This window comes from Inquilinus limosus DSM 16000, from assembly GCF_000423185.1.
GTDB lineage: Bacteria > Pseudomonadota > Alphaproteobacteria > DSM-16000 > Inquilinaceae > Inquilinus > Inquilinus limosus.
Genome location: NZ_AUHM01000001.1, coordinates 556355 through 613107 on the forward strand (window position 1 = coordinate 556355; position 56753 = coordinate 613107).

Sequence of the window (56753 nt, forward strand, 5' to 3'; positions counted from 1 at the left end):
GAAGGCGCTCCGGAACGGGGACCTTGTCCACCCGCGGGATCGGGAACCAGGAGGGCTGATCGGGGCCAGCCTCCTCCGCTTGCTCGATCATCTGCGTCAGGACGTTGTAGACCGACGCATTGATGGCCCACGCGGTGTTCTGCGCCGCATTGAGGGCGCCGTAGACCTGGGACAGATCGCAGCCCTCCAGCTCCTCCAGGTACTCCCTACGGGCGCGCTTGATGAGCCGCACGGAACGAACCCGGTTGGTCCAGTAGCCGCCCGACCACGGGTTGTCCCAGGGCTTCGGCGGGATCACCGTGGGGAGGTAGCAGGGGGCCAGGGCCTCACACCGCTTGTTCTCGACCTTCAGCCATTCCCGCACAGCCTCGGTGGCGGCGATGGTGATGGTGCTGTCCGCCTCCTTGATCTTCTCGACCAGTCCTGTGGCGTCGATCAGGGTTTCCAGAAGGGCCATGCCGACAAGCATGGTCGTCCGCTTGTCCCAGTCCACCCAATCGACCCCGGCCGCCTTCGCGGCGTCCTTGATCTGCTTCCGGCGGCGCTTCTGGTTCGGGGTGTTCTTTAGGGCGATTTCCTGGGCCGCGATGAAGCGGTCGTAGGTCTTCTCCTTCGATGCCCTGGCCTCCTTCACGCGCGCCTTTTCGAGGGCCTGGAAGTGCCTGAAATGGCACTCATCCTCCACCATGCCTCCGATGGTGAAACAGACAACCTGATACGAGGGCAGCCGGGAGATGCGATCCAGCGTCCCCCGGAGCGCGATCAGGGCGGCCGTCTCGGGCTCCAGCATGCGGAGGTAGCGCGCCGCCGCATGACCTCGTCCCGCGCGCCCCTCACGCTTGACGTAGAAGCGTTCCTTGAGAAGGTCAATCAGCTCTGGAGCCTTCTCCCCCAAGAGCCGGCGCATCGCGCCTACCTCGCTCTCCGTGCCGTACTTGCGGGCATCCTCAAGGGCGCGCTGATACCGCTCGACCCCAAGGCTCCGCATTTCGGCCTCAAGCTCAACCTGACGGGCCCACTTTGGGTGGTCCTGCATGGTTTCTCCTTGCGTGTCATAGGGGGTTGTGCCCAGTCGTCCTAGATCCAGGACGGTCTTGGCAAAAGAAAAGGGCGGTTTCCCTAGGAACCCCTAGAGAAACCGTCCCGAATGTGATAATGCCCTACGGGCTATGACGCAGAACATCTACGACAACCCCGCCTTCTTTGCCGAATACAGCCGGCTGCGCCGGTCGATCGAAGGCCTGGACGGCGCCCCGGAATGGCCGGCCCTGCGCGCCCTGCTGCCGGACCTCAAGGGCCGACGCGTGCTCGATCTCGGCTGCGGCTTCGGCTGGTTCTGCCGCTGGGCACGGCAGGCCGGCGCCGCCGAGGTGCTGGGCCTCGACGTCTCGGAGAACATGCTGACGCGCGCCCGGGCCACCGATCCCGACGAGGCCGTGACCTACCGCCGCGAGGATCTGGAACGGCTGGAGCTGCCGCCCGGATCCTTCGACCTCGCCTACAGCTCGCTGGCGCTGCACTACCTCGAGAACCTGGAAGGGCTGCTGGCCCAGGTCCACCGGGCGCTGGTGCCGGGCGGCCGGCTGGTGGCCTCGGTCGAGCACCCGATCTACTCCGCCCCGTCGGACCCGAAATGGGTGCGGGACGAGGCCGGGCGCGACGTCTGGCCGGTCGACCGCTATCTCGACGAAGGGCCGCGCGTCACCGACTGGCTGGCCAAGGGCGTGGTCAAGCGGCACCGCACCATCGGCGGCTATGTCGGCCTCCTGCTGCGCACCGGCTTCACCCTGTCGCATCTCGAGGAATGGGGCCCGACCGCGGAGCAGATCGCGGAGCATCCGGAATACGCCGTCGAGCGGGAGCGCCCGGCCTTCCTGCTCTTCGCCGCCGACCGTTGAGGATACCGCGATCCGCCCGCGCGGCTTTCCCTTCCTGGCCCCATCGCCTGGCGGCTGCCGCCGCCGCCAGGCGATCGGCCGGCGGCGCGGTTGCCATGACGATCGTCCCCGCTTGACTGGTTTGTTCCTTCTATGTTCTGATCCATTCATCAGAACATAAAGGGAACATCATGTGCGACTGGACCTTCATCCGCGAGACCGTGACCCTCACCCTCCTGTTCGGGATCTGCTACGGCCTGGCCGTGTTCGGCTACGCCTGGGGCCTGTGAGAGCCCTGCCCTACCCGATCGCCGTCTGCTCCGGCGGCAGGGGCCGGGACTTGCCGTCGGCATCGATCGCGACATAGGTGAAGACGCCTTCGGTGACCTTGACCACGCTGTGGTCGATGCGGCGCTGCACGAAGGTCTCGATCCGAACCTTCATCGAGCTGCGTCCGGTCGACGCCAGCTCGGCATAGCAGGAGACGGTATCGCCGACCCTGACCGGGGCCAGGAAGCTCATCGCATCCACCGCCACCGTCGCCGTGCGGCCCCGCGCCCGCTCATGCGCCACCACGGCGCCGGCCAGGTCCATCTGCGACAGCAGCCAGCCGCCGAAAATATCGCCGTTCGGATTGGCGTCCTTCGGCATGGCGATGGTGCGGAGGGCCGGCATCCCGGGCGGCAAAAGCAGGGTCGTCACGGAGGGAATCCTAGATTTGGTTACGCAGAGGCCGGAAGTGTCTATATGATGGAGGCAGCCCGCACATCCACGAGACGACCCCGAATCCGGATCATGGCAGATCTGTTCGAGCCCGGCACCAACTCCAACGGCCGCTACACCGCCAGCGACATCGAGGTCCTGGAAGGGCTGGAGCCGGTGCGCCGCCGGCCCGGCATGTATATCGGCGGCACCGACGACCGCGCCCTGCACCATCTGGTGGCCGAGGTGCTGGACAACGCCATGGACGAGGCGGTGGCCGGCCATGCCAACACGATCGACCTCTCGCTCGACGCCGACGGCTTCGTCACCGTCCGCGACAACGGCCGCGGCATCCCGGTCGACGAGCATCCGAAATACCCCGGCAAGTCGGCGCTGGAGGTGATCCTCACCACGCTGCATTCCGGCGGCAAGTTCTCGAACAAGGTCTACGCCACCTCGGGCGGCCTGCACGGCGTCGGCCTATCGGTGGTCAACGCCCTGTCGGATGAGCTGCGGATCGAGGTCGCGCGGGATCGTCAGCTCTATCTCCAGCGCTATTCCCGCGGCCTGCCGCAGGGCCCGCTGGAGCGCGGCGGCGCGGTGCAGAACCGGCGCGGCACCACCATCAGCTTCCATCCGGATCCGGAGATCTTCGGCGCCGATGCCCGGCTGCAGCCCGGCCGGCTGTACCGGATGGCGCGGTCCAAGGCTTATCTGTTCCGCGGCGTCGAGATCCGCTGGCGCTGCGACCCGGCGCTGGTGGCCGGCGACGACCGCACGCCGCACGAGGCGGTGCTGCATTTCCCGGGCGGCCTGTCCGACTATCTGAAGGCGGCGCTGAACGACCGGCCGATGCGCACGCCGACCGCCTTCGCCGGCACCGCCACCTTCCCGGACGGCGGCGGCCAGCTGGAATGGGCGGTGGCATGGCCCGAGGATGATGACGACGGCTTCGTCCACACCTATTGCAACACCATCCCGACGCCGCAGGGCGGCACGCATGAGCAGGGCCTGCGCAGCGGCCTGTTGCGCAGCCTGCGCAGCTTCGCCGAGCTGGCCAACCACAAGCGTGCCGGCCAGATCGTCGCCGACGACGTGATGACCGGCGTCGCCGTGCTGCTGTCGATCTTCATCCCGAACCCGCAGTTCCAGAGCCAGACCAAGGACCGGCTGTCGTCGCCCGAGGCGGCCAAGCTGGTCGAGGGCGCGATCAAGGATCATTTCGACCACTGGCTGTCGGCCGACCCGAAATCGGCGGAAGGGCTGCTGGAGTTCCTGGCCGACCGGGCGGAGGAGCGGCTGCGCCGCAAGCAGGCCAAGGAGAACGGGCGCAAGACCCCGACCTCCCGCGTCCGCCTGCCCGGCAAGCTGGCCGATTGCAGCCGCAACGCGCCCGAAGGCACCGAGGTCTTCCTGGTCGAGGGCGACAGCGCCGGCGGCTCGGCCAAGGCGGCGCGCAACCGCGAGACCCAGGCGATCCTGCCGCTGCGCGGCAAGATCCTGAACGTCGCCAGCGCCTCGGCCGACAAGCTGGCCGGCAACCAGGAGATCGCCGACCTGATCCTGGCGCTGGGCTGCGGCACCCGCAGCCAGTATTCCAGCGACAAGCTGCGCTACGAGCGGGTCATCATCATGACCGACGCCGATGTCGACGGCGCCCATATCGCGTCGCTGCTGATGACCTTCTTCTACAAGGAGATGCGCGGCCTGATCGCCGACGGCCGGCTGTATCTGGCGCAGCCGCCGCTGTATCGGGTGCAGGCCGGCACCACCACGGTCTATTGCCGTGACGATGCCCACAAAGACCAGGTGCTGGCCACCCAGTTCGCCGGCAAGAAGGTCGAGATCAGCCGCTTCAAGGGCCTGGGCGAGATGATGCCGGCGCAGCTGCGCGACACCACCATGGACCCGGCCAAGCGGTCGCTGCTGCGGGTCGAGCTGGCCGACGATCCGGAGGACGAGATCGATGGCCGCCGCACCGCCGACCTGGTCGAACAGCTGATGGGCCGCAAGCCGGAGCTGCGGCTGCGCTTCATCCAGCAGAACGCGGACAAGGCGACCGAGCTCGACATCTGATCTGAGGCGTGCGGCCGCAGGCTGTGACCCTGGGCACAAGCCGGACCGAACGGTCAGCGTAGAACGGTGGCGTCGCCGATTGGCGGGCGTCCCGCCGTGTGCGTATCATCAAGACCGGCCGCATCGAGAACGGACATGACCCAGCACCGCCTCCGCCGCCTCCTGCCCCTCGCCGCTCTGGTCCCGGTCCTGGCGCTGGCCGCCTGCTCCGGGCCGCGGATCGTGCGCAGCGATCTCGGCATGATGTATTCGACCGGAGAGCTGTTCGCCGCCGCCGACGGCCGCGACCTGCGCACCGTGATCCAGGGCAACCCCTTCGGCGCGCCCGGCTTCGACCAGCGGGTGACCGAGATCATGACCGGCACCTATATCGGGCCTAGCACCCGCTTCACCACCACGCCGGGGCCGACGGAGAACCGCAACTACTTCGTCTCGGTGGTGTTCAACGCCCAGCCCGAGGTCAACCCGTTCAACCTGTGCGACCGCAAGACCTGGACCACGGCGCCGGCCAAGCGGCCGATCGTGGTGCGTGCCGCCTTCTGCATCCTCGGCCGCGAGCAGTCGGCGGTCGCGGGCTATCTCGACCAGGCGACGGGGCCGGACGACCCGCAATTCGTCGACCTGATCCGCCACCTCACCATCCAGCTCTTCCCCTATGTCTCGCCGCTGCCCTTCGGCCGGCCGGATTTCCCCTGAGGGTTCGTTCGAGACTCAATATGGTCGTCATGTCCGGGCTTGATCCGGGCATCCAGGACTGTCGATGCCGCCCTGGGTGGCCCCTGGATCGCCGGGTCGAGCCCGGACATGACAATAAAGATTGAAAGATTGAGCCTACTCCTCTTCGGCCATTCTCGGCCGGCTACCCTGCCAGCCGCCCGAGCCACGCCGTCAGCGCGGCGTTGACCGCCTCCGGCTGCTCCATCGGCGCGAGATGGCCGCTGTCCTCGACCACGACCAGCTCGGCGCCGGGGATCAGCCCGACCATCTCCTCGGACACCGCCAGCGGCGTCAGTTCATCCTGCCGGCCGCAGACCACCAGCGTCGGGCAGCCGATGCGCGGCAGGTCGGGCCGGCTGTCCGGCCGCCCCAGGATCGCCGTCTGCTGCCGCAGGAAAGCGTCGCGGCCGATCCGCGCCGCCATCGCCATCACCCGACCGGTCAGGACCGGGTCCTCGAGCCGCGAGGGGTGCAGCAGCATCGGCAGCAGCCGCGGCGTCACGCCCTTGAACCGGCCGGTCCGGGCCAATGCGATCAGGCCGCGCCGGCGGCGGCTCTGCTCCTCCGTGTCCGGCCGGGCCGAGGTGTCGACCAGGGCCAAGCCGGCCACACGCTCCGGCGCCCGGCGCATGATCTCGAGCGCGACATAGCCGCCCATCGACAGCGCCGCCAGGGCGAAGCGCGGCGGCGCCGTTTCCAGGGCCGCCGCGGCCAGCCCCGCCACCGTGTCGGCGCCGGTCAGGCTGGCCACCGTCACCGGGCGCCCGGCCGAGAACGCGGTGAGCTGCGCCGTCCACAGATCGGCATCGCACAAGAGGCCGGGCAGGAACAGGACCGGCAGGCTCATCGCAGGAAGGCGCTGACGGTGCGGAACTCCTCGGTCGCCGCTTCGCCCAGCCATTCGAAGCAGACCATCTCGGCGGTCACCACCTCGATCCCGCCCTGCACCAGCCGCAGCTCCGCCACCGCGGTGCTGCGCGGCGCCCGCGCCGTGGTGGCATCGATCGCGACCACAGGCCGGAACCCGGCGTCGTGCAGGTCGAAGGCCGTCTGCAGCACGCAGACATGGCTCTCGAGCCCGCAGATCACCACGGTGCGGCGGCCGATGCCTTCGAGATGGTCCAGCAGCGCCGGTTCGCCGACGGCGGAGAAGCGGGTCTTCGGCACCACCGGCGCGTCCGGCGCCAGGGCCGTGAGCTCCGGCAGGGTTCGGCCCAGCCCCTTCGGATACTGCTCGGCGAACAGCACCGGCACGTCGAGCGCCACGGCGCTGCGGGTCAGCGTTTCGATCCCCTTCCGCGCCGCCGCGAAATCGTGCATCGCGGGCACCAGCTTCTCCTGCACATCGACCACCAGAAGGATGCCGTCGTTCCGGTCGAGCAGCATTCGTCACCTCTTCGATCTGTTGCTGCCGGCCGCGCGACTCGCGCGGCCGGCCCTGGGCTCAGGTGAGCCATGCCCGCATGTCTCGATAGTTTCAATTGACTTGACGCGGGTTTTTCCCATTTAAAGGGCCTGCGGCGGGCCGCGCGGCCGCCCCCATTAGTAAAGATTCCTGTACGATGCTCTTTTCGGATCTTGGGCTGAAGCCCGAAATCCTGCGCGCCGTGGACGATGTCGGCTACACCACGCCGACCCCGATCCAGGCCCAGGCCATTCCCTACGTGTTGATGGGGCGCGATGTTCTCGGCATCGCGCAGACCGGCACCGGCAAGACCGCCGGCTTCACCCTGCCGATGATCGAGATCCTCGCCTCCGGCCGGGCCCGGGCGCGCATGCCGCGGTCGCTGATCCTGGAGCCGACGCGCGAGCTGGCCGCCCAGGTGGCCGAGAATTTCGAGCTGTACGGCAAGTACGAGAAGCTGTCCTACGCCCTTCTGATCGGCGGCGAGAGCTTCGAGGACCAGATCAAGAAGCTGGACCGCGGCGTCGACGTGCTGATCGCCACGCCCGGCCGCATGCTCGACCTGTTCGAGCGCGGCAAGGTCCTGCTGGCCGACGTCAAGATCCTGGTGATCGACGAGGCCGACCGCATGCTCGACATGGGCTTCATCCCGGATATCGAGCGCATCGTCGGCCTGCTGCCGCCGTTGCGGCAGACCCTGTTCTTCTCCGCCACCATGCCGCCGGAGATCCGGCGGCTGTCGGACGCCTTCCTCAGCAACCCGAAGCAGGTTTCGGTGGCCCCGCCCGCGACCACGGCCGAGACGGTCGAGCAGAAGCTCGTCATCGTCGAGGCCGAGGACAAGCGCAAGGCCCTGCGCCACCTGTTGCGGCAGGAGGAGGTCAAGAGCGCCTTCGTGTTCTGCAACCGCAAGCGCGACGTCTCGGTGGTGTTCAAGTCGCTGCAGAGTCACGGCTTCAACGCCGGCCAGTTGCACGGCGACATGGTCCAGTCGATGCGCAACGAGACGCTGGACCGGTTCCGCCGCGGCGAGATCGCGACGCTGGTCTGCTCGGACGTCGCGGCACGCGGCATCGACGTCAGCGACATCGGCCATGTCTTCAACTTCGACGTGCCGATCCATGCCGACGACTACGTCCACCGCGTCGGCCGCACCGGCCGCGCCGGCAAGACCGGCAAGGCCTACACGATCGCCACGCCCGAGGAGGGCCGCTTCGTCAAGGCGATCGAAAGCCTGACCAAGAAGCCGCTCCCGGTGCTGGTGCTGCCCGAGATCGGGGTCGAGGGCTTCCTGTCCGAGGACGAGATCAAGGCGCGCGGCAAGGCCCGCCGGCGCGGTGAGCGGGCGGAGCCGGCCAAGCGTCCCAGGGCGGACAGGCATCGCGACTCGGCGCCGGAGTCTCGGCGCGAGGAGCGCGCCGAGGCGGCGCGTCCCGCAGAGGACCGGCCGCGCCCCGACGAGGCAAGGCGCGGCGGCGATCGGCCGCGGCGGGAGTCCCCGCGTCGGGACGACCAGGACCGGCGGCGGCACCGCGACGACCACGACGACGTGCCGGTGCTCGGCCTCGGAGACCACGTCCCGGCCTTCCTGCTGCGCCCCGTGCCGCAGCGCAAGCGCAGCACCGCCGAGGTCACAGAAACCGCCGCTTAGGTTCGCACCGCCGTGACCGGCGTTGACTTCGCCCCTTCGCTTTCGGCACAAGGGGCGACGGCTCGCGTCGGAGCGTGGAAGCGGCAGTGAAGCGAATCAATCGGTTATCGATCTTTCTCGGCGCCGTTTCCATGGTCGCCATGCTCACGGCGATCGGCGCCTCGGCCCAGGAGCAGGGCCAGCCGCAGACGCCGTCCGCCGCACCGGCCGCGCCGCAGCCATCCCAGCCGGCCGCGCCGGCGGGGCAGCAGCAGCCGCCGGTGATCAGCGCCGACGAGCTGATCTATGACCAGACGCTGGGCCTCGTCACCGCCCGCGGCAAGGTCGAGATCCACCAGAATCACCAGATCCTGCGGGCCGACCAGGTCACCTACAACCAGAAGACCCAGGTGGTCGCCGCCAGCGGCAACGTCACCCTGGTGCAGCCGGGCGGCGAGGTGATGTTCGGCGAGTATGCCGAGCTGACCGACGACATGAAGGACGGCTTCATCCAGCAGGTGTCGCTGATCCTGGCCGACAATTCGCGGATGACCGGCAACAGCGCGGTGCGCGAGCGCGGCGAGGTCACCACCATCGACCGCGCCGTCTATTCGCCCTGCAACTTGTGCAAGGACGATCCGAGCCGCCCGCCGCTGTGGCAGATCCGCGCCGTGCGGGTGACCAGCGACGCGGTGTCGAAGGACATCATCTATCACGACGCCTTCATCGACCTGTTCGGCGTGCCGCTGTTCTACACGCCGTATTTCTCGATGCCCGACCCGTCCGTCGACCGGCGCTCCGGCTTCCTGTTTCCGACCTTCGGCTCCACCTCCGACGTCGGGCCGTTCTTCGGGCTGCAGTACTATTTCGACATCTCGCCGGACCAGGACGCGACGCTCGGCGCGCTGATCACGCGGGACAACGGCCCGATGTTCAGCGGCCAGTACCGCAAGCGCTTCGACAAGGGCTTGGTCACCCTCGAAGGCAGCGTCAACCAGAGCGGCTATCTCAAGCTCAACCAGAACGGGTCCACGGATTTCCGGCCGCAGCAGTTCCGCTGGCACTTCTTCGGGTCGGCCCGCTACGACTTCGACCAGAACTGGCGCTTCGGGGCGGACATCAACCGCACCTCGGACCGGACCTATCTCGACGACTTCAACATCTCCAGCGCCGACGTGCTGCAGAGCCGGGCCTACGCCGAGGGCTTCTACGGCCTGAACTACATCTCGGTCGAGGCGCTGGACTGGCAGGACCTGCGCGCGCCTGGCACCGGCATCGGCAGCCGCGGCTTCTCGCCCACGATCCTGCCCTGGGCCCAGGCCAGCTACGTCAGCGAGCCGAACACCGCGGTCTTCGGCGGCCAGTGGTTCGTCAACGCCAGCGCCATCAACCTGCTGCGCGACTACAATCCCACCACCGGCGACCCGGACCGCGGCCTCGACACGCGCCGCCTGTCCAGCCAGCTCGGCTGGCAGCGCGAGATCTACACCGGCGCCGGCATCGTGCTGTCGGCCCGCGCCTATATGCGCGGCGACCTGTATCAGTCGAGCGAGGTGCCGGACGGGGTGGAGGACGGCGAGGTCCGGCTCCGGGACAATGTCGTCGGCGGCCGGCTGTTCCCGGCGGTCAACGTGACCGCGCGCTATCCCTTCGTCGGCCAGCTCGGCTCCTATCAGCAGATGATCGAGCCGATCGTCAGCTTCAGCGCCTCGACCTCGATCGACAGCAGCAACAAGGACATCCCGAACAACGACAGCGCCGACATCGAGTTCGACGAGATCAACCTGTTCAGCGAGAACCGCTTCCCCGGCCTGGACCGGGTCGAGACCGGGGAGCACGTCTCCTACGGCCTCCGCTACGGCCTGTACGGGGCGGACGGCTCCTCCGCCACCGCCTTCTTCGGCCAGAGCTACCGGTTCCAGGAGGATGACGACTTCTCGGAGGCGTCCGGTCTTCGCGACAAGTTCTCGGACTATGTCGGCCGCGTCACCCTGCATCCGGGGCCGTATCTGAACCTCGACTGGCGCTTCCGGCTGGACAAGGACAACTTCTACAGCCGCCGGCAATACGTCCAGGCCAGCACCGCCCCCGCGGACTGGCTGAACCTCAACGTCAACTACAGCCTGCTCGACGACGAGGGCGAGGACGCCGAGGGCAACAGCTTCAACCAGCAGCAGCTCGGCGCCGGCGCCAGCGCCAAGATCTCCGACTACTGGACGCTGTCCACCGGCATGACCTACGACATCGAGGGCATGCGGCCCTACCGCTACAGCCTCGGCGCGCAATATGCCGACGAATGCTTCATCTTCGGCGTCACGGCGCAGCGCCAGTTCACGACCGCCGAGGACCAGAAGGAGGGCTATTCCTTCTTCGTGACGCTGAGCCTGAAGAATCTCGGCGAGGTGCCGCTGAAGTTCAGCAGTGAGCAGAGCCGCACCCCGGGCACCTGACCGGCGGATTCGCTAGCGAGGACCGTCCGACACCGGGATGCGGGCCCAGGGCAGGACATAGCCGACGCCGTCACGCTCGCCGCGCTGCACCTCCACCGCATAGGCGCGGCGCAGGTGGTCGTCGGTCAGCACCGCCTGCGGCGGGCCGTCGGCCAGGATGCGGCCGTCCTGCAGCAGCACCAGCCGGTCGCAGAACCGGCCGGCCAGCGCCAGGTCGTGCAGCACCACCAGGATGCCGGCGCCGGCCCGGGCACGGTCCTGCAGCAGCTCCATGATCTGCAGCTGGTGGAACGGGTCCAGCGCCGCGACCGGCTCGTCCGCGAACAGCATCGGCGCCTCGACCGCCAGCGCCCGGGCGAACAGCACCCGCATCCGCTCGCCCGCCGACAGCGTGCCGACCGTGCGCAGCCGCAGATGCGCGGCATCCGCGGCCTGCAGCGCCCGCGCGACCGCGTCGTGATCCGCCGCCGACATCCCGCCCGGGAAACGGCGATGCGGCAGCCGGCCCAGCGCGACCAGGTGGTCGGCCCTGAGCGGCCACTGCACCTCGTCGCCCTGCATCAGCACCGCCAGGCGCCGCGCCAGCTCATCGCGACCGAGCTGCCGCACTGACCGGCCGTCATAGCGGACCGCGCCCGCATCCGGCGCCTGCAGGCCGGCGAGCACGCGCAGCAGCGTGGTCTTGCCGGCCCCGTTCGGTCCGATCAGCCCGACCAGCTCACCCGGCGCCAGCGCCAGGTCGATCCCGGCCAGGATCGGGCGGCCGCCGAGGGCGAGGTGAAGATCGGTCGCGTCGATCCGCATCAGGCGCTCCGCCGCAGCCGCCAGATCAGGCCGAACAGGAAGGGCGCGCCGATGATCGCGGTGACGACGCCGAGCTTCAGCTCCGGCTGCATCCGGACCAGCCGCAGCCCGGTATCGGCCAGCAGCAGCAGCACGGCCCCGCCGAGGCCGCTGACCGGCAGCAGCCGCCCCGGCCGGTGCCCGACCAGGGGGCGCAGCAGATGCGGCACCACGAGGCCGACGAAGCCGATCGCGCCGGTCACCGCCACCGCGCTGCCGACCGCCAGAGCGGCTCCGGCGATCAGCTGCAGCCGCAGCCGGCCGAGGTCGAAGCCGAGGCTGGCGGCGGTGTCCTCGCCCAGGGTCAGCGCATCCAGCGCCCGCGCCCCGGCCAGGATCAGGGCCCAGCCGGCGAGCATCGGCGGCAGCACCAGCCAGACATGGTCCAGGCTGCGGTCGGCCAGGGATCCCATCAGCCAGAACACGATCTCCAGCGCCGCGTAGGGGTTCGGCGACAGGTTCAGCGCCAGCGCGGTCAGGGCGCCGGCGGCGGCGCTGATGGCGACGCCGGCGAGGATCACGGTCGTCGTGCCGGCGCCGCGCCGGGCCAACGCCAGCAGCGGCAGGGTCCCCAGCACCGCCCCGGCGATGCCGCCGAGCGGCAGGGCCAGGGCGAAAGCGCCGGCGAGGCCGGAATAGAACGCCAGCACCGCGCCGAGCGCCGCCGCGGCCGAGACGCCGATCACCCCGGGGTCGGCCAGCGGGTTGCGCAGCAGCCCCTGCATCGCGGCGCCGCCGAGGCCGAGGCTGAACCCGACCAGGAGGCCGAGCAGCGCCCGTGGCAGCCGCAGCTCGACCAGCACCAGCGCCGGAAGCGACGGGCGCCCGGACAACAGGTCCCCGGTCGCGGCCACCAGATCGAGGGGCGCATAGCCGGTGACGGCCGACCCGGCGAGGCAGGCCAGCATCGCCACGGTAAGGCCGACGACCAGCACCGGGTAGGACGGCGCCGTGGCGTGACCGCGCTTGGCGTCGGTATCGGCAGTCACGGCCCCTCCCCCTCCGCCTCGCGGGCCGCGGCGGCGATCAGGGCGGCGGCCTCGGCCACGTCGGGGCCGGCGCAGCTCCACAGCCGCGAGGGCACCCGGACCACGCGCAGGTCCGGCAGGGCCGCCAGGATCGGGTGGTCCAGCATCGCCTCGCCCAGGGACGGCGCCCCGTTCTCCGGCTGGTTCAGGATCAGCAGCCGCACCCCGGCCATCGCCACGCTCTCCAGCGGGATCTCGCCGGCCCCTTCCAAGCCGCGCTCGGCGGCCAGGTTGCGGACGCCGGCGAGGCGCAGCACCTCGTCGATCAGCGAGCCGCGGCCGGCGGTGAAGCCGTTCGGCTGCAGCACCACGGCGAGCGGGTGCGAGACTGGCCTGCGGATCGCCGCGAGACGGCCGTCCATCGCCGCGATCATGCGCTCGCTGCGCTCCACCTGGCCCAGCGCCGCCGCCACCGTGCGGATCTGGGCGCGGATGCCGTCCACGCTCTCCGGCACTCCGATCTCCAGGATCGGCAGCCCCAGGCGGCGCAGCAGCGCCACGGAGCCGCCCGCGGCGAAGCTCCCGACCACGACCAGGTCAGGGTCGAGCGCCGCGACCTCCTCCGCCATGCCGTGATTGACCGGCACCGTCGCCGCCTCGGCTGCCACCGCCGAGTTCTCCGGGTCGCGGGCCAGCCAGGTCACCGCCCGCACATCGGCGCGGTCGGCCAGGCGCAGCACCAGCGCGTCGGCGCAAAGATTCAGCGAGACGACCCGATGCGGCCGGGCCATGGCGGGCGACGCGAGGCCCAGCACGGCGGCCAGGAAAAGTCTCGTCGACCAGAGACTCAGGCCCCTCTTTCTGTCATGCCCGGGCTTGACCCGGGCATCCAGAGGATGTCGAGACCTCCTGGATTGCCGGGTCAAGCCCGGCAATGACAGCCATGAGAGATACCTTTGCTCTCGGCCGGGGCATCCGATGATCTTGAGCATCGCGATCAGAAGCTGACCTTCATGCCGAGATAGCCGGCGCGCCGGAGCGAGCCGTAGGTCCAGACCTCCTCATAGGCCTCGTCCAGCAGGTTGTCGATCCGGCCATAGACCTGCACCCTGTCGCTCACCTGATAGGACGCCGCCAGGTTCACCAGCGTATAGCCGTCGAGCGTCGCCGGCGACGAATTGTAGGCCTCGTCGAAGGCCAGGTCCTTCTGCGGGCCGTTGTAGTCGATGCCGAGATTGACGGTCGCCGCGCCGTCCAGGAACCGGTAGTTGATGTCGAGGCTGGCGATGTTCCGCGGCCGGCGCACCAGCTCCGCCCCGGTCGCGTCCTGCGCGTCGGTGTAGGTGTAGGCGGCGCGGACGGTCAGGTCGTCGATCGGGATCACCGACACGCCCAGCTCCACCCCGCGCGCGGTCGCCGTGCCCGGCAGGTTGGCCGAGCCCTGCCCCGAGCCGACGATCAGGTCGCTGATGCGCTGCTCGAAATAGGTCGCGTCCAGCACCACCCGGTCGCCCCAGACCTCTTGGTCGAAGCCGGCGTCCCAGCCTTCCGCCCGTTCCGGCTTCAGGTTCGGGTTACCGCGGTAGGTGTTGGTGAAGCCGTACAGCTCGAACAGCGTCGGGTTCTTCACCCCGGTGCCGTAGGAGGCCCGCAGCTTGGTCCCGGTGGCGTCTATCCGGTAGGCCGCGGTCAGGCGCCAAGTGGTGGTGTCGCGGAACAGGTCGTTCAGGTCGTGCCGCATGCTGCCGGTCAGGAACAGGCTGTCGAACAGGCCGAGCTGGTATTGCCCGACCAGACCGGTCGAGCCGATGCGGCGGCTGAAATCGGCGAAGCCGCTGTCGCTGTCGGCCTGCTGCTCCTCATGGTCGACGGCGAAGGTCAGGCGGTGCTCGGCCGGCAGCAGCGCCTCGGTGTCCAGCGACAGGTTGGTCTGGTAGTCGATGCGGGTCGTCTTTCCGCGATAGCTGCTGGTGACGATGTCGTCGCCGTCGCGGTAATCGCGGCTGTCGTCGACATAGGACAGGCCGACGACGTGCTCCCACCGCCCGTCGAGCAGCTTGAGCCTGCCCTGGATGCGGCCGAGGAAGGTCGAGCCGTCGACGTCGTCCCTGCTGTCGATGGCGCCGAGGCCGCCGGCGAAGCCGTCGAGATCGGTGCGGAAGCGGGTGTAGCGGCCGATCACGTCGATATCGACCAGCTCGCTCGGGTGCAGCCCAATCTTCGTATAGACCGTGCCGTTGCGGGTGCCGTCGGCCTCGCTGCCCCGGCGGGCCGCCGAGGTGCCGTCCGTGAGCAGGCCGGCCGCGCCGAGCAGGACATCCAGATCGTCGTCACCGCCGCTGACCGAGGCGTGGCCGCGCACCGTGCCGTAGCCGCCGCCCTCCAGCGAGGCGGTGCCGCCGACCGGCCCCTCGCCGCGCCGGGTGACGATGTTGACCACGCCGCCGATCGCGTCCGATCCGTAGAGCGCGCTCTGCGGCCCGCGCAGCACCTCGATCCGCTCGATGTCGTCGGCCATCAGATGGGCGAAGTCGAACTCCGACTCCGAGGACGGGTCGTTGACCTCGACCCCGTCGATCAGCACCAGCGTCTGGTTGCTCTCGGAACCGCGGATGCGGATCTGGGCCGACTGGCCCAGCGGGCCGGTGCGGTTGACGGCGACGCCCGGCACCGTGCGCAGCACGTCGGAGACCTGGCGGATCTGCCGGTCCTCCAGCTCCTGCCGGGTGATGACGGTGACGGCGCTGCCGACCTCCGCCGCCGGGGTCGGCACGCGGTTGGCGGTGACGACGATCGGCTCGAGGGTCAGCGCGGACGGCGGCTCCTGGGCCGCGGCGGGCACGGAGACGCCGGCCGCCAGGACGGTCAGGATGCAGCGGGACGGGACGGACATGGAGACCTCTGGGGACACGCCTGTGGCACGTCACCGCGAACGCTGTCTCCCCGGCCGCCGCCGGTTCGGCAACCACCAGGACACCCCGCCCGGCGTGCTCGCGCGTGACCACGGATGACGGCAGGTCTCCTGGCTCGCGGGTCGTCGCCGTTCCGTCGCCTTCCCGGGGCCTGAGAGACCCAGTGGCTTCATGACGGAGGACTCGCCGCTCACAGTTGCGGGGACAGCCGCAGCCTTGGGCTTGGCCCGCACTGCGTTCCCTTTTGATCCCGAAGGAACCGTCGCGGCGAAGCTAGTGGGCCGCCGGCCGCGCCGTCAACAGCGCATCGAGGCCGAGCGCGGCGGCGTTGGCGCCGGAATCCGCATAGGGCGGCAGGCGGTTCTCCTCGCGCAGCTCGCTGTCGCAGATCGCCACCATCCGCGGCACCCAGCGCACCACGTGGTCGACCAGGGCCCGCACCGCCGGCACCAGGCCGCGACGGGAGGCGAAGACCGCCTGCACCTCGCCCTCCGGCACGCGCCAGTCCAGCAGCACATGCTCCAGCAGCCCGGCCTGGACCGCCGGCCGGCAGATGTAGTCCGGCAGCAGCGCGGCGCCGAGCTCGTCGATCGCGGCCTGGCGCAGCGTGAACATGTCGTCGCTGGCCAGCCGCGGCGTGTGCGGCACCGAATGTGTGGCGCCGGCGGCGTCTGCCATGGTCCAGACATGGCGGCCGTCGGCGCGGTGCAGGTCGAGCGTGCCGAGGCGGATCAGGTCGACCGGCTCCACCGGCCGGCCGACGCGGTCCAGCAGCGCCGGCGCGGCCACCACCACGGACCGGGTCTGGGCCAGCACCCGCACCACCACATCGGACGGCTCGATCGGCGGCTTGCGCACGCGGAAGGCGAGGTCCACCCGCTCCTCGATCACGTCGACGCGGCGGCCGGTCAGCTCCATCGAGATGCGCACCGCCGGATGGGCGGCGAGGAAGCTGTTGATCAGCGGCGCGATCATGGTCTGCGCCAGGATGTGCGGGCAGGTGACGCGGATCAGCCCGCTCGGCTCGGACCGCGCCTGGGCCACCGCCTGCTCCGCCGCCTCGGCCTCGGCCAGGATGGTCTCGCAATGGCGCAGGAAGCGCTCGCCGACATCGGTCAGCGACAGCCGGCGGGTCGAGCGCTGCAAGAGCCGGACGCCGAGCCCTTCCTCCAGCGCCGCGATGCGGCGGCTGAGCCGCGACTTGGGCAGGCCGAGCGCCCGGCCGGCGGCGGTGAAGCCGCCCAGCTGCGCCACCTTGGCGAAGAGACGGAGGTCGTTGAGGTCGAGCATGGCCATCACCGGCGTATTGTGCGCGTGGATAGAACGATCCATCGCAGATTCAATGGCTACAGCCTGATTGGCTCCATCCGTAAATGCAATGCCGATTCATTGGCAACAGGAGGGGTCCTCTCGTGAAGATCCTGCAGATCGATTCCAGCCCGCTCGGCGACGCCTCGGTGTCGCGCCAGCTCACCCGCGCCACCGTGGACGCATGGCGGGCGCAGTACCCGCAGGCCGAGCTGGTGTATCGCGACCTCGCCGCCGACGCGCCGGCGCATCTCTCGGCCGAACGCCTGGCCGTGATCAAGTTCGGCAAGGACGCCGAGCTGACGCCGGTCCAGGCCGAGGAGCGGGCGCTGATCGACGAGATCGTCGAAGAGTTCCTGTCGGCCGACGTCGTGGTGATCGGCGCGCCGATGTACAACTTCACGATCCCGACCCAGTTGAAGGCCTGGCTCGACCGGCTGCTGCAGGCCGGCCGCACCTTCCGCTACGGCGAGACGGGCCCGATCGGCCTGGCCGGCGGCCGCAAGGTGATCGTCGCCTCCTCGCGCGGCGGCATCTACACCGCGGGGCTGGAGGCGCTGGACCATCAGGAGGCCTATCTGCGCACCGCGCTCGGCTTCATCGGCGTCACCGACATCCAGTTCGTGCGCGCCGAGGGCGTGTCGATGGGCCCGGAGCACCGCGAGCGCGCCATCGCCGAGGGCCATCAGCAGGCGAAGGCCTCTCCGGCCCTGGCCGCGGCGGCCTGAAGGCGGCGCCCGGTTCTCATTTTGCCTCTCCCGCTTGCGGGAGAGGTCGGGGACGCAAAGCGGCTCCGGGTAAGGGCGTTCGTCGAGGTCTGCGCCAACCCTCACCCGGTCTCGCTGCGCGAGCCCGACCTCTCCCGCCCCGCGGGAGAGGTCACGCGCTTTCGCCCAAACGGACCGGAAGGTTCACCGCATCACCGGCATGGTGAACTCCGCTCCGCCCTTGATGCCGGTGGGCCAGCGCTCGGTCACCGTCTTCAGCTTGGTGTAGAAGCGCACCCCGTCCGGCCCGTACATCCCGAGATCGCCGAAGGCCGAGCGCTTCCAGCCGCCGAAGCTGTGGAACGCCATCGGCACCGGGATCGGCACGTTGACGCCGACCATGCCGACATTGCAGTTGCTGACGAAGGTCCGTGCCGCGTCGCCGTCGCGGGTGAAGAGCGCGGTGCCGTTGCCGTATTCGTGCCTGTTCACGAGGTCCAGCGCGGTCGCGAAATCCGGCGTCCGCACCACCGACAGCACCGGGCCGAAGATCTCCTCCTTGTAGATCTTCATCTCCGGAGTCACCTGGTCGAACAGGCAGCCGCCGAGGAAATAGCCGTTCTCGTAGCCCTGCAGCTTCAGGCCGCGGCCGTCGACCACCAGCTTCGCCCCCTCCTGGACGCCGAGATCGACGTATGAGCGGACCTTGTCGTAGTGCTGCTTGGTGACCAGCGGCCCCATCTCGGCCTCGGGGTCGGTGCCCGGGCCGATCTTCAGCGCCCGCACCTTCGGCTCCAGCCGCTCGATCAGCTTGTCGCCGACATCGCCGACCGCGACCGCGACCGAAATCGCCATGCAGCGCTCGCCGGCCGAGCCGTAGCCCGCGCCCATCAGCGCGTCGACCGCCTTGTCGAGATCGGCATCCGGCATCACCACCATGTGGTTCTTGGCGCCGCACAGCGCCTGCACCCGCTTTCCGTGGGCCGCCGCAGTCGCATAGATGTACTCGCCGATCGCGGTCGAGCCGACGAAGCTGACCGCCGCGACGCCGGGATGAGTCAGCAGCGTGTCGACGGCGACCTTGTCGCCGTGCACCACGTTCAGCACGCCCGGAGGGGCGCCGGCCTCGATCAGCTTGGCCGCCAGCCAGTTGGCGGCGGACGGGTCCTTCTCCGACGGCTTCAGCACGAAGGTGTTGCCGCAGGCGATGGCGATGGAGAACATCCACATCGGCACCATCACCGGGAAGTTGAACGGCGTGATGCCGGCGCAGACGCCGACCGGCTGGCGGATCGAGAAGCTGTCGATCTCGCGCCCGACATTCTCGCTGAACTCGCCCTTCAGCAGGTGCGGGATGCCGCAGGCAAACTCCACCACCTCGAGCCCGCGCTGGATCGATCCCTTTGCGTCGGACAGCACCTTGCCGTGCTCCGACGTCACGATCCGCGCCAGCTCCTCGATGTTCTCCTCGATCAGCTGCTTGAAGCGGAACATCACGCGGGCGCGCACCACCGTCGGCGTCGCCGCCCAGGCGGGCAGCGCCTTCCGGGCGGCGTCGATGGCGGCGCCGACCTCCTCGGCCGAGGCGAAGTCGACACGGCCCGAGACGTCGCCGGTCGCCGGGTTGAACACGTCGCCGGCACGGCCGCTGCGGCCAGGCACGGCCTTGCCGTCGATGAAGTGATGGATCGAACCCAAGGCTGCGCTCCTCCAGAACAGAATTCTTTCTCGCCGACAGTCGGAAGCGCCCGAATTGCCGCGCCCGTCGCGACGGGCTTGGCGGCCGGGGCGCCGCTGTCGTAACTACCGCCATGCTACGGCGGCCCGGACCGCCGTCAAAGCGTCAGGATGGGGTTGCATGGGTCTCGGTCTCTACGATCCGGAACGCCGCTACCGGCGGCGTGTCTGGGGCGCGATCATCCGCGTCTTCTTCTCGATCACGGTGCTGGTCGTGGTGGCGGCCTTCGCCTATCAGATCGGGGTCGAGCGGAACCGCGGGCAGATCACGACGCTGCAATCCCAGGTCGCCGGCCTGACCCAGGACAAGAGCCGGCTGGAGCAGGAACGCGTGCAGCTCCAGGCCGCCGCCCAGACGGCGCAGATCCAGTATCGCGAGCTGATGGCCCGGTTCGAGCGCGAGGTGCCGACGGGGGTCTATCGCGAGTTGGCCGACAAGGTGGCACAGCGGCTGCAGAGCGGGCTCGACCCGCAGCGTCTGGCCTTCTACATCGACCAGGCCTCGGCGCCGCGCGACTGCAAGCCGGGCGAGAGCAAGCGCTTCATCCTGCCGACCCAGAACGCGACAGGATCCAACAGCTCGGTCGCCTTCGCCAACAACACCATCGCGGTGACCGGCCGTGGCGAGGGCGCCGTGGACGAGAGCGGCAAGGCGCAGGCCTGGTTCGATCCGGCCAAGTCCGTGACCGTCAACTTCCGCGGCATCGACGGCAAGCAGGCCACCGCCACCGGCGTCCTGCCCATGTTCCAGACCATGGTTCTGGGCGACAAGGAGTACCGCTTCAGCCTGGTCGAGGGCGAGCGCAGCTTCGTCCGCGTCACCAGCGAGGTCTGTGCCTTCCCGTGAGCGGGCACGACCACGACCTCCTGCCGCGCCTGCCCGCGGGGCGCGAATGGACCCCGGTCCGCCGCGGCGAATCCGGCGACCGCGTCTACCGGCGCAGCGACGGCGCCGCCTTCGCCAAGGTCTCGACCGGACCCGGCGCTGCGCTCCTGGACGGGGAGCGCCGCCGCATCGACTGGCTCGCCGGCTCCGGCCTCGGATCGCCGGACGTGCTCGACTGGGCCGCGTCGGACGGCGCCGCCTGCCTGGTCATGAGCGCCGTGCCCGGCGTGCCGGCGAGCGAGCTGACGGCGCCGGAGCTGGCCCGGGCCTGGCCGTCGATCGCCGAGCGCATCAAGGCCCTGCACGCCCTGCCCGCCGCCGACTGCCCCTTCGACCGCGGCCTGGCGAGGATGTTCGCCCGGGCCGAGGACGTGGTCGGTCGCGACGCGGTCAATCCCGACTTCCTGGCCGAGGAGGACCGGGATGTCCCCTCCTCCGCCCTGCTCGACCGCGTGCGGGCGGAGCTGCCGCGGCGCCTGGCGCAGGAGCGGGCCGACCGCGTCGTCTGCCACGGCGACGCCTGCATGCCGAACCTGATGGTCGACCCGGAGACGCTGCGCTGCGTCGGCCTGATCGATCTGGGGCGGCTCGGCACTGCCGACCGCTATGTCGACCTCACCCTCCTCCTCGCCAACGCGCGCGAGACCTGGAGCGGGCCGGAGCAGGCGCAGGCCGCCCATGACCGCCTGTTCGAGATCCTCGCCCTCCCCCCGGACGAGGGCCGGCTCGCCTTCTATCTCCGCCTCGATCCGCTGACCTGGGGGTGACGGCCCTGATCGGCCTGGGAGGAAGGTGAATCGACTTGCCGAGCATGGCCGGGAACGGTTGCTCGTGGTGAACTTATGCTCCGGGACGAGCGCCCTACCCACTTGTAGAAACCAAGCTTTCGAGCACATCATTCGGAAGAGGTATGACTAGCTAGTTCCTAAAGCCACTGTATATTGATTAAAATTTTTGCTTCCATAGCGCCAAACATACTATAGATCTCAATATGACAACTCATCTTCATCTGGAAATCGATATTTCTTCCGAACCAATATCTCAATTCCTAACAGGAAGTGAAATAGAATATCGATTTTCCGTGAGAATCAGCAGGGCATTTTCAAAAATCAATGAAATTAGACACTCCGAATTTATGTCATTTTTTTTGGAAGAAAGGAATATTATCTAATATTTGATAACGACTCAGCGTCCCGCCCCTTCAATATCATTGTCCCCATTGAACAGCCGCTCCTCCTTACGATCGTTCATTCCCTCCTGGTAAAGAATGACGCAACGCAGACCCAGCGGGACCGGCTCTTGGCAGTCTTCAGGGAATGCGATTCCGCCGCCCATCCCGATCCGGAAAGATACGTCCGGGACCGAGTAGGCGGGGAATTTCCGAAGGACCTGTTCCGCGTCCCAGTGTCGTTCTCGCTGCTGCGGACCGGGGCCAAGAAGGAGCACATCGACGAACGGGAGGCGATACTCAACCGCTACCGTCAGGGCCTGCCGTCCTCGGGAGACACCGTTGCGTATATGAAGTTGGACGCGACGGAGCTTGTCCGATTCGTCCCGCAGACAGGACATGGCGCAGCAGGCCAGACGTCCGCTGCGGGTCGAAATCTCCGGCTGCCGGTCAAGGTCTGAGCCGGGTCACGGATCCCGGCGTCCTACGGCTCCGCCGGATTCTTGCCGACGACCTTCTCCAGCTCGCGGTCGACCTGGACCTTGACGTCCTGCTCGACCCGGACGTTCAGGTTGATCTCGATCGGCTTGTCCGGCGGCTCGACCCGGATCACCGGCGAGCAGGCGCCGAGCAGCACGGTAAGGCAGAGGCCGGCGGCGCGGGATCGGTCGGTCATCTGGGCTCGGTCTCTTCTCGTCAGCACGGCGGCTCGGCCCGGCTTCCCAGCCGCTCCAGGTAATAGTCCCGGATCCGGTCGCCGATCCGCGCCAGCGCCAGGCTGCGCCGGGCGATGGGGTACAGCGCGCCCGACAGATTGACGTTGAGCGCGATCGGGAAGCCGCCATAGAGGTCGGGGTTCGAGCCGCGCACCGCCAGCTTCACATTCGCCTCGCCGTCGCTGCGGCCGTCCAGCGTCGCCCGCAGCGACTGATACTGGAAATTGCGCAGTGCCGTCATCAGCGTGTCCATGCCCGGTTCGGCGGCGGCCGCCGCCTTGATCTCGTCCGGCGCCGACGCGCCGCCGTAGCGGATCTCGCCCGGGCCGCGCGTCGCCAGCACGCCGTTCTCCACCACGATCGTGTCGCGGTCGAGGCGGAACGGGATGGTGCCGTCGACGATGCCGGTGGCCCGCACGTCGTTGAGCCCGGCCGCCGCCACGGCGCGGGCGAGGTCGAGCCCCTCGATCCGCAGCACCGAGGGCCGACGACGGCCGGAGCCGCCCTCGACCGTGATCTTCGCCCCGGTCCAGTCGAGCGCCAGCTGCCGCAGGTCGACGCCGCCGGTCCGGCTCCAGCCGAAGCGGGCGTCGAGATCGGTCAGCGGCGGCATGTCGTCGTCGACGAGGAAGCGGCCGATCCTGACCCGCTGCCCCGCCGGCAGCCGCAGCGGCGAGAAGCGGTCGAGCCGCAGCTCGGCGGTGGCGTCCTCGGCCCGGCCCCAGGGCGTGCCGAAGGCGGCGTTGCGCAGCCTGAGGCCGATCGCGGTCTCCGCGGCGCTGCCCCAGGCGATCCGCCCGCCGCCCTCCATCCGGCCGGCGACGCAGGTCAGCGGCAGCCCCGCCAGGGCCGGCACGACATCCTTCGGCTGCAGCCCGCGCCGGCGGAACCGCACCGGGTCCAGCACGAGGTCGAGGCCGCCGTCGCCGGTCGTCAGATCGTGCTGTCCGGTGCCGGTGGCGCGGGCCCGGCCCCGCGGGTCGGTCAGCTCGGCCTCCAGCGACAGGATGTCGGTGGCGGCGTCGAGCCGGCTGCGCATCCTCGCCTTCATCGGCACCACCGGGTCGCCCTCGATCGCCAGCCGCGCGGCGGTGAGGTCGGCGTCGAACGGGATCGCCGCGCCCGGCACGACCGCGACCTCGGCATCGACATCCTCCACCGACAGCCCGGCATCGGGCAGCGCCAGCTTCCCGTCGGCCGCGGTCAGGCGGTAGCTGCCGTCGGGCTGGGCCGGGGCGATGGCGAGGACCGGCGTGGTCGCGGTCAGCCGGGTGGCGTCGGCGCCGGCGCCGATCGACAGGTCCAGCGCCAGCGCCGGCACCGCGGCGCGCACCAGCGGCGGCCGGTCGGAGTCGAGATCCGTCTCCAGCAGCGGCCGGCCCCCGGCGTCCGGGCACAGCAGCGCCGCCGCCGGCCGGGCCAGGCGCAGCCGTGGCGTGAAGTCCTGCGCCGGCACGTCCAGCGACAGGCATTCGCCGTTCACCGGCCGCACCGTCAGGTGCTGGCCGACGGTGTCGACCCGGACCGTGCCGCGCGCCGTGGCATTGCCGCCCTCCTTGCCCGGCAGGCCGATGGCCGAGCTGCCCGACAGCGTCGCGGTCCAGCCGGCGTCGGTGGTCTCGCCCGTGACCGTCATCGGGCCGGGGTCGATGGTCAGGCCGATCGCCTCGAAGGGGTCGAGGTCCAGCACCGCCTCCGGCACCCGCACCTTGGCCTGGCCGGCATCGTTCAGCCCGAGCTCGGCGTCGATCGAGCCGGCGACGTCGAAGCCGGCGACATTGCCCTTGGTCGCGCCCGCCAGCCGCGTCCACCAGGTGTCGCCCTCGCGGCTGAACTCCAAGCGCTGCGGCCCGCCGTCGCCGGGCAGCCAGTCGAGATCGACCGACAGCTTGCCCGAGGCGAAGCGGCCCGCCACCTTCCACGGCCGGCTGCCGGCCAGGGTCAGGGTGCCGCCGGACAGGTCGATGGTGGCGCTCAGCTGCCCGGTCTGCAGGGCTACGCCGGTGCCGGCCTGGACGCCGTCGGTCGAGACCCGGAGGAAGCCGTCGGCCAGCAGCTCCGGCAGCTCGTCGAGGCTGGGCAGCCCGGGGGTGCGCAGCGTCAGCCAGGCGTTGACATTGGCCTTGCCGGTCACGCCGCCCTCGAAGCCCAGGGCCGGCGCCACCGCCCCCAGATTGTTGGCCGCGACCTGCAGCGCCAGGTTGGTGCCCTCACCCTGCGGCGCGCCCTGCACCTGCAGGCCGACGCTGCCGTCCCCCGTGCCGATCTTGGCGCCGATGATCAGCTGCTGCAGCCGCTGCAGCGTGCCGTGGCCCTGCACGCCGAAATCGCGGAACCGGGCGGCGCCGCGCTCGACCTCCGCCACCGTCAGCGCGCCCTGGATCTCGCCGCTGCTCTCGCGTTCGCCGCCATAGGCGATCCAGCCGCTGACCCCGTTCAGCGCCAGCTGGTCCGACCGGAAGCTGGCCTGCTCCAGCTGCACGCCGCCATAGATCTGGCCCTGAGGCGTGTTGGTCAGGTCGAACTTGGCCTGGGCCACGCCGCCGGCGCCGGCCGGGCGCAGCCGCCCGCTCCACACCAGCCGGCCCAGCTCGTTCACCGCGCCGTCGGCCTCGACCGGCGTGCGGATCCGGCCCCAGGGGGTGTCGACGACGATCGTGCTGTCGCGCACCGAGATGGTCTGGAACGGGATCTGGGTCAGCCCCCCTCCTCCGCCCTCGCCGGAGCTTCGGGTCAGCACCTCCATCCGTGGCAGGTCCAGCGTGCCCGAGCGGTCGATGCCGAGGCGGATCGAGACGCCGGAGAGCGCGATCGAGGACAGCCGGCCTTCGCGGATCAGGGTCCAGGGGTTGAAGCCGAGCGAGATGCGGTCGATCTGGATCCGCCCGTCCGCCACCGCGACGCCGCCGATCTCGGCCGAGCCGAGATCGACGCTGGACACGGTCAGCCGCTCGACCGGCACGCCCTCGGCCCGCAGGCGGGCGACCGCCTCCGTCTCGACCCAGCCGGGCAGCAGCCAGCGCGCGGCGATGGCGAGCCCGACCAGGGCCGTGAGCAGACTGGAGATGCCGATCGCCCAGCGGCGACGGGGAAGGAATCGCGCCATCCCGCCACTCTAGCCGAGACGGGGCGCCGGGACATCGTGCCGCTCGCGCCCGCCGCCGGGCGCAGGCTCAATAGGACGGCGACGGCTCCGCTTGTGGCGCGGCGCGGCAGGCCGTGCGCGACAGCAGCACCGCCGCCGCCAGGGCCATGGCGAGGAAGGCGGCGCTCCCCGCGCCGAAGGCCCAGGCATAGCCGTCGACGGCGTCCGGCCGGGTCGCGGCGACGGCCATCAGCGCGGCCAGCCCGACCGTCGGCCCCAGCTCCATCGCCGTGTTCATCACCCCGCCGGCGAGGCCGGCCTGCCGCTGCGGGACATTCATCGTCGACAGCACGGCGGAGCCGGAGAACATCAGCGACATGCCGGCGGCGAGCAGGACCATGCCCGGCAGCAGTCCGGCGGCATAGTCGGTCCCGCGGTCGATGCCGGCGAGCAGGCCCAGGCCCGCGGCCGCGGCGAGCAGCCCGGCGACGGTCACCCGCGCCGGGCCGAAGCGGCCGACCAGGGCGGGGGCGAGATGGTTCGCCGCCATCAGGGCGACGGCGAAGGGCAGGAAGGCCAGCGCCGTGGCGAGCGGCGACCATTCCCTCGCGCCCTGGAGGTACAGCGACAGCACGAACTCGATCAGGGCGGAGCCGGCGGCCGCGAGCAGCATCCCGAGCAGACCGACGGTCCGGCAGGGGCTCGGAACGAAGCCGGGCGGCAGCAGCGGATCGCGGACGATCCGCTCGACGCCCAGGAACGCGGCCAGCAGCGCGGCGCCGGCGGCCAGCGGCCCCCATACGGCGGCCGAGCTCCAGGGATGCTCGCCGCTCGCGATCAGGCCGTAGCTCGCCAGCACGATGCCGGCGGTGGCCAGCAGCGCCCCGGCCGGGTCCAGCCCCGGCCGGACGGCGTCGTCGGCCCGGTCGGCCGGCAGCACGCCGCGCACCGACGCCAGCCCGGCCAGCGCGACCAGGACCGGCACCGCGAACATCCAGCGCCAGGACAGCCAGGTGGTCAGGATCCCGGACGCGACGAAGCCCAGGATCGCGCCGAGCACCGAGACGCCGCCCCAGGCGGCCATGGCCCGGCCATAGGCCGCGGGTTTCGGGAACAGCGTGCGCAGCACCGCCATGGCGGCGGGCGCCGTCAGCGCGCCGCCGACGCCCTGGGCGAAGCGCGCCGCCACCAGCACCGGAAAGCCGGGCGCCGCCGCGGCGGCGAGGGAGGCGGCGCCGAACAGGGTCAGCCCGATGGCGAACATGCGCCGCCCGCGATAGCGGTCCGCCAGGCGCCCGCCGAACAGCAGCAGTCCGCTGAACGGCAGGCCGTAGGCCACCTGCAGCAGCAGCAGATCCGCCGACGTCAGGGCGAACTCCGCGGCGATCCTCGGCAGCGGCACCATGATCAGGGCGATGGTGAAGATCAGCGTCCCCTGCACCACCGCGAGGATGGTGAAGCCGAGCCTCGTCCTCGGCGGGGCCGCGTCATCGGACGATCGGTGTGCGGTCATTCCGTGTCTCCAGGGCATGGGGCCCGACCGGCCGGGCACCTGTCGACACATCATTCAATAAAACAATTGAATAATAAAGAGCGAAGCAGCCATCGGCACCACCGGGCCGGAGGCCTCTCAGACCGTCTCTTCTCCGAGCGCCGAGATGGTCCGTTCGGTCTCGGCGCTGCGGGCGCGGGCGACCTCGGTGATGGTGCGGCGCAGGTCGGGATGGGCGCTGGCCAGCGCCTGCAGGTCGCGCGCGGTCAGGGCCAGCAGCTTGCAGAAGGCGATGGCGGTGACGGTGGCGGTGCGGCGGCCGCTGATCAAGAGCGCCATCTCGCCGAAGAAGTCGCCGCGGCCGAGCCGGAACTTGCGCCCGCCGCGGCCGATCTCGACCGCGCCGGAGGAGATGAAATACATCGTGTCGCCGCGGTCGCCGGCCTGCACGATGGTCTCGCCCGGCACCGCGAAGATCGGCTTCAGCAGCTTGCAGATCTGCTCGATCCGCTCCTCCGACAGGCCCTGGAAGAACGGCAGGCGCCGCACCAGCTCGGCGGTGCCGAGCCCGAGGTCCAGCTGCGGCCGCCGCTGCAGCGTCTCGTACAGCCGGCCGACGTCGCGCTGCAGGTCCTCGTAGATCTCGCCGGTGATGAACTGCTGGTTGCGCAGCTCGTCGTATTCCGCCGATTCCAGCCGCAGCGCCGCCCAGCGCAGGAAGCGCTCGGACATCCGCCGCTCATAGTCCGGATATTGCAGCCGCAGCGCCTCGATCGCGGCGACGCAGGCGTCGAGCCGCGTGGTCAGCACGGCGTCGAGCGACTGCCACACCTCGGCGCCGAGCAGCCGGCGCATCTCGGCCTCGGCGTGGCGCTTCAGCATCTCGATCATCATCCGCGCCACCTTCAGCATCTCGAGGCGGTCGGCGATGCGGCTGGACAGCGGCCCCTCCCAGCCGGTGGTGCGCTGCAGCAGGATGGCCAAGCGGAAGCCGGGGCCGAAGCCGATGTTGCGGGATGCGGCGGCGAGATAGCCGGCGCGGCCGCCGGTCATCGCCCCGTCGTGCAGCCGGCCCACCTGGGCCAGCAGGTCGGCGGTGGTGCGGCGCGACATCAGCTTCTGGTCGAAATGCTCGACCACCAGGTCGCGCTCGCGGTTGGCCAGCGCCATCAGCCCCATGCGCTCGCGCTCCTTCGGGTCGAGCATGAAGGGCCGGCTGGCCAGGCCGCTGAGCCGGCTGCGATAGGCCTCGGCCGCCTCCTTCGCCACCTCCGGCGGCAGGTGCTGCTCCTCGGCGATCTCCTCGATCCGCTCGGCGATGCCCTCGCGCGCCTGGTGCAGGGCGCGGTCGCGCAGCGCCAGCTCGGTGGCGGAGAGCGCGTTGAGGCCGAGCGCACGCATGACGAGGCGCAGCGTGGTGGCGTTGACCAGCAGCGTCCACAGCACGAAGCCGGTGGCCAGCACCACGACGAAATGCGTCGCCTCGGTGCCCAGCAGCGGGTTCTCGCTGACCGCCAGGGCCAGCGCCAGGGTGACGGCGCCGCGCAGCCCGCCCCACAGGATCACGAGACGATAGGGCGTGCTGACCGGCTGCGAGACCTTGAGCCAGGTCAGGACCGGCAGCAGCCCCCACAGCACGATCGCGCGGGCGGCGAAGGCGGCGGCGATCAGCACCAGAAGCAGAAGCCCGTCCTCGACCGTGGCGTCGCGCAGGAACTCCGGCACCAGCATGGCGGCGAAGATGAAGATCAGGGTCGAGGCGCAGAAGCCCAGCAGCGCCCATACCTTCTCCAGCCCCTCCCAGCCCTCGGCCGAGATCCTGACCCGTCCGGTGGAGCCGACCACCAGCGCCACCGTCACCACCGCGACCACGCCGGAGACGTGCAGGTAGCGCTCGGCCACGACATAGGCGATGTAGGGCAGCGCCAGGGTGAAGGCGACCTCGGCCACCGGGTAGCGGTTCAGCGGCCGCATTACCATGAAGGCCAGGCGACCGGCGATGAAGCCGAACAGCCCGCCGCCGATGAAGAAGCGCAGGAACAAGAGCGGCGCGCCGCCGGCATCGGCCTCGCCATGGCCGGTGCCGGCACCGGCGGTCAGCAGCCCGACCAGCACGATGTAGAGGGTGATGGCCGCGGCGTCGTTCAGCAGGCTCTCGCCCTCGACCAGGATGGTCAGGCGCCGCGGCGCGCCGGCGTCGCGGAAGATGCCGATCACCGCCGCCGGGTCGGTGGTGGCGACGATGGCGCCCAAGAGCAGGCACAGCACGAGGCCGTGGCTCGAGGTGCCCCACAGCGCCACGCCGACCACCAGGCTGCACACCAGCACGGCGACCACGGCGAGGGTCAGGATCGGCGCCAGGTCGTCCATCATCCGCCGCACATCCATGTGCAGCCCGGCCTCGAACAGCAGGATCGGCAGGAAGATGTGCAGGATGGCTTCGGACCGGATCTCGCCGCCGGTCACCGCATGGGCGAATTCGGACAGCGGCCCGCCGCCGCCGATCGCGCCGGTGACGGTGGCGACGCTGCCGAGGGCGATGCCCAGCCCGGCGATCAGGACCGAATGCGGCAGCGACAGCCGGGTGGCGAGCGGCTGCAGCAGCGCGACCAGGACGAGAAGGACGGCGATGGCCAGCACGGCCAGGGCGATATCGGGCATGGGCTTCCATCGTCAGCACCGGGCGTCCCCCGCCCCGGCCCCGCGATACTACACGAGCGGAGCGGCCTGTCGCGGGTGATGGCGGTCACTGTCGGGGAGAGCGGCCGGCCGACGCACGATGTAAATGAGTCCCCCCTCCCCTCGCGGGAGGGGGACAGGGGGAGGGGGTTCTCTCAGCTCGTGCTGACGCCCCGCCCTACCCCTCCACCGTCTTCACCTCGAACCCCTCCGGCGGGTTGGCGATGGCGGCCTGGGCGGCGACGATCTGGATCTCGCGCTGGCCGGAGGTGTGCGTCGCCTCCATCACCGCATAGACGGTGCCGGCGGTGCGGCCCAGCGCCACGGCCGGGTCGCCGGTGCGCAGCATATGCGCCAGGAACAGCGCCGCGGTGATGTCGCCCGACCCGTTGACGGTGATCGGCAGCCGCGGCGTCGCCACGATCCACGCCCCCTCCGGCGCCACCGCCAGCATCTCGATCACCCCTTCCGGCGCGTCGCTCCGGGTCAGGCTGGTGACCAGCACGATCTTCGGCCCGGTCGCCTGGACGACGCGGGCGGCGGCGAGCGCGTCGGCCAGGGTCGAGACCGGGCGGGCCGCCAGGTACTCCAGCTCGAACTGGTTCGGGGTGATGATGTCGGCCTGCGGCACGGCGCGGTCGCGCATGAACTCCGGCAGGCCGGGGCGGACGAAGAAGCCGCGGCCGACATCGCCCAGCACCGGGTCGCAGCAATAGATCGCCTTCGGGTTGGCGGCCTTCACCTTGGCCACGGCGTCGAGCACGAGATGGCCGAGCGAGACGTCGCCCATATAGCCCGACAGCACGGCGTCGCAGCCCGGCAGCACGCCGCGCTCCTCCACCCCGCGCAGCACTTCGGCGATCTGGTCGGCGGCCAACACCGGGCCGCGGAAGCTGCCGTAGCCGGTGTGGTTGGAGAAATGCACGGTCAGCACCGGCCAGACATCGATGCCCAGGCGCTGCAGCGGGAACACCGCGGCCGAGTTGCCGACATGGCCATAGGCGACGGAGGACTGGATCGACAGGATGGCGGTCACGGGGCGGCGTCTTTCCGGTTGGGGATGGCTAGGAATAGGCGAAGAGGCGGCTCGCAGCCACGTCATTGCGAGCGCAGCGAAGCAATCCAGGGCGGCTCGCTCCGGCCCCTGGATTGCTTCGTCGCTGTGCTCCTCGCAATGACGGCGTTCATCAAGCAGCAGCCAGGCTCAGATCCGGATCGCTACGCAGCAGCTCGACGAGCGCGCGCAGCCCGCGCTCCAGCTCCTCGGCGTCGGAGGCGGCGGTCAGGGTGATGCGCATGGCGTGCGGCGTCTCCGCCCGTCCGGGCACGAACAGCTCGGTCGAGGTCATGGCCAGGCCCCGCTGCCGCGCCGCCGCCACCACATCCTGCGCCCGCCACGGCTCCGGCAGCTCCAGCCAGATGTGGAAGCAGCCGGGCTTCGTATGCCAGGTCAGCCCGTCCAGCGCCCGCGCAGCCACGGCCTGGCGGGCCTTGGTCTCGCGCCGGATGCGGTCGGCCAGGACGTCGCAGGTGCCGTCCTCGATCCAGTCCGCCGCGATCTGCCCCATCACCGGCGGCGCCATCCAGTTGGTGGCGCGGGCGGCGGAACTGAAGCGCCCGATGCGGTCGGACGGCATGGCGGCGAAGCCGATGCGCAGCGACGGCGCCATGCTCTTCGACACCGCGGTGATGTAGATGCTGCGCTCGGGCGCGAAGCTGGCCAGCGCCGGCGGCGGGTCCTCGGCGACATAGCCGTAGATGTCGTCCTCGACGATGGTGATGCCGAGGTCGCGGCACAGCTCGGCGATCTCGCGCCGCCGCCCCTCCGACATCGTCTTGGTGGTCGGGTTGTGCAGCGTCGGCGTGGTGTAGAGCAGGCGCGCGCCCGAGGCGCGGGCCGCGGCCTCCAGCGCCTCCGGCGTCATCCCCTCCTCGTCCATGGCGACGGGGCGCAGCGACAGGCGCAGCAGGCTGGCCAGGGCGCGGACGCCGGACCAGGTCAGCTCCTCGACCAGGATCGGGTCGCCGGGGTCGCTGAACGCCATCAGCGCGGCGGTGATGCCGTGCTCGGCGCCGCTGGTGACCAGCACGCGTTCGGGCCCGACCTCGATGCCGCGGCGGCGGATCCACTGGGCGCCGGCGGCGCGGTGCTCCCACCGCCCGGTATGGGCCTGGTAGTTGATCAGCTCCGGCAGGGCGTTGGAGCCGGCGATGCGGCGCATGGCCTCGGCGAATTCCGGGGCGATGACATGGGTCGGCGGCCGGTTGACGCCGAGCTCGATGGTCTGCGGCCCGCCGACGGCGGGCATGTCGAGCGTGGCCTGGGACCGGGCGCCGGCCTTGACGAAGCTGCCGCGCCCGACCTCGCCGGCGACGAGGCCGCGGCGCTCGGCCTCGGCATAGGCGCGGCTGACGGTGCCGACGGTGACGCCGAGCCGCCAGGCGAGGTCGCGATGGGTGGGCAGCCGCTCGCCGACCTTGAGGCGCCCGGCATAGACGTCCTCGGCGATGGCGTCGGCAATGCGGAGATATTTCGGCCCCGAGCGGTCGACCAGCGACGGCATCCACATGGCGGCCTCCTCCTTGGCGCGATTGTCTCGATCCACATCACAGCACGATCGGGACAATCAGGCCAGAAGAGGCTGGCTACGACGAGGACATGACAGGATTGTCGAGAGGCGTGACCGTCAGGCCCCGCCCGACGACGGGTCGCGCGGGGGCACGACATTCCCGCGTTCGAGGGCGGCGACCGCCTCGTCCGTGACGCCCTCGCCCGTCAGTCCCAGGCGTTCCGCCTCGGCGCCGGCTTCCTTGACGGCATGCTCGGCAACCTGGTCGGCCTTGTCCAGCTGCCGCAGGGCGAAATCCTCAGCCTCCTGCTTCAGCTTGTCCTTGCTGCTGCCGACCGTGCGGTTCTCGATCTCCGTTTCAGGCAGCATGGCGCCGAGTGCGGCCCCGATCGCAATGCCGAGTCCGGCCAGGACCAGCGGCTCGTCGCGGCACAGCTGCCGGAAGCTCTGGGTGACCGACGCCATCCGGTGTCCGACGGCAGCGGCGGAACCGCCGACGGCCGAGGCGCCGCGGCTGGCCCGGCTTGCGATGCCCTCGTAAGCCGACGACACGCCGCCGCCGATCGTGGAGCCCGCGGCCTCGACCGCCGTCCCGACGCGCTGGCCGAGATCGCTGGCCTTGTCGCCTGGTCGCGACGCCATCTCCGTGATTCCGGCGCCGCCCCCGGCCGTGTCCTCCTCGGTGTCCGTGCGCGCCCCCACGGCGGCGCCCGACTCTGACGGCTCCCTGGCCTCGGCGCGGCCGGTTCCGGCGAGCATCAGCCAAGCAAGCCCGGTCCCGACAAGGGCCAAGGGCAACGGGTTGTCCACGGCCTGGCGCTTGAGGTTTCCGACGAAGGCGGCACCCGTCGAATCCCGCGTATAACCCATCACCTCGTCGAGGACATGGCCCGGCGTCATCCGCGTGCGAAGCTCCGCCAGCGAGTCGCTCAGCGCGGCCCGGTATTGCTCGCTTTCGCGCTCAAGCTGCTCTGTGTGCGTCATGGCTCGTCTCCTGCCTCACCACGGCCGCGTCACGCTGCAGCTGGTGAATTGTCCTGTCGGGAACCAGGCTCGCGGCTCTCAGCCGGCCCATGCCGACCAAAAGCAGGATCAGCCCGATGATCAGCGCAGCGCCGCCGACGATGAGCGCCGCCGCCCACGCCGTCAGCCCGGAGTTCATCAAGGCGACGACGGCAGCCTCGAGCAATACCACCAAGCCGGGAATGATCAGGACCGCACCGATGGCCGTCAGGGCGATGCCGGCCCCGACGCGGCCGATATTTTCCGAGATTTCCGCGCGCGCGAGGCGGCTTTCTGCGCGAACCAGGTTGCTGAGTTGGATGACGACGTCGGTGATGACCTCGGAGACCGGGCGATGGAACCGTGCGACCGCCATGGCTTCTCTCCTTAGGGGATGGGCTTCGCCGAGCTTTTCAGGAAGCGTGACAGCGTCAGGCCGGCGAGCAGCGCGGCCCCGAAAAAGAGGGCCGGCCTGCTGCGGGCGAACCGGTCCGCGCTCTCGAACAGTTCATCGACGCTTCGCTGCCGCAATGCGGAGGCCGTGTTCGACATGCGTTCAGCGCCGTCCCGAATCACATCCGCCACCGCGGGGCTCTGGCCTTCCAGATCGTCGGCGGCCGAGCGCATGGCCCGGCTTGTCGCATCGATGATATCGGCCCCGGCCTGCTTCTGGCGTCCGGCGACGTCCCGGACGGTTCGCCTGATCGCATCACCGGTCTTGCCAAGGCTGCCGGCGGGTGCGGCCGTGGTCGGGGAGGCGGTTGGCTCTTCCGCCTCGAATGTGGTTCTCGTGGAATCGCCGGCGTCTTCGGACTGCGGGTCCATGGCTGTGCCTCCCAGTGGCGCCTTATTGCACGCGTCGCCGAGGCGCCGATTCGGCAGACGCTGCTTCGAGAGTACGGAGACAACGAGGGTTTCCGATCTCCGGTTCCGGCACGGCTCCGCCCGGCCTTCCCTCGGCAGGAACGGTGCTGTCGGCGGCGGCTTAGGCGCGGCTGACGGTGCCGACGGTGACGCCGAGCCGCCAGGCGAGGTCGCGATGGGTGGGCAGCCGCTCGCCGACCTTCAGCCGCCCGGCATGGACGCCCTCGGTGATGGCGTCGGCGATGCGGAGATATTTCGGCCCCGAGCGGTCGACCAGCGACGGCATCCACATGGCGGCCCTCCTCCTCGGTGCGCCCTCATTGGCGCGATTGTGTCCCGATTGTCTCGATCCGCATCAGAGCATGATTGGGACAATCGGGACAAGGCAGCTTGGCAATCAGCCGCATCAGATAGCCGGCGCCCATCTCCGAGTTCGAACTCGAACAGGCCACTTGGCCGCTGCTACCGTCGCGACGCAGATCGCGGCGGGGCGACCTTCACCAGCGCGCTCAAAATAATACATCGTGGTCTGGAATTGAACGGGCCCAATTTTCGCGAACTATCACTGCAACAGATCAAGATTCACCAACTCAGATCCATATTTCTCAATAAATCCTTGAACAGCTTTAAGACCGTGATTAAGCTCTTCATCACTTATTTCCTGAGCACGATGGATTATCCCATCACGCTTTCCGATGAATCCACTCAGTTGATCACGATAGGATAGGCGATATCTCTCTTGCAGCTTCCCAGTATCTCGGAGAGCGCTTTGCAACGAGTTGAGTGCCTCTCGAGGCCCCAAAGTCTCAACGCCATTTTCCTTATACGCCGAGAGGCCTAGTTCAGGATGCCGCTCGAATAGCCCATATAGGAACATCTCCATAGCATGGACTGCGGCGATTGCGGCCAAGCGCCTGTTGTTGGCGCCTCCTTCGTAACGGAGCTCCTCAGCCTTTCGGTAAAAATCACGAGCCATGAGGAAGAATCCCTCCATCTGTGGCAGCATAGCTCCTCGCTCGTTAAATAGTCAAGCACGGCCACAGTGGTATCTTGATCACTCCACCCCGAGGATATCCACTTTCCAGATCGATGCTGATGCTGCTCTAGCCACTCCTCTCCGGCTTGCAGGACATGATTTAGCTCCGCCGCCAGTCCAGATCTCCTAACTGCTTCAAGCATAAATCTCGTTGCGATAACGTCTCCTGCATCTTCCGAATGGGTCCGCACTATTGAGCCATCTTCATTGCGAGCGGAACACAAATAAATCACAGCCTGCCGCGTTCCATCTCGCTGCTTGTCATCTCCCAATCTCTGAAGAGCTACAGTCGCCATCGCGGTAGCGCGAATAGCAAGACCTCCGTCGCGGTCCTGCCAGTATCCGCCGGGTCGTGTCTGTTTCTGTGCCAGCCGGCTCAAAAGCTTATTGATCCCTGATCGGAGATGAATGGACAGCCTTTGGCTTCTTCCACATTTCCACAAGGTCTCCGAGAGTTCTTCTGGGGAACTCTCGTGCTCGCTCAGGGCTGTCAGATGGCTGACCCTTGCCTCGCAAGCGGCGATTGCTTGATCAAGCAGCACTGCTTCAGTGGGGCTGCCGTAAAGGTCAAGGAACCAAGCGCAGGAAAGAGGGTTATCGTTCAGCCAAAGCTCAGGATCTGTCGCCAATGCCTCTTCCAGAGCCTGTCGCCCTGCCTGTTTTCTCGGCAGAACACCAAGATGAGGATATGCCTCAAACGTCGGTGCCGTTTGTCGACTGACACGCAAGAATGCGGCCGCCTTTTCGAGGCTGCCGGGCAGGTCTTCGAACTCTTCGCGGGCAGCCTCTAACTCAGAGGGCGAGCCATTGCTCAGCGCATTGACATAGTCGTCCACGATAGTCGCAGGCGACCTGTGCGGGATCTCCGGTGTCGCCTGAGCTAGTAGCTCTTCGGGAATCTCACCATCTTTGATGGCCCAATGAGTTCTAGTGAACTCAAAACGATGCATGCCAAGGCGCTCTGAAACCTCCTGAATAGTGTCGCGACGGAGATAACCCCGCTCAGCATGCGGCTCGAACTCGAAGCTGAGTCTACCTCCCTCTCGTCGGAGGTTGGTGATCCGCCCATGCCGGACCACCTTTGGGTTGGGGCCTGCAACGCCGGTTTCATACATCAACAGGGTTGGAACCAACTCCAGGGGCTTCAAGCTTTCTGGCTTTGCAAGTGAAACGACCTCGGCCTCACTTCCGCTGTATTCGGTAAATCGGCCGATATCCATCGAGCATGACCGGCCCTCCCAGGCCTCTCCGTCAGCTGATACTAATAGGTTAAACATGAGAATTAGCCTCGGCGATTGCGTGCGCGCCATATAACGAGCCAGGTACCACCCTCAGCTCAACCATGTCTCGCTACTTGATTAATCTGGCCTTCCAAGCCGGATATCTGGGTTGCAATATGCGACTTCTGATCTTGATCACCGGAATCGAGGAACTCTCTCCTTGCCCTGTATAGCTTGGCGAGTTGCCGATTTGGAACGAGAAGCCTGCCATTCCGTACTATCACCCCTGTAACTTCGGCAGGCCGATCAACATAGATTTTTTCTTTATGATATTGTAAACCATGGCGATGTATGAGTTTCTTTATTTTCCAAATAGCGGCTGCGCTCAAGGTGGGCCCCGATATCGTCACGTCATCAATATAGACCGTAAGCGTGTAGCCGTTCTTCGAGCAGATGTCGGCTATCGACTGCCACAGATCATAGTGTGCAAAATATGCCATTATCGGACTTAGTGGGCTGCCGGTCGGTAGGTATCCATTATATGTTGCGAGGCGAGCTAACATCGCGGCGACGTCCGGCGAACAAAGCATGACATCATGAAAAAACCAGTACACTTTCCGACTTGATGTGCTTGGAAAATACTTCCTAACGTCTAAGCATCGTATAATTCTGTTATTGCGATGTTGATCAGCATTCGTTACATAGCATCGTCCCTTTACCGGACAAAATAGGTAATTTGGAGGAGCGATCCTCGAAAGTAGAGTAGCGACTCGCGTTTGAAGTAACTTTAAATTTTTACGCGGATTTTCAACTATTCGCGTTCCGCCGCTCTTTTTTTCTGTCTCGAACGTATTATAACTGAAATCTATTTTCTTCAGTGTCGCATTTAAATCGGCTAACGAAATGCGGAGGACCTCGGCGAGCTTTCGCCGAGATCGTAATTTAAAAAAAGGCGATTGATTGAGCTGATATTGCTTAGGTCGCATCGTCGTGTGCATGGCTAGATCGCTCTTCAAGGAATCTCATTAGAGCTATTATCTTCGACGCAACAACATTTCTAGCTTGATTAAAGCCACATCCTTTGTCCATGCTCTCCGAAAAGAACATTATAGAAGATGCAGGAATAGCGAACACTGAGGAATACTTGGAAAGTAACTCCAATGTTGGAATCTTATGCCCCTTCTCAATTTCAGAGAGGTAGGATTTTGAGATGCCGAGCTTCTCGGCGGTTTCCGACTGCTTCATGTCATGAAAGACGCGTATCAACCGGAGAGCTTCGTTGATCATCGATTCCTCCGTCTAGTACAAGACAGGGCGGCGGGTTAATGCCTGAAGACCCGTACCAGTTCGATCGCCAGCTGGACCAACTTGGCCAGCAGAGGCGCCAACCTGATGAGGGCCTTCACGGTCTGGGGTCGGATCAGAGCATCTGCCCATCTCCGACGACGACGCGGCTTGGCCCGCCGCTGTTCCCGGTCGAACTCGCCCAACGTTTCCATTGGACTATCTCCTTCTCCACCAACCAAGCGGGATTGCTTGGCTGCCATCGGGGCAAAGAAGGTAGGGGCCGGGAACAATTTACCCTGCTTGTACGGGCGCGCGCCGCCATCGGCGCGCGCCCGCCCGTCCGTCACGCCTCGTGCCGGCCGGAAGGTAGAAGGCTTACGCCCTCCGCGGAGCTCATTGAGCCCCAGTGTGTGATGGCTTATCCCCCGAACAGTTCGACGATAGAATCCTAGCGCACCGAAGCCGCGAGATCAAGAAGAAAGTTCGCTATTAGCGAACGACCGTCGCGCTGACGGTTGGTGCCACCGCAACGCACGGATAAAGTCGTCATAGCACCAAGGCACACTCGGGATAACACTCGCTTGTAGCTATCGGCGATACGCCTGGCCGCCGAGAACCGCAGATTTTCTGAGTTTCTGGTGCTGCACTAGACTTAATCCACGATTCTGTTCATGATATGTTCCATGGACATGGCGCAGACCGATGGCGAGGCGGGCGAGAGCCGGCCCTCCGATCCCGACCTGAACTGGACGGGATGGGCGCTGGACAAGCTGCGCGAGGTGGTCGAGATCGACATCCGCTGCAAGCGGCTGACCGAGCGGCAGCAGCAGGCGACGCTGGCGGGGCCGACGGAGCCGCCCGATTTCCCGCTGATGCAGTCGCGCCTGTCCCGCTCGATCCGGCTGTCGATCGCGATGGCCGAGCGGATCCGCGGCGATTACTTGCACCGCCGGGCCGAGGCCGAGGAGTCGGGGGCACTGGAGCGCCGCCGCCGGCGGCGGGAGCAGGCCGTCAAGGCCGTGGTCGAGGCGGTCGCGGCCGCCGAGGCCGCGGACCTCGCCGGGGCCGGCGAGGCCATCGATCCCGAGAAGACCGAACGCCTGCGGGAGGAGGTTTGGGAGCGGCTGACCGAGGACGAGGTGCTGGACGTCCGGATCGACACCCTGTCGGCGGGCGAGTTCGTGCGGGAGGTCTGTCGCTGGCTCGGCCGCCGGCTGGACCCGAGCCGTCTGCCGCAGGGCTGGGACGATGTCGCTGGGGCCAACGACAACGCTTCCGGCCTGCCGATGGAGCCCGCCGGGGCCGCAACCGCCGATCATGGGCCCGCGGAGGAATCGCCGCGGACGCCGGACGAGCTCGATTCCGGCCGGCCCGTACCGCGGCCGTCGAAGCCGGACAGCAGCTGAGCGCCGTTCATCGCCGAGACCGGCTGTCCCGACTATGAAACCGTCATTGCGAGCCCCGACGGGGGCGTGGCAATCCAGGCGGCACCGGCTTCTGGATCGCCACGGCGCTGCGTGCCTCGCGATGACGGTTGTGTTGGGTGGGAGACGTGTCGAGGCCTGCTCTCGCCCCCTCACCCGAAATCGCTGCGCGATTCGACCTCTCCCCAAGGAGAGGTGTGGGGCGACCGTCGCTCCATCCCCTCTCCTCGGGGAGAGGGAGGGGCCCGGCGCCGGAGGCGACGGGAGGGTGAGGGGGAGAGCGGTCAGCCCTTCCGACTCAGCGCCGATACTTCCACACCCCGTCCGCCCCCGTCTCCCGCGCCAGCTCGCCGGACGCGACCAGGTGGTTCAGATGCGCCGTCGCCTCGCCCACCGCGAACATCAGCTGCTGCCGGTCCAGCTCGCGCCGGAACAGCGCCGCCATCAGATCCGCCACCGTCGCTGGCCGGCGGCACACCTCGCGGGTCAGGGCCAACCGCTCCGCGTGATGCGCCTTCAGCCAGTCGATCCGCTCGCCCAGGCCGAAGAAGGGCAGGCCGTGCGAGGGCAGCACCAGCGTCTCCGCCGGCAGCTGCCGCAGCACCGCGAGGCTGCGCAGGAAGTCCGAGAGCGGGTCGGCCTCGGGCTCCGACGGCCAGACCGAGACGTTCGGGCTGATCTTCGGCAGCACCTGGTCGGCCGAGATCAGGATGCCGCGTCCGGCATCGTACAGGCAGGCCATCTCGCTGGAATGGCCCTCACCCACGATCACCCGCCAGCCCGTGCCGCCGACCGTCAGCGTGTCGCCGTCGCGGATACGGCGGGCGGCGACCGGCAGGGGCGAGACGCCGCGGCGATAGACGTTGCCGCGCGACTCCACCGCCTCCGCCGCCTCGGGCGGCAGGCCGGCGGCGCGGTAGAAGGCGGCATGCGCGGCCGCCACCTCGGGCCGGTCGTCCGACCAGGTGGCGCGGGCCGAGGCGTATTCCGACAGCGTCATCGCCAGTGGCGCGCCGAAGCGTTCGCACAGCCAGCCGGCCAGGCCGATATGGTCCGGATGCATGTGGGTCGCCAGCACCCGCCGGATCGGCCGGCCCTTCAGTGGCCCGGCCAGGAGGGTTTCCCAGATCTCGCGCGAGGCGGGGTTGCCGATGCCGGTGTCGACCAGCGTCCAGCCGTCGGCCTCGTCCTGCAGCAGCCACAGGTTGACGTGGTTCAGCGCCATCGGCAGCGGGAAGCGCAGCCACAACAGGCCGGGCGCCACCTCCACCGGCACTCCGGGCTCGGGCGCCGTGGGGTGGGGATAGGTGAGGATCGGTGCGTCCATGGCACGCATCCTCGCGATGTCGGGCGGCGCCGCCAAGCGATTGTTGCGCAGGGAAGGGCTGCGCCCCCTCTCCCGCGCACGCCGGTACAAGATCCGCGGCGCCGGCCGGGCCATCTCTGCGGCGATCCCATCGAGAGGAGCTTCCGCGATGCCTGCCCCTGCCCCGAAGGCGCCGATCAACCTGGCGCAGAAGTTCAGCCTGTTCACCGACCAGTGGCAGCCGCGCGTGGTCGCCGAGATGAACGATCTGCAGTTCAAGATCGTCCGTCTCGAGGGCGACTTCATCTGGCACCGCCACCCGGAGACGGACGAGGCCTTCCTGGTGCTGGAGGGCGAGCTCCGCATCGACTTCCGCGACGGCGCGGTGACGCTGGGCCCGGGCGAGATGGCCGTGGTGCCGAAGGGCGTCGAGCACAAGCCCTTCGCCGCGCGCGAGGTGAAGCTGATGCTGATCGAGCCCCGCGGCATCCTCAACACCGGCCACGAGGGCGGCGAGCGTACGGCGCAGAACGACGTGTGGGTCTAGGGCACCGCGAGGCCCGGCCGGCTGGTGAACCGCCCGCCGATGCGGTAGCGCGAGCCGGGGAACAGCAGGCGGGCGACGCTGACCAGGCGGCCCGCCGACCAGGTGCGGCGATGCACCAGCAGGCAGGGCTCATGCCGGCCGATCCTCAGATGCTCGCGCTCCCAGGGCTCGGCCAGCACCGCCTCGACCACATGCTCGCCCTCCGACAGCGGCGCCTGCTGCATCAGGTAGTCGTGCGGCGTGATCCGGGTGAAGTCCTGCGCCAGGTAGTGCGGCGCGGTCTCCAGCCGGACGAAGCGGTCCTCCAGCAGGATCGGTACGTCGTCCTCGTGATGGATCAGCACCGAATGGGCGACGGCGGCGCCCTCCGGCACCTCCAGCCGCGCCGCCGCCTCGCCCGTCAGCGCCTCCGCCCGCAGCAGCATCACCGCGGCGCTGTGGGCATGGCCGCGGGCGCGCACGTCGTCGGCGATGCTGCGGATCTCCATCAGCGGCGCCTCGGGCTTGGCCCCGGCGACGAAGGTGCCGACGCCTTGCACCCGCACCAGCACCCCGGCCTCGGTCAGCTCGCGCAGCGCCCGGTGGATCGTCATCCGGCTGATGCCGAGCGAGCGCACCAGCTCGTTCTCCGACGGCACCCGCCCGTTCGCCGGCCACTCCCCAGTCTCGACGAAGCGCAGGATCATCGCCTTCACGCGGCGGTACAGCGGCAGCGGTTCGCCGAGCGTCAGTGTCAGCGGCTGGGGATCCATCACGGTTTCGCGGCGTCCTCTCCGGCCCTTGTCGGCCTGTCACAGCTTGTCTATACAACCCTATACCAGTTCAGCCCAAGACCAAACAAACCAGGAGGCTTGCCGTGACGACCGCCACCAACCGCCGCGTCATCCGGGCGCCGCACGGGCCGGAGAAGAGCTGCCGCACCTGGCAGGCCGAAGCCGCGATGCGGATGCTGATGAACAACCTCGACCCCGACGTGGCCGAGAGCCCGGACGAGTTGGTGGTCTATGGCGGCATCGGCAAGGCGGCCCGCAACTGGCAGTCCTTCGACACCATCATCCGCACGCTGAAGGACCTGGCGCCGGACGAGACGCTGCTGGTCCAGTCCGGCAAGCCGGTCGGCGTGTTCCGCACCCATGAGGACGCGCCGCGGGTGCTGATCGCCAACTCCAACCTCGTTCCCGCCTGGGCGACCTGGGAGCATTTCCGCGCGCTCGCGGCCAAGGGGCTGATGATGTACGGCCAGATGACGGCCGGCTCCTGGATCTATATCGGCAGCCAGGGCATCGTGCAGGGCACCTACGAGACCTTCGCCGAGGTCGGCCGCCAGCACTATGGCGGCGACTTGAAGGGCCGCTGGATCCTGACCGGCGGCCTCGGCGGCATGGGCGGGGCGCAGCCGCTGGCGGCGACCATGGCCGGCGCCTCGATGATCGCGGTCGAATGCCAGGCCAGCCGGATCGAGCGCCGCCTCGCCACCCGCTATCTCGACCGCAAGGCCGAGAGCCTGGACCAAGCGATGGCGATCATCCGCGAGGCCAAAGGCCAAGGCAAAGCTGTCTCCGTCGGCCTGCTCGGCAACGCCGCGGAGGTGTTCCCGGAGATCGTGCGTCGTGCCAAGGCCGACCCGGCCTGGCGCCCGGACGCGGTGACCGACCAGACCTCGGCGCACGACCCGCTGAACGGCTACCTGCCGGCGGGATGGAGCTGGGCCGAGGCGGAGGAGCGGCGCCGCACCGACCCCGAAGCCGTGGTGCGCGCGGCCAAGGAGAGCATGGCGACGCATGTCCGGGCGATGCTGGACTTCCACGCCATGGGCGTCCCGACGCTCGACTACGGCAACAACATCCGCCAGATGGCGCAGGACATGGGCGTCGAGAACGCCTTCGACTTCCCCGGCTTCGTCCCGGCCTATATCCGCCCGCTGTTCTGCCGCGGCATCGGCCCGTTTCGCTGGGCCGCCCTGTCCGGCGACCCGGAGGACATCTACCGGACCGACCAGCGGGTGAAGGAGCTGATCCCCGACGACCCGCATCTGCACAACTGGCTCGACATGGCCCGCCATCGCATCGCCTTCCAGGGCCTGCCGGCGCGGATCTGCTGGGTCGGCCTCGGCCAGCGCGCCCGGCTCGGCCTCGCCTTCAACGAGATGGTGGCGAAGGGCGAGCTGAAGGCGCCGATCGTGATCGGCCGCGACCATCTCGACTCCGGCTCGGTCGCCAGCCCGAACCGCGAGACCGAGGCGATGCAGGACGGGTCCGACGCCGTCTCCGACTGGCCGCTGCTGAACGCGCTGCTCAACACCGCCTCGGGCGCCAGCTGGGTCAGCCTGCATCACGGCGGCGGCGTCGGCATGGGCTACAGCCAGCATGCCGGCATGGTGATCGTCGCCGACGGCACGCCGGAGGCGGCGCGGCGGCTGGAGCGGGTGTTGACCAACGACCCCGGAACCGGCGTCATGCGGCATGCCGATGCGGGCTACGACATCGCCCGCGACTGCGCCCGCGAGCAGGGCCTGAAGCTGCCGATGCTGGAGGATAGCCATGGATGACGGAATCGTTGACGCCGACGGCATCGTCCGCGACCAGGCGGAGCTGCGCAGCCGCTACGCCGAGCCCAGCGAGCTGGTCCGCAACAAGCTGCTGAACCGGATCGACCGGCACGCCCGCACCTTCATCGGCCTGTCGCCCTTCCTGGTGATCGCCACGGCCGGGGCGGACGGCAGCGCCGACGCCTCGCCCCGCGGCGACGCGCCCGGCTTCGTCACCGTGGCCGACGAGAAGACCCTGCTGATCCCCGACCGGCGCGGCAACAACCTGTGCGACAGCCTGTCGAACGTGATCGAGAACCCGAAGGTCGGGCTGGTCTTCTTCGTCCCCGGCGTCAACGAGACGCTGCGGGTCAACGGCGCCGCCGTGATCACCACCGATCCGGCGGTGCTGCAGCCGATGGCGGTCGACGGCAAGGTCCCGACCACGGCCCTCCGGGTCACGGTCGACCAGCTGTACTTCCACTGCGGCAAGGCGCTGATCCGGTCCCGTCTGTGGGACCCGGCGGCGCAGATCGAACGCGGCAGCTTCCCGACCTTGGGCAAGATCCTGGCCGACCAGATCAAGGGCGTCGACACCGCCGAGGCCGATGCCCGGCTCGAAAACTCCTACCGGAACCATCTGTACTGACATGGCCGACATCACCTTCACCGCCGGCCGGCTGACGCTGCCGCAGCTCCGCGCCATCGCCCGCACCGACGCCGCGGTGCGGCTCGACCCCGCCTGCCGGCCGGAGGTCGAGGCCGGGGCCGCCGCCGTCGCCGCGATCGTCGACGAGAACCGCACCGCCTACGGCGTCAACACCGGCTTCGGCAAGCTGGCCCAGACCCGGATCCCGACCGAGCGGCTGCAGCAGCTGCAGACCAACCTGGTGCTGTCGCACGCCACCGGCACCGGCCCGCTGCTGAACGATGCCGTGGTCCGGCTGATCCTGGCGCTCAAACTCAACGGCCTGGCCCGCGGCCGGTCCGGCGTGCGCTGGGTGGTGATCGAGGCGCTGCAGGCGCTGCTCGACGCCCGCGCCTATCCCTGCATCCCGGCCAAGGGCTCGGTCGGCGCCTCGGGCGACCTCGCCCCCCTCGCCCATCTCTCGGCGGCGCTGCTCGGCGAAGGCGAGATCCGGCTGCGCGGCAAGCGCTGGCCGGCCACCGACGCGCTGCGCCAGATCGGCCTGTCGCCGCTGACCCTGGCGCCCAAGGAGGGCCTGGCCCTGCTGAACGGCACCCAGGTCTCCACCGCCCTCGCCCTGATGGGCCTGTTCGCGGCGGAGGAGGTCTTCGCCGCCGGCCTCGTCGCCGGCGCCATGTCGATCGACGCCGCCCGCGCCTCCGACGCGCCCTTCGATCCACGCATCCACGAATGGCGCGGCCAGCCGGGCCAGATCGAGGTGGCGGCGGTGCTGCGCGGCCTGCTGGCGGGCAGCGCCATCCGCGCCTCGCATATCGAGAACGACGACCGGGTGCAGGACCCCTACTCCCTGCGCTGCCAGCCGCAGGTCATGGGTGCCTGCCTCGACCAGATCCGCCACGCGGCGCGGGTTCTCGAAATCGAGGCCAACGCCGTCTCCGACAACCCGCTGGTGTTCCCGGAATCGGGCGACGTCATCTCCGGCGGCAACTTCCATGCCGAGCCGGTGGCCTTCGCCGCCGACAACCTGGCGCTGGCGATCGCCGAGATCGGCGCGATCTCGGAGCGGCGCATCGCCCTCCTGACCGACTCCAACCTCTCCGGCCTGCCGCCTTTCCTGGTGGCCGATCCGGGGGTCAACTCCGGCTTCATGATCGCCCATGTCACCGCGGCCGCTTTGGCCAGCGAGAACAAGAGCCTGGCGCATCCGAGCTCGGTCGACAGCCTGCCCACCTCGGCCAACCAGGAGGACCATGTGTCGATGGCGACCCATGCCGGACGCCGCCTGGCCGACATGGCCGAGAACACCGCGGCGATCGTCGGGGTCGAGCTGCTGGCCGCGGCCCAGGGCATCGACTTCCTCCGCCCGCTGCGCAGCGCCGAGCGGATCGAGGCCGCGGTCGCCGCGGTCCGGGCCAGGGTGAAGGCCTGGGACGCCGACCGCTACTTCGCGCCGGACATCGAGGCCGCCAAGGCCCTGGTCCGGGCCGGCACCTTCCTGCCCTATGCGCCCGGCCTGCTGCCGAGCATCCTGGAGGCCGCGTAATGGACGCCTTCCGCCTGCACCGGGGCACCGCCCCCCTGCTGCTGAGCATCCCGCATGTCGGCACCGCGGTGCCGGAGGCGATCCGGGCGAGGTTCACGCCGGAAGGGCAGCTGCTGCGTGACACCGACTGGCATCTCGACCGGCTCTACGATTTCGCCGAGGGGCTGGGCGCCAGCATCATCCAGGCGGTGCAGTCGCGCTATGTCATCGACCTGAACCGCCCTGCGGACGACCAGAGCCTGTATCCCGGCCAGGCGACCACCGGCCTGTGCTCGACCATCGACTTCGACGGCAGGCCGCTGTATCGGCCGGGCGAGGAGCCGGACGCGGCGGAGATCGCCACCCGGGTGGAGACGGTGTGGAAGCCCTATCACGCAGCGCTGGCGAGGGAGCTGGAGCGGATCAGGGCCCAGCACGGCTACGCCCTGCTCTATGACGCGCATTCGATCCGCTCGCGGGTGCCGCGGCTGTTCGACCGGCTGCTGCCCGACCTCAATCTCGGCAGCAACGGCGGCGCTACGACGGCGCCTGCCTTGAAGGAGCGGATCGCGGAGATCTGCCGCACGGCCGAGGGCTTCACCCATGTCGTCGACGGCCGCTTCAAGGGCGGGTACATCACCCGCCACTACGGGCAGCCGGAGCGGAACGTGCACGCGCTGCAGATGGAGCTGGCGCAGCGCCACTACATGGACGAGGACCCGCCCTTCGCCTACCGGCCGGACGTGGCGCCGCCGCTGAAGGCGGTGCTGCGCCGGGTGCTCGGAGCGATGCTGGACTGGACGCCGTGAGCAGCGCCCTGTCGCCGATCGAGCTGTGGCTCGGCCGCTGGGAGCTGGAGGCGGATGGCGAGGCGATCGAGCGCAACGGCGCCCATGTCGCCTTCGTCCGTCGCGGCGACCGGCGGGCGGTGCTGAAGGTGCTGAAGCCGAACAGCGACGAGGCTCTGGGCCCGGCGATGCTCGCCCACTACCGCGGCCGCAGCGCCGTGCGGGTGCTGGGGCATGAGCAGAACGCCGTGCTGCTGGAGCGGGCGCTGCCGGGGACGGAGCTGACCGAGACCGTTCTGGCCGGCCGCGACGACGAGGCCGTCCGCATCCTTTGCGGCGTGATGGCCGACCTGCACCAGGACGCCCCGCCGCCCGGCCCCTGGCCGACGGTGGAGGACTGGGGCCGGGCCTTCGCGCGCTATCGCGCCGGCGCGCCGCATGACGAGGTTCCGCCCGCGCTGCTCGACCGGGCCGAGGCCGAGTACAGAGATCTCTGCGCCACCCAGGGCCGGCGTTTCCTGCTGCATGGCGATCTGCACCACGAGAACGTGCTGGACGGCGGCGACCGCGGCTGGCTGGTGATCGACCCCAAGGGCGTGATCGGCGAGCTGGCCTACGAGACCGGCGCCAGCCTGCGCAATCCGCACGATGCCGAGCATCTCTACCACGACCCGCGGCACATCGCCCGCCGCGTGCGGCTCTTCGCCGACGGCCTGAACCTGCCCGAGCAGCGCATCCTGCGCTGGGCCTTCGCCCAGGCGGTGCTCTCCGCCCTGTGGCATGTCGAGGACGAGGACGACGACGAATATGTCGCCGCGGCGATGGAGACCGCCGCGGCGATGCGCAGCCTGCTGCCGGGCTGACTTAGTCCGGCAGGATCGCCACCGCCCGGGTCCAGCCGGCGGAGGCGGCACGGATCTTCACCGGGAAGCAGCTGACGGTGAAACCGGTGGCGGGCAGCGCCTCCAGGTTGTGGAGCTTCTCCAGATGGCAGTAGCCGATCTCCCGGCCGGCCTTGTGGCCCTCCCAGATCAGCGAGGCGTCGCCGGTCTCCTTGAACCGCCTGGCCGTGTGGCTGAACGGCGCGTCCCAGCTCCAGCCGTCGGTGCCGACCAGGCGGATGCCCTGGCGCAGCAGGTGCAGCGTGGCGTCGCGGCCCATGCCGCAGCCGCTGTCGACATAGTCCGCCTGGCCGTAGCGGGCGCCGGCGCTGGTGTTGACCAGCACGATCTCCAGCGGGCTGAGGGTATGGCCGATCCGCTCCAGCTCCGCGTCGATCTCGTCCGGCGTCACGATGTGGCCGTCCGGCAGGTGCCGGAAGTCCAGCTTCACGCCCGGCTGGAAGCACCATTCCAGCGGCACCTCGTCGATGGTGATGGCGCGCTTCCCGCCATCCATCGTCGGGTGGTAGTGCCAGGGCGCGTCGAGATGCGTGCCGTTGTGCGTGGAGATGGCGACCCGCTCCTCCGCCCAGCCCTTGCCCTCCGGCAGCTGGTCCGGCCGCAGGCCCGGGAACACGAAGGCGATCTCGCGCGCCGTCTCGTCATGGGCGCGGTAGGTGATCGAGACCTTCTGGAACGGCGGGTCGGCCGGGACGTCGTTCTCGAGCGGGATCGAGATGTCGATGAGCTTGGGCATGAATCCGTCTCGGTTCGGGTCGAGCGTAGCGCCGGCACTGTGCCGCGACGGCGACCCGGCTGCCATTGCGAACCGCTCGCAACGAGCCTATCTGAGGATCACCCGATCCGAGAGGACATCATGCCGAGCTCCGAAGCCCGCATCGTCACCGAGCACGCCAGCAAGTACCTGCAGCAGCTGTGCAAGCATTTCGGCCACAGGATCCCGGCGACCTTCGACGCCGAGAAGGGCCACCTCACCTTCGAGATGGGCACCACGACCCTGGCGGCCGAGCCGAATCTGCTGGTGCTGCGCAACGAGTCGCCGGACGCCGCCGGGCTGGCCCGGCTGCAGGAGGTCGTCGCCTCGCATCTCGTCCGCTTCGCCTTCCGCGAGGAGCTCCAGATCGACTGGAAGCCGGTCTGATCACGGCTCCCGGCAATCCTCCGCATCGGTGCCGGCGGCGCAGAGGCCGGAGCCCTTGCCGGGCTCGTCGCACTCGCCGTCGCCCGTGAAGGGGCAGGCCGCCGGAGTCGCGGTGTTGGGGGCATCGGAGTTGCCATCCGCGGCCGAGCAGTCCGTCGCGTCGGTGCCGGGCGTGCAGAGGCCGGTGCCCCGGCCCGGCTCGTCGCATTCGCCGTCATGGGCGAACTGGCAGCTGTCGTCGCCACCAGGCGACGGCGCGGCCGGCGCCGCGGGGGCGGCGCCCTGTCCGGCCTTGCAGTCGGTCGTGTCCGTCCCGGCCGCGCAGGCGCCGGAGCCGACGCCCGGCTCGTCGCATTCGCCGTCGCGGGCGAAGGGGCAGCTGTCCGCCCCGGCCGGCGCCGCGGGCGCCGCAGGCGCAGCCGGGGCCGGAGCACTGCCGCCTTTGACCTTGCAGTCGGTGGTGTCGGTGCCGGCGGCGCAGGCGCCCGAGCCGACGCCCGGCTCGTCGCACTCGTTGTCCCGGGCGAAGGGGCAGCTGTCGTCGCCTGGCCCCTGGGCCGGTGCGGACGGGGCCGGAGCGTCCGGGGGCGCGGGTGCGGCTGCGGCACAGTCGGCCGTGTCGGTGCCGGCGGCGCAGAGGCCCGAGCCCTTGCCCGGCTCGTCGCAGCGCTGGTCGAAGGCGTAGCGGCACGAGTTCGCGGGGTCCGCCGCGGCGTCCGGCCGGCAGTCAGCGCTGTCTGTGCCGGGGGCGCAGGTGCCGTTGGCCTCGTCGCACTCGCCGTCATGGGCGAAGATGCAGGAGTTGTTGGTGCCGCCCGTGGGCGCCTGCTGCGCCACCGCGGAGAGCGGCAGCGCCAGCACGGTCGCCGCCAGCATCCAGGCCCATCTCGACGCCATGCGATGTCCCCTCCCCCGCACGCAGCTGAGCTCCTAGATACATGCAGGAGAATGGCATGACAAAGGCGCCGGCCCCGTTGCCTGGACGGAACGATCGGCGTATCAGTCACGCCCTTCGCAGGAGATCGGTTCGATGAGCACGCCCGCCCCCGTCCATGTCATCGGCGCCGGCCTGGCCGGCAGCGAAGCCGCCTGGCAGCTGGTCTCGGCCGGCGTGCCGGTGGTGCTGCACGAGATGCGGCCGGTGCGCCGGACCGAGGCTCACCAGACCGACGGCTTCGCCGAGCTGGTCTGCTCCAACTCCTTCCGCTCCGACGACGCGATGTACAACGCGGTCGGCCTGCTGCACGAGGAGATGCGGCGCTGCGGGTCGCTGATCATGCGCCATGCCGACGCCCACAAGGTGCCGGCCGGCGGTGCGCTGGCGGTCGACCGCGACGGCTTCTCCGCCGGCATCACCGCCGATCTGGCGAACCACCCGTTGGTGACAGTCGAGCGCGGCGAGGTCGCCGGCCTGCCGCCGGAGGCGTGGGACAGCGTGATCGTCGCCACCGGCCCCCTCACCTCCCCGGCCCTGGCCGAGGCGGTGCGCGGGCTGACCGGCGAGGCCGAACTGGCCTTCTTCGACGCCATCGCCCCGATCGTCCACCGCGACAGCATCGACTTCGACACCGCCTGGTTCCAGTCGCGCTACGACAAGCCCGGCCCGGGCGGCACCGGCAAGGACTACATCAACTGCCCGATGTCGAAGGAGGAGTACGAGGCCTTCATCCGCGAGCTGCTGGCCGCGCCGAAGACCGAGTTCAAGGACTGGGAGAAGGACACGCCCTATTTCGACGGCTGCCTGCCGATCGAGGTGATGGCCGAGCGCGGCCCGGACACGCTGCGCTGGGGCCCGATGAAGCCGGTCGGCCTGACCAACCCGCACAGCGATCGCCGGCCCTGGGCCGTGGTCCAGCTGCGCCAGGACAATGCGCTCGGCACGCTGTTCAACATGGTCGGCTTTCAGACCAAGATGAAATACGCCGAGCAGGTGCGGGTCTTCCGCATGATCCCGGGCCTGCAGAACGCCGAGTTCGCGCGGTTGGGCGGGCTGCACCGCAACACCTTCATCAACAGCCCGCGCGTGCTGGACCCGGCGCTGCGGCTAAAGGCGATGCCGCGGCTGCGCTTCGCCGGCCAGGTCACCGGCGTCGAGGGCTATGTCGAGAGCGCCGCGATCGGCCTCCTGGCCGGGCGGATGGCCGCGGCGGAGCGGCTGGGCCAGGCCATCATCCCGCCGCCCGTCACCACCGCGCTCGGCGCCCTGCTGAACCACATCACCGGCGGCGGCGAGGCCGAGACCTTCCAGCCGATGAACGTCAATTTCGGCCTGTTCCCGCTTCCGGAGATCCCGGAGCGGCAGCCCGGCCAGAAGAAGGTCAAGGGCCGCGACCGCAAGAGCCTGTACAGCGAGCGGGCCCTGGCCGACCTCAATCTCTGGCTCGGCCGGCGCGCGGCCGCCTGACCCGTCCTCAGGCCGTCGTCGTCTCGGGCTCGCCCTGCACGATCAGCTCCAGAACCTCCTTCTCGCTGGTCGACTTGATCAGCCGCTCGCCGACGTTGCGGCCGCGCTTGAGAACCATGATGCGGTCGCCGATCTCGAAGATGTCGGTCAGGCGGTGGCTGATGATGATCTGCGCCACGCCGTGCCGCCGCAGCTCGTCCATGGTCTCGAGCAGGCGCTCGGTGGCTGGGACCGAGAGATTCGCGGTCGGCTCGTCGAGGATCAGCACCTTCGGGTCGAAGCTGATCGCCCGGGCGATCGCGACCGATTGCTGCCGGCCGCCGGACAGGCTCTCGACCCGCTGGCGGACATGGTTGATGTCGACCTTGAGGCGCCGCATCACGTCGCCGGCCTCGGCCTCCATCCGCCGGCGGTCGACGAACCAGCCCTTGGTCGGCCAGCGGCCGAGGAAGACGTTGGCGGCGACGTCCATGTTCCCGCACAGCGCGAAGTCCTGGTAGATCATCTCGATGCCGCGGTCGCGCGAGTCGTGCGGGCCGCGGAAATGGACCTCCTCGCCCGCCACCAGGATGTCGCCGGAATCGCGCTGATAGGCGCCGGTCAGGATCTTCATCAGCGTCGACTTGCCGGCCGAGTTGTCGCCGACCAGGCCCAGGATCTCTCCCGGCATCAGCCGCAGATGCACATCCGTCAACGCCCGGATGGCGCCGAAGCTCTTGTTGATCCGCCGCATCTCGACGATCGGGGTGCCCGCCTCGGTCATGCCGTTCGCTCCCTTTGCGGTCGCAGCCGCCTGAACAGCCGCTGCAGCAGGCCCTCCTGACGCAGCCAGATGTCGCCGAGCACGGCGACGATCAGGATCAGCCCGATGAAGACGTTGATCCAGTGCTGCGGCATCACCATCGATTCCCCGCTGGGCAGGATGATCTGCAGCGACAGCAGCGCCCGGATCAGGGTGATCACGGCGGCCCCCGCCAGCGCGCCCAGGATGGTGCCGAAGCCGCCGAAGATGCTGCCGCCGCCGATGATCACGGCGGCGATGACGTCGAGTTCGCGCAGCTGCCCGGCCGACGGATTGAAGCTGCGGAAATAGGCGATGTAGACGATGCCGGCCAGCGACGCGCACATGGCGCTGAACACCAGGCTGCCGAAGCGCACCCGGTCGGTGTCGATGCCGGCATAATCGGCGGCGCGGCGGTTGCCGCCGGTGGCCAGCACCTTGTAGCCGATCACGGTTTTCGACAGCACGACGCCGGCGACGACGGCGAGGATGATCAAGACGATCGACTGGGTGCTGACGGCGCTGGCCACGGCCGACCAGACACTGCCCGGCGCCGGCTCGAGGCCGAAATAGCGCAGCACCTCGATCAGCTTGCGGCCGATCAGGTTGTAGCTCTCCGGGAACTGGCTGAGCTGGCGGCCGGCGACGAACCAGGCGGCCAGGCCTCGCGCGATGTAGAACATGCCGAGCGTGGCGACGAAGGCTGGCAGCCGCGCCTTGGTGGTCAGGAGGCCGTTAACCACGCCCGCGAGAGTCCCGGCGCAGAAGGCGGTCAGGGCCGCCAGCGGCGGCGCCACTCCCAGGAACTTCATCAGGAAGGCCGCGGTCGCGCCCGACAGCGCCAGGACCGCGCCGACCGACAGGTCGATGTCGCCATTGGCGATGACATAGGTCATGCCGACCGCCATGATCCCGATCTCGGTGAAGGCCAGCAGCAGGTTGAAGCTGTTGTCGAGGCTGCCCCAGAAGTCCGGCCGCAGATACATCCCGAGCGCCCAGAGCAGGACCATGAAGATCACCGCCGCCGCCTCGCGCTGGGTCAGGAACCACATCAGCCCCCGAGCGTGGATCTCCTGCGCCGCCATGGCCGAGCCATGCGTCTGCACGGTTTCGATCGCAACCGTCTCCACCTCCGGCACGGGCAGCGGCCGGTGGCGCAGCCGGGCCCACAGCCGGGGCACGAGCTTGCGGCGGAAGACCCAAGGCTCGATCAACACGGCGGCCAGGAGGATCAGGCCGAGGAAGACCGGCACCGCGCCCGGCGGCATCGAGGCCATCGCCTGCACCACCATCTCGCTCTTGCCGACCTTGACGACGCGCTCGATCGGGATGCCCTCGCGCAGCACCTTGTCGATCAGCACGATCAGGAGGGCGCCCATGCAGGAGCCGAGGATCCGACCGCGGCCGCCGACGATGCTGGCCCCGCCGACGACCACCGCCGAGATCACGATCAGCTCGTGGCCGACGCCGTAGCCGCTGTTGACGCCCTTGTCCTGGAACACGGTCATCATCCCAGCAAGGGTCGCGCACAGGCTCGACAGCACGAAGCCGCGGATCCGCACCCGCCGGCTGCTGATGCCGGCGTAATCCGCGGCCGTTGCGTTGCCGCCCACCGCATAGGTCTCGTAGCCCCAGCGGGTGAAGGCCAGCAGGATGCCGCCGACGACGGCCACGACCAGAAAGATCAGGATCTGGTTGTTGAAGCCCAGCGCATTGGTCTCGCCGAGTGCGAAGATCCCGACCTCGCGCGCCTTGACCTCATAGGCGATGTTCTTGCCGCCGGTCAGCCCGAGGACGAAGCCGCGGCCGATGAACAGCATGGTCAGCGTGGCGATGAAGGCGGGCACCCGGAGCACCGTGACCATCACGCCGTTCAAGAGCCCGATCAGCAGCCCGAGGGCGATGCTGGCGCCGATCGCCACACCGACGCCGAGGTCGTAATGGGTCGGCGCGAACAGGATCGAGAACAGCACGGCGACGATCGCCGTGGTCGAGCCGACCGACAGGTCGAGATCCTTGTTGACGATCACGAAGGTCATGCCGACGGCCATCACGCCGAAGCGGGAGGCGTCGCGCAGCACGCTGTGCAGCGCCGTCAGATCGCCGAAGAAGCGCGGGTTGACCTGGGTTCCGGCGAGATAGAGCGCCGCCATGACCAGGAGGAGCCCAACCTCCCAGCCATAGGCGAAACCACCGAAGCGTGTCGGCCGTGCCGGCTCGGGCGCGGTCGTGGTTGCCATGATCCCTCGATAGCTGCCGTGCCGGAACGCCCTCGCCTCCACCGTCGAGGCGAGGGCCGCACGAACCGATCGCGCCTCAGTTCTCGAAGCGCTTGCCGACCTTGTCGACGTTGCTGCTGGTCACCAGCTGCGCCTTCGTGTCGAGATCGGCGGCGGAAACGCCCCGGTCGATCTGGAGGTACAGCTGCATCACCGGCCAGAAGCCCTGCAGGAAGGGCTGCTGGCCCAGCGCGCCGTCGAGATTGCCGTTCTTGATCTGCTCCAGCTGCTTGGGCCCGAGGTCGAAGCCGTAGCTGCAGACCTTGTCGCCGATCTTGAGCTGGGCCACGGCGTCGCCGATCGCCGGGGTGACGAAGGCGTTGTTGCCCATGATGCCGACGACATCGCCGCGGCTTTCGATCAGGCTGACGATCGACCCGGTCACGTTGTTCTGGTCGACATCGATGCCGATGTTGGTCGGCCCCGCGTCGACCTTGAAGTCCTGCAGCCGGCCGGCAGCCTCCAGCGTCTTCACCGTCGCCTCGAAGGCCGCGGTGACGCGGTTGTTGACCTCGACATTGCCGAGCGTGGTCGTGCTCGGGAACAGGATGCTGCCGCTCTTGGCGCCGGAGTCGAGGACGCATTTCGCCATCGCCTCGCCGCCGATCCCGGCCGCCGACGAGTCCTGGCCGGTGTGGCTGATGCTGCTGCGGTTGTAGATCGTGGCGTCGAAGCTGTTGGTGGTGGCGACCGGGATGCCCTTGGATTCGAGCGTCTTCACCAGGTCGTCATAGGCCCCGGCCTGGGGCGTCGTCATGATGACGCCGTCGATGGTCGGATCCTGCACGATCTGGTTGAGGATCTCGAGCTCGCGCGGGATGTCGTCCACCGGCGCCTCGGAGCCGAGCATCAGCAGGTTCGCGCCGATCATGTCGGCCGCGACCTTGGCGCCGACATAGGTCGGGTCGAAGAAGCCGTTGCCGGCCGTATGGGTGACGATGGCAAAGGTCAGCTTGCCATCCTTGCTGTTGAAGTTCTTGGTGTCCGGGCTCTCCTTCGCCGCCTGGTCGAAGGTATAGCCGCCGACCGCCTTCTCCAGCATGCCGGTCTGGGCCGCCGCAGTCCCGCTGAGGGCACTCAAAAGCGCCAGGGCGCTCGCTCCCGCCAGAAGCGTACGCATCACTCTGTTCCTCCCTATTTTGTTCCGGTCATCCAGTCCCTGGCGCCGGTAATATTTTCACTCTCAGATATACTATTTGTGGGTCAAACTGACCAGCCCGGAGGCGGCACAGGACATTATCTAAGCGGATGAGCGTGCCGCTTGGTCACCCGCCGCCCCGGCGATGGCGCAGCGGGTGCCGGCACGGAGCAGACAGACGGCGCTAAGCCTCAGCTCCGCGGCGCGATCCTGACGTCGCCGAACATGACGTTGCGGGTCATCGGCCGGGCCAGGAACTCGTGCGGGAAGCCGAGGTCGACGGCGCTCGCCGCCTCCAGCCGCGCCCCCTGCTCGTCCGAGAGCACGACGTCGAGCGCGCCGAGATTGTCCTCGAGCTGCGCCACAGTCCGCGCGCCGATGATCGGCGCGGTCACGGTGGGGTTCAGCAGGGTCCAGGCCAGGGCCACCTGCGCTGGGGTCCGGCCGATCTCGGCCGCCACCGCCTTCACCTCCTCGGCGATAGCCAGGCCCCGCTCGGTCAGGGCGCCGTTGGCGGCGGCGACGTTTTTGCGCGTCCCCGCGGCCTCCGGACTGCCTCCGCCGATGCCCAGATCGGCCCGGCTGTACTTGCCGGTCAGCACGCCGCTGGCCAGCGGCGACCAGGGGACCACTCCGAGGCCCAACTCGCGCGCCATCGGGATCAGGTCACGCTCCACCGTCCGCTCGATCAAGCTGTATTCGATCTGCAGCGCGATCAGCGGCGACCAGCCGCGCAGGTCGGCGATGGTCTGCATCCGCGCCACCTGCCAGGCCGGCGCGTCGGAGATCGCGACATAGAGCACCTTGCCGGCGCGGACGACGTCATCCATGGCGCGCAGGATCTCCTCGACCGGGGTCGTGAAATCCCAGGCATGGAGGTAGAGCAGGTCGATATAGTCCGTCTGCATCCGCTGCAGGCTGCTCTCGACCGAGCGGACCAAGCTCTTGCGGTGGTTGCCGCCCGAATTCGGATCCCCGGCCCGCAGCGGCAGCGTGTATTTGGTGGCGATCACCAGCCGGTCGCGCCGGTCGGCCGCGAACTTGCCCACCAGGCGCTCGGAGCTGCCGTCGGTGTACTGGTTGGCGGTGTCGATGAAGTTGCCGCCGCGGCCGACATAGGTGTCGAAGATCCGGCGCGCCTCCGGCTCGTCGGCGCCCCAGCCCCAGTCGGTGCCGAAGGTCATGGCGCCGAGCGCCAGCGGCGAGACCCTGAGGCCGGACCGGCCGAGCAGCCGATAATGATCGAGGGACAGCGTGTCGCTCATGGTCGTCTCCTGCAGTGCTGGCCGGAAGATGGCGCGCTGACATTCGTCCATGAAGGCGGCATTATCCGCATGAGCTGTTAAGGGAATGATACACAATGCGCGGCAGCGACTATGCCGAGCTGCGGGCCTTCGCCGCCATCGCCGAGCACGGCAGCTTCGCTCGTGCCGCGGCGCAGCTGGGCCTGTCGCGATCGGCGCTGAGCCAGACCATCCGCGGGCTGGAGGAGCGGCTGGGCCTTCGGTTGCTGAACCGCACCACCCGCAGCGTGGCACCGACCGAGGCCGGGGCGCGGCTGCTGGCCGGGCTGCTGCCGGCCCTGGCCGATCTCGACGCCGCGGTCGCCAATGTCCGGGCGCTGCGCGACACGCCCGCCGGCGTCCTGCGGATCAACGCCTCGCGCATCGCCGCGATCCACCGCCTAGCGCCGCTGATCGGCCCGTTCCATGCGGCCTATCCGGACATCGCCCTCGACATCGTCGCCGAGGACCGGCTGGTCGACATCGTCGCCGAGCGCTTCGACGCCGGCCTCCGGCTCGGCGAGATGGTCGAGCGCGACATGGTCGCGGTGAAGCTGGGCGGCGAGCTCGAGCTGATGGTGGTGGCCGCCCCCTCCTATCTCGACCGCTTCGGCGCGCCCGAGACGCCGCGCGACCTGCGGCACCATCGCTGCATCAATTTCCGCTGGCCGACCGACGGCAGCCTCTACCGCTGGGAGTTCGAGCGCGGCGCGGAGAAGCTGGAG

49 protein-coding genes and 1 riboswitch (2 of these 50 running past the window's edge) are annotated in these 56753 nt (G+C 69.1%); of the genes, 18 read left to right on the forward strand and 31 right to left on the reverse strand.

Annotation, left to right across the window (positions count from 1 at the left end):
• Positions 1-1036: the start of a DNA-directed RNA polymerase gene (locus tag G537_RS0102780; RefSeq protein ID WP_051247725.1), read on the reverse strand. 1499 nt of this gene lie to the left of the window's left edge; the window shows 1036 of its 2535 coding nt (coding positions 1-1036); the start codon lies at positions 1034-1036; its stop codon lies beyond the left edge, outside the window.
• A 133-nt stretch (positions 1037-1169) separates the two neighbouring features.
• On the opposite strand from G537_RS0102780, the gene G537_RS0102785 reads away from it, so the two are divergent.
• Positions 1170-1898, forward strand: coding sequence for a class I SAM-dependent methyltransferase (locus G537_RS0102785; protein ID WP_026868810.1), 729 nt, complete (start codon positions 1170-1172; stop codon positions 1896-1898).
• A gap of 279 nt (positions 1899-2177) precedes the next feature.
• Here G537_RS0102785 and G537_RS0102795 read toward each other — a convergent pair whose 3' ends face one another.
• On the reverse strand, positions 2178-2552 hold the full coding sequence (locus tag G537_RS0102795; protein ID WP_034850368.1) for an acyl-CoA thioesterase: 375 nt from the start codon (positions 2550-2552) through the stop codon (positions 2178-2180).
• A gap of 120 nt (positions 2553-2672) precedes the next feature.
• Here G537_RS0102795 and parE point away from each other — a divergent pair, with 120 nt between their 5' ends.
• Both parE and G537_RS36105 read left to right on the forward strand, forming a co-directional pair.
• Positions 2673-4655 carry a DNA topoisomerase IV subunit B gene (gene parE / locus G537_RS0102800; RefSeq protein WP_026868812.1) on the forward strand — a complete coding sequence of 661 codons (1983 nt, stop codon included), beginning with the start codon at positions 2673-2675 and terminating at the stop codon, positions 4653-4655.
• Between the two features lie 135 nt (positions 4656-4790).
• On the forward strand, positions 4791-5351 hold the full coding sequence (locus G537_RS36105) for a hypothetical protein (RefSeq protein WP_051247727.1): 561 nt from the start codon (positions 4791-4793) through the stop codon (positions 5349-5351).
• Between the two features lie 163 nt (positions 5352-5514).
• Here G537_RS36105 and G537_RS0102810 read toward each other — a convergent pair whose 3' ends face one another.
• Together G537_RS0102810 and G537_RS0102815 are read right to left on the reverse strand one after the other, a co-directional pair.
• On the reverse strand, positions 5515-6219 hold the full coding sequence (locus G537_RS0102810; protein ID WP_026868813.1) for an alpha/beta fold hydrolase: 705 nt from the start codon (positions 6217-6219) through the stop codon (positions 5515-5517).
• Entirely contained in the window at positions 6216-6758 is a 543-nt protein-coding gene (locus tag G537_RS0102815) for an isochorismatase family protein (protein ID WP_026868814.1), read from the reverse strand. The genes G537_RS0102810 and G537_RS0102815 overlap by 4 nt, the downstream gene beginning before the upstream one ends.
• 176 nt (positions 6759-6934) lie before the next feature.
• Here G537_RS0102815 and G537_RS0102820 point away from each other — a divergent pair, with 176 nt between their 5' ends.
• Entirely contained in the window at positions 6935-8428 is a 1494-nt protein-coding gene (locus G537_RS0102820) for a DEAD/DEAH box helicase (RefSeq protein ID WP_026868815.1), read from the forward strand.
• Positions 8429-8559: 131 nt separating this feature from the next.
• Complete coding sequence (locus G537_RS36110; protein WP_051247729.1) at positions 8560-10857, forward strand: LPS-assembly protein LptD; 2298 nt, start codon at positions 8560-8562, stop codon at positions 10855-10857.
• Positions 10858-10869: 12 nt separating this feature from the next.
• Here G537_RS36110 and G537_RS0102830 read toward each other — a convergent pair whose 3' ends face one another.
• From G537_RS0102830 to G537_RS36115, 5 genes are all read right to left on the reverse strand, one after another.
• Positions 10870-11661: an ABC transporter ATP-binding protein gene (locus tag G537_RS0102830; RefSeq protein ID WP_026868816.1), complete on the reverse strand. Its 792-nt coding sequence runs from the start codon at positions 11659-11661 to the stop codon at positions 10870-10872.
• Positions 11661-12689 carry an iron chelate uptake ABC transporter family permease subunit gene (locus tag G537_RS0102835; RefSeq protein ID WP_026868817.1) on the reverse strand — a complete coding sequence of 343 codons (1029 nt, stop codon included), beginning with the start codon at positions 12687-12689 and terminating at the stop codon, positions 11661-11663. Before G537_RS0102835 ends, G537_RS0102830 begins: the two co-directional genes overlap by 1 nt.
• Positions 12686-13459: an ABC transporter substrate-binding protein gene (locus G537_RS0102840; RefSeq protein ID WP_081688576.1), complete on the reverse strand. Its 774-nt coding sequence runs from the start codon at positions 13457-13459 to the stop codon at positions 12686-12688. Before G537_RS0102840 ends, G537_RS0102835 begins: the two co-directional genes overlap by 4 nt.
• Positions 13460-13665: 206 nt before the next feature.
• Entirely contained in the window at positions 13666-15561 is a 1896-nt protein-coding gene (locus G537_RS0102845) for a TonB-dependent receptor plug domain-containing protein (RefSeq protein ID WP_026868819.1), read from the reverse strand.
• Positions 15562-15663: 102 nt separating this feature from the next.
• A riboswitch (cobalamin riboswitch) is annotated at positions 15664-15859 on the reverse strand.
• A complete protein-coding gene (locus G537_RS36115) occupies positions 15854-16870 on the reverse strand; it encodes a LysR substrate-binding domain-containing protein (RefSeq protein ID WP_081688577.1) in 1017 nt (338 codons plus the stop codon). It overlaps the preceding riboswitch by 6 nt.
• Before the next feature lie 122 nt (positions 16871-16992).
• Here G537_RS36115 and G537_RS0102855 point away from each other — a divergent pair, with 122 nt between their 5' ends.
• Positions 16993-17616, forward strand: a complete 624-nt coding sequence (locus tag G537_RS0102855; RefSeq protein WP_026868820.1) for an FMN-dependent NADH-azoreductase — start codon at positions 16993-16995, stop codon at positions 17614-17616.
• A gap of 183 nt (positions 17617-17799) precedes the next feature.
• Here G537_RS0102855 and G537_RS0102860 read toward each other — a convergent pair whose 3' ends face one another.
• Positions 17800-19293 carry a CoA-acylating methylmalonate-semialdehyde dehydrogenase gene (locus tag G537_RS0102860; protein WP_026868821.1) on the reverse strand — a complete coding sequence of 498 codons (1494 nt, stop codon included), beginning with the start codon at positions 19291-19293 and terminating at the stop codon, positions 17800-17802.
• 160 nt (positions 19294-19453) lie between these two features.
• Here G537_RS0102860 and G537_RS44915 point away from each other — a divergent pair, with 160 nt between their 5' ends.
• Both G537_RS44915 and G537_RS44920 read left to right on the forward strand, forming a co-directional pair.
• Positions 19454-20179 (forward strand): hypothetical protein, encoded by a 726-nt coding sequence (locus G537_RS44915; RefSeq protein ID WP_026868822.1) that lies wholly within the window; start codon positions 19454-19456, stop codon positions 20177-20179.
• A gap of 20 nt (positions 20180-20199) precedes the next feature.
• Positions 20200-20985: an APH(3'') family aminoglycoside O-phosphotransferase gene (locus G537_RS44920; RefSeq protein ID WP_026868823.1), complete on the forward strand. Its 786-nt coding sequence runs from the start codon at positions 20200-20202 to the stop codon at positions 20983-20985.
• Positions 20986-21870: 885 nt separating this feature from the next.
• Here G537_RS44920 and G537_RS36120 read toward each other — a convergent pair.
• The 13 genes from G537_RS36120 to G537_RS42805 all read right to left on the reverse strand — a co-directional run bounded on the left by G537_RS36120 (position 21871) and on the right by G537_RS42805 (position 37337).
• Positions 21871-22062, reverse strand: a complete 192-nt coding sequence (locus G537_RS36120; protein ID WP_034850369.1) for a YnbE family lipoprotein — start codon at positions 22060-22062, stop codon at positions 21871-21873.
• A gap of 20 nt (positions 22063-22082) precedes the next feature.
• Entirely contained in the window at positions 22083-25208 is a 3126-nt protein-coding gene (locus G537_RS0102880; RefSeq protein ID WP_026868824.1) for an intermembrane phospholipid transport protein YdbH family protein, read from the reverse strand.
• A 67-nt stretch (positions 25209-25275) separates the two neighbouring features.
• Positions 25276-26700, reverse strand: a complete 1425-nt coding sequence (locus G537_RS36125; protein ID WP_051247731.1) for an MFS transporter — start codon at positions 26698-26700, stop codon at positions 25276-25278.
• 117 nt (positions 26701-26817) lie between these two features.
• Complete coding sequence (locus tag G537_RS36130; RefSeq protein ID WP_051247733.1) at positions 26818-29340, reverse strand: cation:proton antiporter; 2523 nt, start codon at positions 29338-29340, stop codon at positions 26818-26820.
• A gap of 196 nt (positions 29341-29536) precedes the next feature.
• Positions 29537-30394 (reverse strand): pyridoxal kinase PdxY, encoded by an 858-nt coding sequence (gene pdxY / locus G537_RS0102895; protein ID WP_026868825.1) that lies wholly within the window; start codon positions 30392-30394, stop codon positions 29537-29539.
• 151 nt (positions 30395-30545) lie between these two features.
• The gene (locus G537_RS36135; protein WP_034850370.1) at positions 30546-31928 is read right to left on the reverse strand and encodes an aminotransferase-like domain-containing protein; all 1383 of its coding nucleotides are present in this window, start codon (positions 31926-31928) and stop codon (positions 30546-30548) included.
• Between the two features lie 117 nt (positions 31929-32045).
• The gene (locus tag G537_RS0102905; protein WP_026868826.1) at positions 32046-32912 is read right to left on the reverse strand and encodes a DUF3618 domain-containing protein; all 867 of its coding nucleotides are present in this window, start codon (positions 32910-32912) and stop codon (positions 32046-32048) included.
• Positions 32890-33306 (reverse strand): phage holin family protein, encoded by a 417-nt coding sequence (locus G537_RS36140; protein WP_034850371.1) that lies wholly within the window; start codon positions 33304-33306, stop codon positions 32890-32892. The genes G537_RS0102905 and G537_RS36140 overlap by 23 nt, the downstream gene beginning before the upstream one ends.
• A gap of 11 nt (positions 33307-33317) precedes the next feature.
• Entirely contained in the window at positions 33318-33755 is a 438-nt protein-coding gene (locus G537_RS41845) for a hypothetical protein (RefSeq protein WP_051247734.1), read from the reverse strand.
• A 160-nt stretch (positions 33756-33915) separates the two neighbouring features.
• On the reverse strand, positions 33916-34086 hold the full coding sequence (locus G537_RS42795) for a GntR family transcriptional regulator (protein ID WP_081688531.1): 171 nt from the start codon (positions 34084-34086) through the stop codon (positions 33916-33918).
• 545 nt (positions 34087-34631) lie between these two features.
• A complete protein-coding gene (locus tag G537_RS43460; protein WP_155888472.1) occupies positions 34632-36050 on the reverse strand; it encodes a prenyltransferase/squalene oxidase repeat-containing protein in 1419 nt (472 codons plus the stop codon).
• 116 nt (positions 36051-36166) lie between these two features.
• Complete coding sequence (locus G537_RS45580) at positions 36167-37048, reverse strand: reverse transcriptase family protein (RefSeq protein WP_211230265.1); 882 nt, start codon at positions 37046-37048, stop codon at positions 36167-36169.
• Positions 37026-37337 (reverse strand): helix-turn-helix transcriptional regulator, encoded by a 312-nt coding sequence (locus tag G537_RS42805; RefSeq protein ID WP_081688532.1) that lies wholly within the window; start codon positions 37335-37337, stop codon positions 37026-37028. Before G537_RS42805 ends, G537_RS45580 begins: the two co-directional genes overlap by 23 nt.
• 671 nt (positions 37338-38008) lie before the next feature.
• Between G537_RS42805 and G537_RS0102930 the strand changes: the two genes are divergently transcribed.
• A complete protein-coding gene (locus G537_RS0102930; RefSeq protein WP_155888473.1) occupies positions 38009-38743 on the forward strand; it encodes a hypothetical protein in 735 nt (244 codons plus the stop codon).
• Positions 38744-39059: 316 nt separating this feature from the next.
• Here the strand turns inward: G537_RS0102930 and G537_RS0102935 are convergent, their stop codons facing one another.
• A complete protein-coding gene (locus G537_RS0102935; protein WP_034850372.1) occupies positions 39060-40088 on the reverse strand; it encodes an MBL fold metallo-hydrolase in 1029 nt (342 codons plus the stop codon).
• A gap of 148 nt (positions 40089-40236) precedes the next feature.
• On the opposite strand from G537_RS0102935, the gene G537_RS0102940 reads away from it, so the two are divergent.
• Positions 40237-40614 (forward strand): cupin domain-containing protein, encoded by a 378-nt coding sequence (locus G537_RS0102940; RefSeq protein WP_026868829.1) that lies wholly within the window; start codon positions 40237-40239, stop codon positions 40612-40614.
• On the opposite strand, the gene hutC is transcribed toward G537_RS0102940, so the two are convergent.
• The gene (gene hutC, locus G537_RS0102945; protein WP_034850373.1) at positions 40611-41366 is read right to left on the reverse strand and encodes a histidine utilization transcriptional repressor HutC; all 756 of its coding nucleotides are present in this window, start codon (positions 41364-41366) and stop codon (positions 40611-40613) included. The genes G537_RS0102940 and hutC overlap by 4 nt on opposite strands.
• A gap of 104 nt (positions 41367-41470) precedes the next feature.
• Between hutC and hutU the strand changes: the two genes are divergently transcribed.
• Genes hutU through G537_RS36150 form a run of 5 tightly spaced genes read left to right on the forward strand, consistent with a single transcriptional unit; the run spans position 41471 to position 46963 of the window.
• Positions 41471-43162, forward strand: coding sequence for a urocanate hydratase (gene hutU, locus G537_RS0102950; protein ID WP_026868831.1), 1692 nt, complete (start codon positions 41471-41473; stop codon positions 43160-43162).
• Positions 43155-43790 carry a pyridoxamine 5'-phosphate oxidase family protein gene (locus G537_RS0102955; RefSeq protein WP_034850374.1) on the forward strand — a complete coding sequence of 212 codons (636 nt, stop codon included), beginning with the start codon at positions 43155-43157 and terminating at the stop codon, positions 43788-43790. Before hutU ends, G537_RS0102955 begins: the two co-directional genes overlap by 8 nt.
• A gap of 1 nt (position 43791) precedes the next feature.
• Complete coding sequence (gene hutH / locus G537_RS0102960) at positions 43792-45333, forward strand: histidine ammonia-lyase (RefSeq protein WP_026868833.1); 1542 nt, start codon at positions 43792-43794, stop codon at positions 45331-45333.
• Positions 45333-46121, forward strand: a complete 789-nt coding sequence (gene hutG, locus G537_RS0102965) for an N-formylglutamate deformylase (protein ID WP_026868834.1) — start codon at positions 45333-45335, stop codon at positions 46119-46121. The genes hutH and hutG overlap by 1 nt, the downstream gene beginning before the upstream one ends.
• Positions 46118-46963, forward strand: coding sequence for an aminoglycoside phosphotransferase family protein (locus G537_RS36150; RefSeq protein ID WP_051247736.1), 846 nt, complete (start codon positions 46118-46120; stop codon positions 46961-46963). The genes hutG and G537_RS36150 overlap by 4 nt, the downstream gene beginning before the upstream one ends.
• 1 nt (position 46964) lies before the next feature.
• Here G537_RS36150 and G537_RS0102975 read toward each other — a convergent pair whose 3' ends face one another.
• Positions 46965-47738, reverse strand: coding sequence for a cyclase family protein (locus G537_RS0102975; protein WP_026868835.1), 774 nt, complete (start codon positions 47736-47738; stop codon positions 46965-46967).
• A 120-nt stretch (positions 47739-47858) separates the two neighbouring features.
• On the opposite strand from G537_RS0102975, the gene G537_RS0102980 reads away from it, so the two are divergent.
• Complete coding sequence (locus G537_RS0102980; RefSeq protein ID WP_026868836.1) at positions 47859-48143, forward strand: DUF2218 domain-containing protein; 285 nt, start codon at positions 47859-47861, stop codon at positions 48141-48143.
• Here G537_RS0102980 and G537_RS43465 read toward each other — a convergent pair whose 3' ends face one another.
• Complete coding sequence (locus G537_RS43465) at positions 48144-49040, reverse strand: hypothetical protein (RefSeq protein ID WP_155888474.1); 897 nt, start codon at positions 49038-49040, stop codon at positions 48144-48146.
• A 133-nt stretch (positions 49041-49173) separates the two neighbouring features.
• Between G537_RS43465 and trmFO the strand changes: the two genes are divergently transcribed.
• Complete coding sequence (gene trmFO / locus G537_RS0102990; protein WP_026868838.1) at positions 49174-50547, forward strand: methylenetetrahydrofolate--tRNA-(uracil(54)-C(5))-methyltransferase (FADH(2)-oxidizing) TrmFO; 1374 nt, start codon at positions 49174-49176, stop codon at positions 50545-50547.
• Between the two features lie 7 nt (positions 50548-50554).
• Here trmFO and G537_RS0102995 read toward each other — a convergent pair whose 3' ends face one another.
• The 4 genes from G537_RS0102995 to G537_RS0103010 form a co-directional block, all read right to left on the reverse strand.
• Complete coding sequence (locus G537_RS0102995; RefSeq protein WP_026868839.1) at positions 50555-51310, reverse strand: ATP-binding cassette domain-containing protein; 756 nt, start codon at positions 51308-51310, stop codon at positions 50555-50557.
• Positions 51307-53568: an ABC transporter permease gene (locus G537_RS0103000; protein ID WP_026868840.1), complete on the reverse strand. Its 2262-nt coding sequence runs from the start codon at positions 53566-53568 to the stop codon at positions 51307-51309. Before G537_RS0103000 ends, G537_RS0102995 begins: the two co-directional genes overlap by 4 nt.
• A 76-nt stretch (positions 53569-53644) precedes the next feature.
• Positions 53645-54727: a substrate-binding domain-containing protein gene (locus G537_RS0103005; RefSeq protein ID WP_155888475.1), complete on the reverse strand. Its 1083-nt coding sequence runs from the start codon at positions 54725-54727 to the stop codon at positions 53645-53647.
• Between the two features lie 209 nt (positions 54728-54936).
• Positions 54937-56010, reverse strand: a complete 1074-nt coding sequence (locus tag G537_RS0103010) for an aldo/keto reductase (RefSeq protein ID WP_026868842.1) — start codon at positions 56008-56010, stop codon at positions 54937-54939.
• A 95-nt stretch (positions 56011-56105) separates the two neighbouring features.
• Here G537_RS0103010 and G537_RS0103015 point away from each other — a divergent pair, with 95 nt between their 5' ends.
• Positions 56106-56753 carry the 5' portion of a LysR family transcriptional regulator gene (locus tag G537_RS0103015; RefSeq protein WP_026868843.1) on the forward strand. Its footprint extends 267 nt past the window's final position, so only the first 648 of its 915 coding nucleotides appear in the window; it begins with the start codon at positions 56106-56108; its stop codon lies beyond the right edge, outside the window.

Excerpts from the sequence above, each read along its gene's own strand:
- G537_RS0102955 (WP_034850374.1), top strand. The coding sequence starts at position 43,155 with ATGGATGACGGAATCGTTGACGCCGACGGCATCGTCCGCGACCAGGCG.
- G537_RS0102830 (WP_026868816.1), bottom strand. The coding sequence starts at position 11,661 with ATGCGGATCGACGCGACCGATCTTCACCTCGCCCTCGGCGGCCGCCCG.
- G537_RS36135 (WP_034850370.1), bottom strand. The coding sequence starts at position 31,928 with ATGTGGATGCCGTCGCTGGTCGACCGCTCGGGGCCGAAATATCTCCGC.
- G537_RS0102845 (WP_026868819.1), bottom strand. The coding sequence starts at position 15,561 with ATGTCCGTCCCGTCCCGCTGCATCCTGACCGTCCTGGCGGCCGGCGTC.
- G537_RS0102935 (WP_034850372.1), bottom strand. The coding sequence starts at position 40,088 with ATGGACGCACCGATCCTCACCTATCCCCACCCCACGGCGCCCGAGCCC.
- G537_RS0102940 (WP_026868829.1), top strand. The coding sequence starts at position 40,237 with ATGCCTGCCCCTGCCCCGAAGGCGCCGATCAACCTGGCGCAGAAGTTC.
- G537_RS0102795 (WP_034850368.1), bottom strand. The coding sequence starts at position 2,552 with ATGCCGGCCCTCCGCACCATCGCCATGCCGAAGGACGCCAATCCGAAC.
- G537_RS43465 (WP_155888474.1), bottom strand. The coding sequence starts at position 49,040 with ATGGCGTCGAGATGGGCCTGGATGCTGGCGGCGACCGTGCTGGCGCTG.
- G537_RS0102815 (WP_026868814.1), bottom strand. The coding sequence starts at position 6,758 with ATGCTGCTCGACCGGAACGACGGCATCCTTCTGGTGGTCGATGTGCAG.
- G537_RS36120 (WP_034850369.1), bottom strand. The coding sequence starts at position 22,062 with ATGACCGACCGATCCCGCGCCGCCGGCCTCTGCCTTACCGTGCTGCTC.
- G537_RS0103005 (WP_155888475.1), bottom strand. The coding sequence starts at position 54,727 with ATGCGTACGCTTCTGGCGGGAGCGAGCGCCCTGGCGCTTTTGAGTGCC.
- G537_RS0102810 (WP_026868813.1), bottom strand. The coding sequence starts at position 6,219 with ATGAGCCTGCCGGTCCTGTTCCTGCCCGGCCTCTTGTGCGATGCCGAT.
- hutC (WP_034850373.1), bottom strand. The coding sequence starts at position 41,366 with ATGGATCCCCAGCCGCTGACACTGACGCTCGGCGAACCGCTGCCGCTG.
- G537_RS41845 (WP_051247734.1), bottom strand. The coding sequence starts at position 33,755 with ATGGACCCGCAGTCCGAAGACGCCGGCGATTCCACGAGAACCACATTC.
- G537_RS0102930 (WP_155888473.1), top strand. The coding sequence starts at position 38,009 with ATGATATGTTCCATGGACATGGCGCAGACCGATGGCGAGGCGGGCGAG.
- hutH (WP_026868833.1), top strand. The coding sequence starts at position 43,792 with ATGGCCGACATCACCTTCACCGCCGGCCGGCTGACGCTGCCGCAGCTC.
- G537_RS0102880 (WP_026868824.1), bottom strand. The coding sequence starts at position 25,208 with ATGGCGCGATTCCTTCCCCGTCGCCGCTGGGCGATCGGCATCTCCAGT.
- G537_RS0103000 (WP_026868840.1), bottom strand. The coding sequence starts at position 53,568 with ATGGCAACCACGACCGCGCCCGAGCCGGCACGGCCGACACGCTTCGGT.
- G537_RS0102820 (WP_026868815.1), top strand. The coding sequence starts at position 6,935 with ATGCTCTTTTCGGATCTTGGGCTGAAGCCCGAAATCCTGCGCGCCGTG.
- G537_RS0102980 (WP_026868836.1), top strand. The coding sequence starts at position 47,859 with ATGCCGAGCTCCGAAGCCCGCATCGTCACCGAGCACGCCAGCAAGTAC.
- G537_RS42795 (WP_081688531.1), bottom strand. The coding sequence starts at position 34,086 with ATGTGGATGCCGTCGCTGGTCGACCGCTCGGGGCCGAAATATCTCCGC.
- G537_RS42805 (WP_081688532.1), bottom strand. The coding sequence starts at position 37,337 with ATGATCAACGAAGCTCTCCGGTTGATACGCGTCTTTCATGACATGAAG.
- G537_RS36125 (WP_051247731.1), bottom strand. The coding sequence starts at position 26,700 with ATGACCGCACACCGATCGTCCGATGACGCGGCCCCGCCGAGGACGAGG.
- G537_RS36140 (WP_034850371.1), bottom strand. The coding sequence starts at position 33,306 with ATGGCGGTCGCACGGTTCCATCGCCCGGTCTCCGAGGTCATCACCGAC.
- G537_RS36115 (WP_081688577.1), bottom strand. The coding sequence starts at position 16,870 with ATGCTCGACCTCAACGACCTCCGTCTCTTCGCCAAGGTGGCGCAGCTG.
- G537_RS45580 (WP_211230265.1), bottom strand. The coding sequence starts at position 37,048 with ATGCACACGACGATGCGACCTAAGCAATATCAGCTCAATCAATCGCCT.
- hutG (WP_026868834.1), top strand. The coding sequence starts at position 45,333 with ATGGACGCCTTCCGCCTGCACCGGGGCACCGCCCCCCTGCTGCTGAGC.
- G537_RS36110 (WP_051247729.1), top strand. The coding sequence starts at position 8,560 with ATGGTCGCCATGCTCACGGCGATCGGCGCCTCGGCCCAGGAGCAGGGC.
- G537_RS0103010 (WP_026868842.1), bottom strand. The coding sequence starts at position 56,010 with ATGAGCGACACGCTGTCCCTCGATCATTATCGGCTGCTCGGCCGGTCC.
- G537_RS36105 (WP_051247727.1), top strand. The coding sequence starts at position 4,791 with ATGACCCAGCACCGCCTCCGCCGCCTCCTGCCCCTCGCCGCTCTGGTC.
- trmFO (WP_026868838.1), top strand. The coding sequence starts at position 49,174 with ATGAGCACGCCCGCCCCCGTCCATGTCATCGGCGCCGGCCTGGCCGGC.
- G537_RS0102785 (WP_026868810.1), top strand. The coding sequence starts at position 1,170 with ATGACGCAGAACATCTACGACAACCCCGCCTTCTTTGCCGAATACAGC.
- parE (WP_026868812.1), top strand. The coding sequence starts at position 2,673 with ATGGCAGATCTGTTCGAGCCCGGCACCAACTCCAACGGCCGCTACACC.
- G537_RS36130 (WP_051247733.1), bottom strand. The coding sequence starts at position 29,340 with ATGCCCGATATCGCCCTGGCCGTGCTGGCCATCGCCGTCCTTCTCGTC.
- G537_RS44915 (WP_026868822.1), top strand. The coding sequence starts at position 19,454 with ATGGGTCTCGGTCTCTACGATCCGGAACGCCGCTACCGGCGGCGTGTC.
- G537_RS0102975 (WP_026868835.1), bottom strand. The coding sequence starts at position 47,738 with ATGCCCAAGCTCATCGACATCTCGATCCCGCTCGAGAACGACGTCCCG.
- G537_RS43460 (WP_155888472.1), bottom strand. The coding sequence starts at position 36,050 with ATGGATATCGGCCGATTTACCGAATACAGCGGAAGTGAGGCCGAGGTC.
- G537_RS0102905 (WP_026868826.1), bottom strand. The coding sequence starts at position 32,912 with ATGACGCACACAGAGCAGCTTGAGCGCGAAAGCGAGCAATACCGGGCC.
- G537_RS0102995 (WP_026868839.1), bottom strand. The coding sequence starts at position 51,310 with ATGACCGAGGCGGGCACCCCGATCGTCGAGATGCGGCGGATCAACAAG.
- G537_RS0102840 (WP_081688576.1), bottom strand. The coding sequence starts at position 13,459 with ATGGCCCGGCCGCATCGGGTCGTCTCGCTGAATCTTTGCGCCGACGCG.